Here is a 48,850-nt window from a genome sequence, read left to right as displayed (position 1 = left end):
CCTGTCGATCGCGTCCTGGTCGTTCTCGACCGCGCGGTCGAGAACGACCCGGCCCTCGGCGTCAACGGCCACCGCCCAATGTGTGCCTTTCGCGGCGTCGATACCGACGCATACCCTCGTCCTCCGATCTCCCTACCAATCCCGGAACACATGCCTCGTCTCGCCGGCATCGCCTTGCAAAGCCATCGAGAGCATCGCGTAATCAGCGGTCGAGCCGAGGCGGCGATGCGGGCGGCCAAGCTTCCCAAGCCATCAACGACAGCCAGCATGACAGCCATGCCCGCATCGCCTGCACCATGGCAGCTTCTCACCACCAATAGCGCTGCGAAAAGGGGTAAGGCGGCATGACGCCCCCAGAAACGGAAATCCCCCCGCCCGGCAGAGACCGGCGGGGGGAAATGGAGAAAGCATAGAGCCATGACAAAATATCGCGCCTGTGATCACAGGACAAGCGGAAATGTGATCACAGGGGGCATGCCATGTGTGTCCGCCTGATGGGAAAGATTTTCGACAACTCGGACCCGCCGCCGGGAGAGCGTTTCACACTGCTGGCCTTGGCCGATCACGCGGACGATTCTGGCCGCTGCTTTCCATCTATAGCGAGACTGGCGAAGGGCACGGGTTACAGCGAACGGGCGATCCAAGGGCATCTCAAGACACTTGAGCGTCGAGGCGTTGTGAAGGTGGCAAAGGGCGCCGGGCCAAATGGCGTCAACGTGTTCGCTATCAGCCTAGCCCCCGCAGATTTTGCACCCCCGCAGATTTTGCGCGATACCCCCGCAGATTCTGCACCCAAACCATCAGGAACCACCAAAGAACCATCAGATATATCTTCTAAGAACTTGCTCAAAGTCTGATCGTGTCCCTTGGAGTGGTGTAGCTGGCCATCGGCCAGCTACCCCACTCCAAGGGACACGATCTGCTTCGGCAACAGCGCCGCATCGCGCGAACTGTTCCAGGACATTGCCGACGGCATCCGCTGGCATGTTTCCGTCGGCTACCAGGTCCACGCAATCGAGGTCGAGCAACGCAAGGGCGCCGCCGATCTGGTGCGCGTGACCGACTGGGAGCCGTTTGAAATTTCCATCGTATCCGTTCCCGCAGACCCGACGGTTGGCGTCGGTCGGGACGCCAGACAAGCAGGAGAACCCATGCCGCCCAAGACCAACACCGCGCCCACCGGCGCCAGCACCCAAGGCGAAGAAGATCGCGTTACCGCCGTCCTCGAGCTGGGCCGAGTTTACAAGCACGACGCGCTTGCGGCCGAGGTCCTGCGCGCTGGTGGCGGGCCGGAGGAAATGCAGGCCCGTATCCTCGAACACATGAACGCGAACGGCAATCAGCCGCTTCGTGACGGGGGCAGCATCGGCCTTACCGAGCGTGAGGCGGGCCGCTTCTCATTCATGGCCCTGATCCGGCACCTTGCCGCCCCGACCGCCGAGAGCGCCGAGGCCGCCGCCTTGGAGCTGGAATGCAGCCGGGCCTTCGCCCGCCGCACCGGCCGAGAGCCGCAAGGCGCGTTCATTCCCCCTGATGTGCTGCTGTCGCGCAACTTCGGCGGCGCGCTGAACACCAGACCACCACCCAAGGCGCCGGGCTGGTGGCAACCGATCTGCTGGCCGGGAACTTCATCGACCTTCTGCGGAACCGCCTGTCGATCATGCAGGCGGGCGCGACCATGCTTCCGGGTCTGGTCGGGAACATGGCAATCCCGCGCCTTGCGGGCGGCGCAACTGCCGAATGGCTGCCCGAGGGCGGTTCGGTCACGGACTCGCGCCCCACGACCGACGTTGTGATCGTGTCGCCAAAGACCGTGGCCGCATCCGTCCCGATCACCCGCCGCCTTTTGCTGCAATCCACGCCCGCCGTGGAATCGATGGTGCGGAATGATCTGGTCGCGGGCATCGCCCTGGCAATCAACGCTGCCGCGCTGAACGGGCATCCCAGCCCGCACGCCCCGACCGGCCTGCGCGAGATCATCGCCGCGAACGCGCTGAACTGGGCCACCGCCGCCCGCCCGACCTTTGCCGAGATCGTCGAGCTTGAAACCCGGATCGCGGCCGCCAATGCCGACCAGGGCGCCTTGCGCTACATCTACGGCGCCGCCATGTCGGGTCACCTGAAAACGACCGTTCTCGAGCCGGGCGCCCCGGTCTTTATCGAGGCGGGTGAGACGGTGAACGGCTATCGTAGGATCAAGTCGAGCCAGGCCCGGCCCGGCGATGCCTTCTTCGGCAACTGGACCGATCTTCTGGTTGGCATGTGGTCGGGCCTCGACCTGCGCGCCGATACCTGGACGCTGGCGGCCTCTGACGGGCTGGTGCTGCGCGCGTTTCAGGACGTGGACATTGCCGTTCGCCACCGGGAGAGCTTCGCCCTGGGCCAGAACGCCCCTGCCGCGCCGGAATAATGCCCCGGCAACGCATCGACGCGCCCGGCACGGCCTATGCCGATTCGGGCGCAATCGTGATCACCGCGCCGCGCTTGGCCGAATACCTTGGCGTCAGCCCGCGCCGGGTTTGGCAAATGCGCCAGCGCGGCGAGCTGGTCAAGCATGGGCGCGGCCTCATCGACGCGTCCCACGCCTTCAACGCGCGAATCGGTCGCTTCTTTCTGACGCCCGAGAAGGCCGCCCAGCTGGACAAGTTCCGGATCGCTGCCATGGGCTGGCTGATGGTGCGATGGTCCGCAGGCGTGAGCCCGCGCGACCTGGCCGACTGGCGCGTCATGGCCGGGCATTGGCGGCTTACCCCCGCCGAGGGGCGTAATGTCCTCGAGGACGCCGCCGATCTGATGGGGCGCCCGCGTCCCAGCTTCAAGCAAGCCCGCTCCCGCCGCTGAAACCCGTTCAAGCGCCGTCGCGCTGGTGGGTCCAATGGTGGGTCTGGGCATTAGCGAAAGCAGGTTTTTTGTTTCAGATCAAAATCTTGATGCCAAGGCGGTGGTAGGGGTAGAGGGACTCGAACCCCCATGCCTTGCGGCGGAGCATTTTGAATGCCCTGCGTCTACCATTCCGCCATACCCCCGGACCTGCCGGCACCTTGGCCTGAACGTGGCCTAAATCGCCGCGCGGGAATTTGCAAGCCCGCATCTCGGCGCCGGGCAGCGCCGCCTCAGGCGCGGCCCAGCTTTTCCAGCCGTGCCGCCCGCAGCCGCGCGAAATCGTCGCCCGCGTGATAGGAGGACCGCGTCAGCGGCGTGGCCGAAACCATCAGGAAACCCTTGCCATAGGCGGCCTTTTCGTAGCCTGCGAATTCCTCGGGGGTGACGAAACGGTCAACGCGGTGATGCTTGGGCGTCGGTTGCAGATACTGGCCGATGGTGATGAAGTCGATATCGGCGGCGCGCATGTCGTCCATGACCTGCAAGACGGCCTGCCGATCCTCGCCCAGACCGACCATGATGCCGGACTTCGTGAACATCGCGGGGTCCAGTTCCTTGACCCTCTGCAGCAAGCGCAGCGAATGGAAATAGCGCGCGCCGGGGCGCACGGTCGGATAAAGACCTGGCACCGTTTCCAGATTGTGATTGAAGACGTCGGGCCGCGCCTCGACCACGGTTTCCAGCGCGCCGGGGGCGGATTTCAGAAAATCGGGGGTCAGCACCTCGATCGTGGCGTCGGGCGAGCGGTGACGGATCGCGCGGATCGTCTGGGCAAAATGCTCGGCCCCGCCATCGGGCAGGTCGTCGCGGTCAACGCTGGTGATGACGACATGTTTCAGACCCAACTTCTGCACCGCATGAGCGACGCGGCCCGGCTCGAACACGTCCAACGCGTTGGGCTTGCCGGTGGCGACGTTGCAGAAGGTGCAGCCCCGGGTGCAGATCTCGCCCATGATCATCATGGTGGCGTGACCCTGGCTCCAGCATTCGCCGACATTCGGGCAGCCCGCCTCTTCGCAGACGGTGGAGAGGCGGTTCTCGCGCAGCAGGTCGCGTGTCTGCTTGTAGCCCTCGGAGGTGGGCGCCTTGACGCGGATCCAGGCGGGCTTTTTCGGCTGCGCCTGATCAGGGCGATGCGCCTTTTCCGGGTGGCGCTGATCCGGGATCCTGAGGTCGCGCAAGGCGGTCATCCTTTCCGTCGCGGTTGTCCCACATCTAGGCTCTCTGTGCTGGTTTGGCAATTGCGCAACCCCGTCCGTGCACCCAGTGATGGCGGCCATCAACGGGCGGGCGGATCGGTCAGCAAACCCTGGGCTGCGGTGGACAGCAGCCTCGCCAATTCGTCGAACCAGCCGCCGGCGGGGGTCGAGGCGCGACGCATCAGCAAGACCTGCCGCGCCGGTTGCGGATCGGGAAAGCGGATCGCCGTCAGTCCGGGGGCGGCGGCCATTTCCTGCGCGCGCGCGATTTCGGGCAGGAAGGTCAGGCCCATGCCCTGGGCCGCCAGACGGCACAAGGTCGCAAGCGAGGCTGCGCCAAGGTCCAGCCGGCTGGACCGGCGCCCCAGGCCACAGACCTCCAGAGCCTGATCGCCAAGGCAATGCCCCTCGTCCAGCAGCAGCAACTGGCCGGGGTCCAGATCGCGCGGCTCGATGTTGCGGTCGTTCAGATCCGCGATGCGGGCAGGGCTGCCCGCCAGCAGGAAGCGGTCGGTGAACAGGTCCACCGCCTCGACCCCTGCCCCTTGCGGAGGCGTTGCCACGACGATCGCATCCAAATGCCCCGCCGCCAGTTCATCCAGCAGGCGTTCGGTCTGCGCCTCGCGCAGATGCAGGTCGCGCCCGATATTCTGAGCGCGCAGCAGAGGCAGAGCCACGGGCAGCAGGTAAGGTGCGACGGTGGGGATCATGCCCAGCATCAGCCGGCCGCCCTGCCCCGGCTGGCGCATGGCCTGTTCCAGCCCTGCCATGTCGGCCATGACCCGCCTGGCATGTGTCTCCAACGCACGGCCATGCGGTGTCAGCACCACGCCACCGGGCATACGTTCGACCAGCGCCATGCCGACGCATTCCTCAAGCTGGCGGATCTGCATCGACAGGGCGGGCTGGGTGACGTTGATCGCCTCGGCCGCGCGGGTGAAGCTGGCATGTTCGGCCAGCGCAAGAAAGTAGCGAAGCTGGCGCAGGGTGATATTCATAAGCGGACCTTATGGAGCAGAGATTTTAGCGCTGCGCCAGCTTATCGCACGCGGCGGTCATGCTCAACCGATCAGGGGGGCCCCCTTGCCATAGGTCTCGGCGTAATGGCGTTCCAGCCGCATCAGCGCAAGGCGAAGCACGATCTTGCCCGACCGCGCCGACCAACCCAGACGACGCTCGGTCATCTCGATTCCTTCGAGAAAGCAGCAGACCCGCAGCACGATGTCGCCCATGCCCGGGCCCAGTTCGCGCAAGGCCAGCGCGACCCGGTCGCGCGCGCTCTCCGAACCGCCGCGCTGGCCGCCGCCCTGCCGTGAGATGTCGATGCCCGCCGTCATGAAGCCGTCCCAGTTCTGGGTAACGCGCGGCCCCATCTGTGCCAATTCGAAATCCTCGCGCAGGCGCTCGCCCGCTGCGACCATGCCCTGTGTCAGAAAGGCCTGTCCGTTGGCGTCGCGCCGCCGCGCCAGAAGCAGCAAGGGGGATTCGGCGATATTCACGCGCACGCGCCTGCGCCGGTCATCCTCGGGGTCGCGGATGGTGCGGTCCTCCCAGATGCGGTGGCGATCGGCATGATCGAAGGGCGCGGCTGCTTCAGCCATCGCGCGATCGTCCGGCGCCCGCGCGACGGGGCTTGCATCGCAGAAAGCGCCCGGTCCCGGCACTGCGTCGCGCTGGCGCGGCGAGCGCAGCATCCGGCGCAGCGCGTCGCGCCCGGCAGGGGCCAGCACATAGCGCGAGAGCCGCCCGCCGCCCTGCCTCGATTGCACGACCCAGCCGCGCAGGGCCATTTCTTCGGCCAAGGCGCGTTCCAGGACGGCGGTGCGGATGTCGTCGCGGGTGACGATGGCCTTGTCCATCCCCGCCGCCGAGACCATGATTGCCCCCGGCTCGGACAGGCGGCGCAGGATGCGAAGGGCCTGTTTGTCGTCGAACGACAACGCATCGGCCGACCTGGCCAGCGCGCCATCGACCAACGGATCGTCGCGCCGCGCCTCGAACCGGCGGATGCGGCGCAGGATGGTCGAGGCGTGGCAGCCCGCCTCGCGGGCCAGGGCGCGGATCGTTTCGCCATTCTCGACATGGCGCAGGTATAGCTGTGCGTCCAGCGCCATCTCGTCACCCGGCACGGACGAACAGCCCGGGGCCGCTTGCTTTGCCTCACGGTGCTCCGCCGCGCTGGCGCCAGGTGCGAAATCACCGGTCACTATCGTCATGTCACTTCCCTTGTCATCCTCGAGCGGTCCGGCAGTAACCACCCTGGGTTGCATTTTTCCGTTCTGGTTAACGGAGCGTTTCTGCACGTAGAAGCAACATTCCCTAACAAATCCTAAAGAAACCTTGCGGGGGCGCGCGCTGCGATCAAGGATTTGGCAACACTCGTTTTGGTTGTGTGAAGCTGATCCCGTTACATCAGCGAGGATCACGCCATGACCGCATCCCTGAACCGCCCGGACAATGTCATTTCCTTTCCGGCCCGCAGCCCCGAGACCTCGCTGCGTCGCCCGCGCCTGCTGATCCGCGCCGCCCGCGAAGGGCAGCGCCACTGGCGGCGCGAACGTGATCTGGCGCGACTTCTGCGTCTGGAGAATTGCCCCCGGCCCGGCGCCTGTCTGCCGCGTCTGCGCGCCGAAGAGGCCGTGCTGAACGACATGCGCCTCAAGGCTGCGGCGGATTATCCGCTGCAGCGCCACGTGCTGCTGATGATCGCAATTCTGGCCGAGATGAAAGCCGCGATCGAGGCTGCGCCCGCGCCCCTGCTGGCCGCGCGCCCCTGACCCCTCAGCGACCCGCCTCAACGAGCGCAAGATGGCGCGCACCAGCGCCCGCCCTTGATGCCAAGCGGCGGGCAAGGCCCTTGCCGAAGGTCTCGGCGATACTGTCGCTGCACCATTACACCCTCGCGCCTGCGCCCGCTGGAACGCGCCTGTGCTGAACCCGCTGATATTCTCGTGCCACAACGGCAGGTCGAGAGCGTTCCGCCCCAGCCAGGTCAGCATGGCGTGCAGATCCTTCAGACCCGTCAGCGGCAGCCCGCCTTTGTCGGCCAGGCGAAAGGCGATGTTCAGCACTCCCGCCCGTACCGCCGTCCATCCCGGCAGGCGCGGCAGAAGCGGCGGCTCCAGCTTGACCGGGATGCTGCGGACCGGATGGCTGCTTTCGCCCCTCAGGTCTGATCGGAAGACGGCCGGCACGGATTGATAACGCAGTGCCATGCCGATCTTCCGGGCCGGATTGCCCTTCATGTCGGCCAGAAAGACCGGCGCGCCGGTCAGGGACAGGCTTTCTGCCGGTCTCCGCAACGTCATCGCCTCGCCGGTGCCGGCCGCGCCCGCACAAGACCCCGGCGGTTGGCTTTGCTCAGCAGCATCCCGGGCAGCGATCCTGGCCGCAGTCTCCGCCAGGAATCAGCCCCGCCTCAGGATCAGCACGGATCGCATCACGACCCCATTCAGCGGCAATTTTCTGCAAGCCCTTACGCAACGCGCGCCATGATAAGACAGCCTTAACCTGTTCATGTCATGGTTGAGCCGTTCGGGGTTGCGTGCTTGCCTCGAACCTTCCTCCCTGTTGGACTGCCGCGCCTTCGGGCGCGGCCTTTTTCCAATCAGCGGGCCAGACGCTCCTTGCCTTGCGTCGCAACCGCGAAACGGCGTCATCGGATGTTGACGCGAGAGCGCGGCGCGATTAGCGTTGAGATCAATGATGACCGGCCAGTCCGGCAGGGAGACCGTGCAGGATAACTGCAAAAGAGGCCGCAGCGATGTTGGCTGCGGCCTTTTCCATTCTCGTCGCATAACCCCGGATGACGGAATCGTGGAAGGTTAATGACAGCGCCGCAAGACCGGTCTTTGGGCAAGGACCGGGCGGGACAGGCAGCGGCGTCCTCCACCGATTCACGGCTGGCGGGTCGTGCAATCAGGCGTTGAAGAGGAAGTGCAGGATGTCGCCGTCCTTCACCTCGTAATTCTTGCCCTCGACGCGCAGCTTGCCGGCCTCGCGGGCGCCGGCCTCGCCATGGCCGGCGATGTAATCGTCATAGGCAATGGTCTCGGCCCGAATGAAGCCGCGTTCGAAATCGCCGTGGATCACGCCGGCGGCCTGAGGGGCCAGCGTGCCGCGTCTGATCGTCCAGGCGCGTGCCTCCTTGGGGCCAACGGTGAAATAGGTCTGAAGGCCCAGAAGGCTGTAGCCTGCTCGGATCAGCCGGTCCAGCCCTGGCTCCTTTAGCCCCATCTCGGACAGGAACATCTGCGCTTCATCGGCGTCAAGCTGGCTGATCTCTTCCTCGATCCGGGCCGAGATGACGACATGGCCCGCACCCTGTGCCTCGGCCATCTCGCGGACCCTCTCGGACATGGCGTTGCCCTGCGCCGCATCGGATTCGGCGACATTGCAGACATAGAGCACCGGCTTGGCCGTCAGCAATTGCAGCATGTTCCAGGCCTTGCGGTCATCCTCGGCCACCTCGACGGTGCGGGCCGGGCGGCCATCCTCCAGCGCGGCCAGCGCGCGTTTCAACAGCGCCTCCTGCTGGGCGGCATCCTTGTCGCCGCCCTTCAGCTTGCGCGCCAGATTGGCCAGGCGCCGCTCGATCGATTCCATGTCGGCGATCATCAGCTCGGTCTCGATCACTTCGGCATCGGCCAGCGCATCGACGCGGCCCTCGACATGGGTGATGTCGCCATCCTCGAAGCAGCGCAGCACATGGGCGATGGCGTCAACCTCGCGGATATTGGCCAGAAACTGGTTGCCCAGGCCCTCGCCCTTGCTGGCGCCCTTCACCAGGCCCGCGATATCGACAAAGGTGATGCGGGTCGGGATGATCTGCTTGCTGCCCGCGATGGCGGCCAGACGGTCCAGACGCGGATCGGGCACGGCGACCTCGCCCACATTCGGCTCGATCGTGCAAAAGGGGAAATTCGCGGCCTGGGCTGCGGCGGTGCGCGTCAGCGCGTTGAACAGCGTGGACTTGCCGACATTCGGCAGCCCGACGATCCCCATGCGAAAGCCCATCTGCGCGCCCCTTTTCCAAAGCCTGAAATCAGCGCGTCTGTTACGCGCCTCGCGCGGCCAAGTCCAGCCTGCGCGCATTGCGCTGCGCGGCCAAGGCGGCTAGTGCTGGCGCAAAAGGCCAGACGAGGGCGGTGATGACCAGAATCGACACGCGTTTCGAGACTCTGAAAGCGCAGGGAAAAAAAGCGTTCGTCGCCTACATGATGGCGACCGACCCCGATCAGGACACGGCGCTTCGGATCATGCGCGGCCTGCCCGGCGCCGGTGTCGATGTCATTGAACTGGGTATGCCCTTCACCGATCCGATGGCCGATGGTCCCACGATCCAGGCGGCGGGTCAGCGGGCGCTGGCGGCGGGCGGCAGCGTCTCGCGCACGCTGGATATGGTGCGCGCCTTCCGCAAGGATGACGACACGACGCCCATCGTGCTGATGGGCTATTACAACCCGATCTATGCCCGCCCCGGCGGGGTCGAGGGCTTTCTGGCCGAGGCGGTCGAGGCCGGGATCGACGGCCTCATCGTCGTGGACCTGCCCCCCGAAGAGGATGACGAACTGTGCCTGCCCGCCGCCCGCGCGGGGCTGAACTTCATCCGGCTGGCGACACCCACGACCGATGACCGCCGGCTGCCCGCCGTGGTGCGCAACACGTCGGGCTTTGTCTATTATGTCAGCGTCACGGGCATCACCGGCGGGCCGGCTGCGAACGCCGCCGAGGTCGCCCCCGAAGTCGCCCGCATTCGCGCCGCGGCCGGGCTGCCCGTGGTCGTGGGCTTCGGCATCTCGACGCCGGACGCGGCGCAGGCCATCGCCTCGGTCGCGGATGGCTGCGTCGTGGGCAGCGCCATCGTCAAGCTGATCGGCGAGGGACGGCCCGTGCCTGAGATCCTGGACTTCGTCGCGGCGCTGGCCGAAGGCGCGCATCGCGGATGATGCTGCGCGCCGCCCGTCCCGATGATGCAGGCGCGGTCGGCGCGATCTGGAACCCGATCATCCGCGACACCGCAATCACCTTCTGGCCGACCGAACGCAGCGAGGCCGAGATTGCCGCGATCATCGCCGATCGCGCCAGCACCGGCCTCGCCTTTCTTCTGGCCGAGGATGCGGGGCGGGTCATCGGTTTCGCCACCTATGGCCAGTTCCGGGGCGGCGCGGGCTATGCCCACAGCATGGAGCACACGATCCATCTGGCCCCCGAGGCGCGCGGCAAGGGGCTTGGCCGCATTCTGCTGGCCGCCATCGAGGATCACGCCCGCGCCGCCGGTCATCGGCTGATGATCGGGGGCATTACCGGCTCGAATACCGGCTCGCTGGCCTTTCACGCGGCTGCGGGCTACCGCGAATGGGGCCGCATCCCGGCGGCGGGCTGGAAATTCGGGCAGTTCCATGACCTTGTGCTGATGGGCAAGGATCTGGTCGCGGCGGCCTGACGCAGGGGCAGGCACGGTGACATCGCGCCTCTATCGCAGCGCGGCAAGGGGCGCTAACATGGCGATATGGAATGTTGCGACAACCCCCTGACCTGTGACGGTCCCTGCCCCGCCCTTCCCGCGCCCCGCAGCTTCTGGCAGCGGATTGCGGATCGCGTGGTCGCGTTTCTGTGGACAAGCCGCCCCGCGACGCCGCGCGAACGCTCGGTCGCGTTCACCATCGCGGTGATCGCGCTTGGCGCGAAGCTGGCCAAGGCCGACGGCACCGTCGCGCGGTCCGAGGTGGCGGCCTTCCGGCGCGTCTTCATCATCCCGCGCGCCGAGGAAAAGAACGCCGCGCGCGTTTTCGATCTGGCGCGGCAGGATGTGGCGGGCTTTGATGCCTGGGCCCGCAAGATCGCGCGGATGTTCTCGCCCGGCGATCCGGTGCTGGAGGACGTGATCGAGGGCCTCTTCATCATTGCCGTTGCAGATGGCGCGCTGCATCAGGCCGAGATCGCCTTCCTCGACGAGGTCGCGCGCATCTTCGGCATCCCCGCACAGCGCCTGGCCGAGATCCGCGCCCGTCACGACCCTCAGGCCGGTTGCCCCCCCTGCGAGATCCTGGGCATCGCCATCGACACGCCCCTGCCCGAGGCGCGCAAGCGTTGGCGCCAGCTCATCCGCGAGGCTCATCCCGACCGCGCCATCGCGCGCGGCCTGCCGCCCGAGGCGATCCGGCTGGCCGAGGCCCGCACCCGCCGCCTGAACGAGGCTTGGGACAAGTTTCGCGCCATGCGTCAGGAGGTCGAACGGCAGTCGGCCTGATCCCGGCCCGCCGCCTCCAGCGTGGCCGGGCTGTTGGCATCGCCAATCAGACGGCGATAGCGTCGGCCTTCGGCCACAGCCTGCTCGAAGCGTTCGATCCCCTTGGCCTCCAGCGCCGGGATCAGGCGCAGGAAAGCCTCGGCCGTGGCGATCGCGTCGCCCATCGCGGTGTGGCGATCCTCGGGCGGGATGGTGATGCCCAGCCTTTCGGTCAGCGCATCCAGCGAATGGGTCGCCGATTGCCCCCAGACCATCGCCGACAGCAGCACCGTATCCAGCACGCGGTTGTCGAAATGCGCCCCCGTCTCGGGCGCGGCCCGGCGCAGGAAGCCCATGTCGAAGGGCGCGTTATGCGCGATCAGCACCGCGCCCTCGGCGAAGTGGTGGAATGCGGTCAGCGCGGTGCTCATGTCGGGCGCATCGGCCACCATCGCATCGGTGATGCCGTGGATCGCGGTCGAGGCCGGGGGAATCGGGCGGCCCGGATGAACCAGCGTCTCGAAGCGTTCCCCGGTCAGGCGCCCGCGCGCGATCCTGAGGCCCGCGATCTGCACGATACGGTCATTGTCGGTCAGCCCGGTGGTCTCGGTGTCGAAGACCACGCAGGTCAGGTCGGACAGCCGGCTCGAGGCCACGCCCCGCGTTGCCAGCGCGAAATCGTAGGTCACGCCCGAATCTTCGTCGCGCAAGTCCGCCAGCCGCAACGGCAGGACCAGACGCGCCAGCCCCTGCCCGCCTTCGGGCCAGATGCCGGTGCCGTGGCTGGCCAGGATCTCGGCCCCCGACAGGTCGGGCTGACCCGGATCGGGCGCTTCGGCCAGCCAGCCTTCCAGCATGTCCATGCCAAGAGGCGCGCCCTGCCATTCGAGGATCAGCCCCGCCTCTCCCGCCTCGGCGGGTTGCACCCCCAGACTGGGCGTCAGGCCCATCGCCCGCAGCCGCGCGTCGAGGTCGCGCAGAAGCGCGTTGACCGGCCCCGCCTCGGCCTGAAAGCGCAGGCGCGGCAGATCGGGCATCAAGGCAATACCCGCGCCCAGTTCATCCAGCCCCGCAACGCCGCCCGGCGCATCGCCCGCAAGGATCTCGGACAGCTGGCGGGTCGCCAGCGCCAGCCCCTGCCCCTCGTCGCGGATCGCGCGCGCCAGGTCAGGCGGGATCGGCCCGTCCAGCGCGTCCAGCATCGGGACCAGCGTTGCGGCATGACGGCGCAGCATTTCCAGCGTGCCGCGCGGGGCGGGGCGTTCTGCGGGCCGGTCGCGCAGGATCAGCAGCGTGCCGTCATCGACCCGCCGCATCCGGCCCGAGAGGCGTGCGCCCTCGGCCGTCAGGCAGATCAGATCGGTCGCGGCCGCCCCCGCGTCCAGCCGTGCCTCGGCGGCATCCAGCGCGCCGCGGCGCAAATGGCGGTCCAGCGGCCTGTCCAGCGCCAGCCCCGGCAGCAACCGCGCGGCCGAGGCGTTGTAGAACAGCACCCGCCCCTGACGGTCGGTGATGACCGCGCCCGCGCCGAAATCGGCAAGGATGGATTCCAGCGCGGCCTTTTCGCGCGCCAGATCGGCGGCATGGTCCTGGATCGCCTCGGCCAGAGCCTTGGCCGAGGCCGCCCGCGCCTGCGCCGCCTCGCGCGCGGCGGGGCCCAGATCGGCGAGATGGCGCGTCTCGGTCAGATCGGGCGCCTGCCCGGTTCGCAGGCTTCCCGCCAGCGTCTCGATCGGGCGGGCCATGTGGCGGTCGAACAGATACCACAGCCCGGTGATGCCCCCCAGCATCCCGAAGCCCGCGACCAGCCCCGCCAGGATCAGCCCGTCCAGCATCTGCGCCGGCTCCACGCCCTGTGCCGCCAGCCGGGCATGGGCCAGCCCCAGCGCCGCCATCAGCAGCGCCATGGCCCCCGCTGCAAGCCCCGCAAACATCAGCAGAACCCGCAGCCGCAGCGACAGCGCGCCTAGCATGGCTTGTCGAGCAGCCGCGCCATTTCCGAGCGCAGCTCGGCCAGTTCGAAAGGTTTGGCGATGAACCCATCCGCGCCAAGGGCCAGGCCCTTGCGCCGTTCCACCACCGAGCCGCGCGCTGTCATCATCAGCACCCGGACATCGGCCAGAGCCGGATCGGCGCGCACGTCCTGCACGATCTGATAGCCTGACACATCGGGCAGCATCACGTCCAGAAGGACCAGATCGGGATGCATCTCGCGAATACGCGCCACCGCCCCCGCCCCGGTCGCCATCCGCGCATGGCTGTGACCGTCCCGCGTCAGCAGGAAGTCCAGCGCCACGGCGATGTTGTCCTCGTCCTCGATCACCAGAATCTCGGCCATCACCCCCCCTGACCGCCGCAGACCGCGGCAAATGCCGGATCGTCGCCGGGCGCGGGCGCCCAGTCACCGCGCGCGGGCCGGATCAGACCGGCCGCGCAATCGAATTCCTGTGGCACGACCACGGTCTGGCCGCGCCGCTCGAACAACATGATCTGGGCGCGGCGCCGACCGTCCTCGCCCTCGGTCACGGCCGAGGGGTCCAGCGCCGCGAAGCGCACGCCGACGGGCACCAGATAGGTCCAGGGCGCCCAGATCTGGGTGACCTTGCCCACCACCAGCACCTGCGTGCCCGGGGGCAGGCGGTCCAGCGCGCGCGGCAGCCAGGCGTAATCGGTCCAGACCGAATAGAACACCATCGCCGCGCCGATGCCCGCGGGCATCAGCCAGGGCGCGGGCCTCAGCCCGGCCTTGCGGGCGGCGTGCAGCCCCGCATAAAGCACCGCCGCCATCCCGATACCCACGGCGATCACGCCCAGAATATCAGCCCCGATCCCGGTCATCCCAGCATTCCCTTTCCGTGGCCCACCGCCGATTGCATCGACCGGACCACCACGAAGGCATCGCGCAGATGGCTGCGCTGAAAGTCCGGAAGATCCGCAGGCGACAGATAATTGTCGGGCTTGCGCCCGGCCTTGATCAATTGCGCCTGATTTTCAAGCCTGAGGGTCTGGATCATGTCATAGGCCGCGACAAGATCCCGCCCCCCCGAGGCCGACACGATGCCGCGCGTCTCGGCATCCTCCAGCCGGGCGCGGGTGTTCACGGCGCCGATCCGGCCTTGCAGCGCATAGACCCGCGCCAGATCGGCGACCGGCACGACGCCGTTATGCTTCATGTCGATATGGTGGCGATGCTCGCCCGAGCGGATGGTCGCAAAGCCCCCGATCAGTCCAAGCGGCGGCCGGTGCTTGAGCGCGTTCGACACCATATGCGCGACAAAGATCGAATTGCGCGCGGCCATGTCCAGCGTTCCGGCCTGCAATTCCGACAGCAGCGTCGCTTCGCCCGCAATGGCGCGCAGGTCGAACATGACCGAGGACAGCATCTGCGCCTCGGGCGAGGGATGGGCGATCCAGTCGCGGAAATAGCCCTGCCAGACATCCAGCGGCTGACACCAGCGCGGATTGGTCGCCATCATGTCGCCGGGGCAGAACATGTAGCCGCAGGCATCCAGCCCCTCGCTGACCAGCCGGGCCATGTCGCGAAACCAGGGATGGGCCGGATCGGTGCCGGGCGCAAGGATCAGGCAATTGTCCTGATCGCTGATGCCAGTCTGTTCCTGCCGCCCCTGACTGCCGCAGGCGGCCCAGCACCAGGCCGCCGGCGCAGGCCCCAGCCGCGCCTCGGCCAGCGCGATCAGGCGGCGCGTCACGGCGTCGGCGATGTCGGTGATCATCCGCGTGATGATCTCGTGGCGCTGGCGGGCGTTGACCAGTTGCAGCAGCAATTCGGGGATGCGGGCTGTCACGCGGGCCATCTGACTGACGCCTTCGGCGCCTGCGACCTCGCGGATCAGGCCCGAGGCCGAAATGGCCTGAACCCGCGTCAGGTCGGTCTGGCTGATCATGCCCAGGAAGCGGCCATCCTCGACCACCGGCAGGTGGCTGATGCGGCGTTCGAGCATGATGTTCAGAACGTCATAGCCAAGTGCGGTCGGCGCCAGCGTCACCGGGCGCTCGGTCATCACCTCGCGCACCGGACGGCGCATGTCGCGCCCCTCCGCCACGACGCGGTTCGACATGTCTCGGATCGTGACCAGCCCGATCAGGCGACCCTCCTCGCAGATCCCCAGGCTTGAGGCATGAGCCTCACGCATCAGCCGCGCGGCCTCGATGATGGGCGTCTCGGGGGGGCAGGACAGGGCGCGCGCAGACATCAGCTCGCCCACCTTCAGCATCGCCACCTCGGGACCGCGATCGACCGCGCCACGTCCCCGGTCGAAGAACCGCGCCACCGCCCGATGCTCTGCGATCAGGCGCCGCAATTCCTCGCGCGGCAACAACAGCACGGTGCAGTCGGTCTCGGCCGTGGCGCTGGTCACAGCCACACCATCGCGCAAGAGCCCGCGTTCGCCGAACGAATTGCGCGGCCCCAGTTGCGAAACGCTGTCGCCATTGCGATCCGTCACCGCGACCTTGCCATGGCGGATCAGGTAGAGACCCGAAAGCGGTTCTCCGTGCCGGTAGATGACGGTGCCGGCGGCAAAATCCCTGCGGCTGAAGGAACCGGCGACCCGCGCCAGTTCGTCCCGCGGCAGGGCGTCATAGGGGTGAACCGTGGCGATGAAATCTTCGGTATCGGACATCGGCCGGGCCACCTGCTGACGGAAATGCGGGATGCCGCGCCCCGGGAAGGGGCGCGGCGTTTTCTGGATCAGTGCAGCACCGCCGCGCCTGCGCCGCGCGGGACACGGATCGATTCGACCAGTTCCTGCACCTCGGCCGGGGTTTCCTCGGTCATGTTCGAGACGAGGAAGGCGACGATGAAATTGATCAATGCGCCGATCACGCCGAACGAGGCCGGCGAGATACCGAACAGCCAGGCATCGGGCGTGTCGGGCAGCATGTTGGTGCCGGCGATGAAGAACCAGCCCTTGTAAACGAAGATATAGATGATCGTCGTTGCCATGCCCGCGATCATGCCCCAGATCGCGCCGTGCTTGTTGATGCGCTTCACGAAGATGCCCATCATCAGGACCGGGAAGATCGAGCTGGCCGCCAGACCGAAGGCCAGTGCCACCGTCTGCGCCGCAAAGCCCGGCGGGTTCAGACCCAGAAGCGTCGCGACCAGGATCGAGAAGGCCATCGAGATCCGCGCCACCAGCAATTCGGTCCTTTCGCTGATGTTCGGCGCAAGCGTGCCCTTGATCAGGTCATGCGACACCGCGCCCGAGATCGCCAGCAGCAGGCCCGCCGCGGTGGACAGTGCCGCCGCCAGACCGCCCGCCGCCACGATGGCGATGACCCAGCCCGGCAGGTTGGCGATTTCCGGGTTGGCCAGAACCATGATGTCGTTGTTCACGGTGGTCAGCTCGTTGCCGACCAGGCCCTGATCCTGGATCACCTGCGCCAGCTCACCCGTGGGCTCGACCCGGTCGTTGTAATACTGGATCAGGCCGTCGCCGTTCTTGTCCTCCCAGGCCAGCAGACCCGTGACCTGCCAGTTCCGCATCCATTGCAGTTCCGGCGCGGTCTCGATCGCCTCCAGCGACACGGCGGGCTGGCTGAACGTGTCGCCGGTCTGGGCGCCCGGCCACATCGTGGCAGTCAGGTTGAAGCGGGCCATCGAGCCTACCGCGGGAGCAACGGTATAGAGCAGCGCGATGAAAACCAGCGCCCAGCCTGCCGATTTGCGCGCATCCGACACCTTGGGCACGGTGAAGAAGCGGATGATCACATGCGGCAGGCCCGCGGTGCCGATCATCAGCGCCAGCGTGAACAGCACCATGTCCAGGGTCGAGTTGTGATGCCCGGTATAGCTGCGGAAGCCCAGATCGGTCACCAGGTCGTCGAGCTTGGCCAGGAAGGCCATCCCCGAGGCGTCATGGGTCGAGAACAGACCCAGCTGCGGCAGGAAGTTGCCGGTGAGCTGCAGCGAAATGAAGACCGCCGGGATGGTATAGGCGGTGATCAGCACGATATACTGCGCGACCTGCGTGTAGGTGATACCCTTCATGCCGCCAAGCACGGCATACATGAACACCAGCGCCGCGCCGATCCACAGCCCGGTCGAGTTCGACACTTCGAGATAGCGCGAGAAGGTGACGCCCACGCCGGTCATTTGGCCGATCACGTAGGTGATCGAGATGATCAGCAGGCAGACCACGCCGATGATACGGGCACTGCGCGAGTAGAAGCGATCGCCGATGAATTCCGGCACGGTGAACTTGCCGAACTTGCGCAGGTAAGGCGCCAGCAGCAGCGCCAGAAGCACGTAGCCGCCCGTCCAGCCCATCAGATAGGTCGAGTTGTCATAGCCTGTAAAGGCGATCAGACCCGCCATCGAGATGAAGGAAGCCGCCGACATCCAGTCGGCCGCGGTGGCCATGCCGTTTGTGACCGGGCCAACGCCGCGGTTGGCGGCGTAGAACTCGGCCGTCGATCCGGCGCGGGCCCAGATCGCGATCCCGATATAGAGCGCGAAACTGAGGCCGATGACGATGAGGTTAAGCGTGAATTGGGTCATTGTCCGGGCCTCATTCGTCCACGCCGTATTCGGCATCGAGGCGGTTCATCCGCCATGCGTAGAAGAAGATCAGCACGATGAAGGTCAGGATCGAGCCTTGCTGCGCGAACCAGAAGCCCAGATCGGTGCCGCCGATCGGAATGCCCGCCAGCAGCGGGCGAAGCAGGATCGCAAAGCCATAGGACACAAGCGCCCAGATGGCGATGCAGATATAGATGATCCTGAGATTCGCCTGCCAATAGGCATTTGAAGATGTTCTGTCACTCATGTCCTTCGGTCCCTCCCCTGTTCAGACATGTTGCTTTTCCGCTCTGGCAGTTCCGCACGACGGGCTGGCGGAGACCCGTCGCGCGAGGGGCCAGGCACTGGTCGCGCCCGGCCCCTTGCGTCAGCCGCGATTCATGCGGTTGGCGATGAGATCATCGACGACATCGGGCTCGGCCAGTGTCGAGGTATCGCCAAGCGAGCCATAATCATTCTCGGCGATCTTGCGCAGGATGCGGCGCATGATCTTGCCCGAGCGTGTCTTGGGCAGACCGGGCGCCCATTGGATCAGGTCGGGCTTGGCGATGGGGCCGATCTCGGTGCGGACCCATTTCTCAAGCTCGGCGCGCAGCTCCTCGGTCGGCTCGACCCCGTTCATCAGCGTGACATAGGCGTAGATGCCCTGCCCCTTGAGCGGGTGCGGATAGCCCACGACCGCAGCTTCGGCGACCTTTTCATGGGCCACCAGAGCCGACTCGATTTCGGCCGTGCCCATGCGATGGCCCGAGACATTGATCACGTCATCCACCCGGCCGGTGATCCAGTAATAACCGTCCTCGTCGCGCCGGCAGCCGTCGCCGGTGAAGTAATAGCCGGGATATTGCTGGAAATACGCCTCCTCGAAGCGGGCATGATCGCCCCAGAGCGTGCGCATCTGGCCCGGCCAACTGTCGCCGATGCACAGCACGCCCTCGGCGGGGTTGCCCTTCTGGATTTCGGCCGATGCCGCATCCAGGATCACCGGCTTGACACCGAAGAAGGGCAGCGTGGCCGATCCGGGCTTGGTCTCGATCGCGCCGGGCAGCGGGGTGATCAGATGGCCGCCGGTCTCGGTCTGCCACCAGGTATCGACGATGGGGCAGCGCCCCTTGCCGACATTCTCGTTATACCAGTTCCAGGCCTCGGGGTTGATCGGCTCGCCCACCGTGCCCAGGACGCGCAGGCTGGACAGGTCATGCCCCTGGACGAATTCGGTCCCCTTGCCCATCAGCGACCGGATCGCCGTGGGTGCGGTGTAGAATTGCTTGACCTTGTGCTTGGCGCAAACCTCCCAGAAGCGGCCGGCATCGGGCCAGGTGGGCACGCCCTCGAACATCAGCGTGGTCGCGCCATTGGCCAGCGGGCCATAGATGATGTAGCTGTGGCCCGTGACCCAGCCCACATCGGCCGTGCACCAGAAGACATCGCCATCCCTGTAGTCAAAGACCAGCTGGTGGGTCATCGCGGCATAGCACAGATAGCCGCCTGTCGTATGAACGACGCCCTTCGGCTTGCCGGTCGAACCCGAGGTATAGAGGATGAACAGCGGGTCTTCGGCCCCCATCGGCCGCGGCGGACAATCGGGGCTGACATGTTTCATCTGTTCCTTGACATCGATGTCGCGGCCCTCGACCCAGGTGATCTGGTCGCCGGTGTGCCTGACGACGAGGCAGCGCACCTTGTCGGAACAATGCAGCAGCGCCGCATCGGTATTCGACTTCAGCGCCGTGCGACGCCCGCCGCGCGGAGCCGTGTCGGCGGTAATGACGACCTTGGCGCCGCAATCGTTGATCCGGTTGGCCAACGCGTCGGGCGAGAAGCCGGCAAAGACAACGGAATGGATCGCGCCGATCCGCGCGCAGGCCAGCATGGCATAGGCGGCCTCGGGGATCATCGGCATGTAGATCACCACACGGTCGCCGCGCATTACGCCCTGGCTCAGCAGGACATTGGCGAAGCGGTTCACCTTTTCGGACAATTGGGCATAGGTGATGTGCTGCGCAGGCGTCTTGGGATCATCGGGCTCGAAGATGATCGCGGTCTGGTCGGCCCGTGTGGCCAGGTGGCGGTCGATGCAGTTCACGCTGGCGTTCAGCACGCCGTCCTCGAACCACTTGATGCTGACCTGACCCAGGGTGAAATCGGTGTTCTTCACCTTGGTATAGGGTTTGATCCAGTCCAGCCGCTGACCCTCGCGACCCCAGAAAGCCTCGGGATCGTCGATCGATTCGGCATAGAGGCGCTGGTAATCCGCCGGTCCGACATGGGCATCGCCGAACCCTTGCGGAATTGCGTGTTTCGACACGATTTCAGAGCTCATGGCATCCCCCTCCTCATGACGCTGCATGGATCCGGCGCGGTGCGATCCAGGTCGGCACATGGCGCCAGCCGTTACCGGGGAATGTTAATCACATGCGGATATAAAAGTTAAGCAACTTTTTTTAAAAGATAATTTTGTAAATGAATTGACGAATAAAGATGTATTTTGGTAAATTTTTCACAACCCCGCGAGCGACCTCGCGTCTGACAGATCCTCGGCTTGGGCAAGCTCGAGCGGCAGAAGCCCGCGCAGCGCGGGCAGCACGCCGATCGCGGCGACCCGGCCCCCGCGTCGCGCAACCCGCCGCGACAATTCGGCCAGCATCTGCGCGCCGCTCTGGTCGAACAGCGTGACGCCGGACAGGTCCAGCACCAGCAGGCGCGGCTGGTCGGGAATGCGGTCCAGCACCCGCTCGATCCGGGCGACCGACGCAAAGAAAAGCGGCCCGGTCAGGCGCAGGATCATTTCGCCCTCGCGCGCCTGGTCGATAGGCTGCGGCACAGGGCTTGCATCGCCGTCCTGCGCCATGCGCGCGATGAACAACAGTCCCGACAAGGCCGTGCCGGTGATGATCCCCGTCACCAGATCGCCCAGGATCACCGTCAGAAAGGTCAGCCCTGCCACCCCCGCCTCGGCCCGGTCGATGCGAAGAAGGGCGCGGATCGCGTGCCATTCGATCATTTTCCAGCTGACAATCATCAGCAGTCCCGCCAACCCTGCCAGCGGGATGGCCCCCATCAACGGCCCCGCGAAGCTCAGAAAGGCCAGCAGCAGCGCCGCATGGATCATGCCTGACAGCGGGCCACGACTACCCGCCTTCACGTTTGTGGCCGTGCGCGCGATGGTTCCCGTGGTGCAGAATCCGCCGAATAGTCCCGCCCCGATATTGGCCAGCCCCTGCCCCAGCAATTCGTCATTGGGCCGCATCCGGCTGCCTGACATCTGGTCGGCCACCATCGCCGACAACAGCGACTCGATGGCCCCCAGCAGCGCGAAGCCGATGGCAAAGGGCAAGGCGGCGACGACAGCATCGGGGGTGATCTGCGGCAGTTGCGGCCGGGGCAGCCCCGAGGGCAGCGCGCCGAAACGGTCCAGGATCGTCTCGGCCGGGACGAATTGCGCCGCCAAGGTGGCGGCAACCACGCCAATCAGCAGCGAGGGAAGCCGGGGCGCGAGGCGCTGCACGACCAAGATCGTCGCGACCGTCAGCACAGCCACCGCCACCGCGCCCACCTGGACCTGCGTCCGCGCGGCCCAAAGCCCCGCCAGCATCTGCGGCAGGCCGCCATGCCCCGCGCCACGGATGCCCAGCAGGTCGCCCAACTGGCTGGCCGCGATGATGACTGCAATGCCCGCCGTGAAACCCAGGATCACCGGATAAGGCACGAAACGGATCGCGCCCCCCAGCCTCAGCGCGCCCAAGGCGGCCAGCATGATCCCCGAAAGGCAGGTCGCCAGGATCAGACCATCGATTCCGATGGCGGCGACACAGGCGGAAACAAGCACGATGAAGGCGCCGGCCGGGCCTCCGATCTGGTGGCGCGTGCCACCGAGCGCGCTGACCAGAAAGCCGCCGACGATCGCCGTGACCAGCCCCCGGTCGGGCGGCACGCCGCTGGAGATGGCGATGGCCAGCGACAGGGGCAGCGCCACGACGGCAACGGTCAGCCCAGCCTGAATGTCCTTCAGGCTGGGGGAAAGGTCAAGAAATGCAGGCCGGTAACGCATCCCACCTCCATGCGCGACGCCGGCAGGATCGAAAGACGGGTGGGGCTTGTCAACGCATCAGGCGGATCGGGCTATTGCGGGCGGTCCATCCTGGCGTAGATGCAGACCCGTCCGCGCAGCGGCTGCGCCCAGGTCAAGCGGATCTGGCGCCGGGTCGTGCCGATCTCGACCTGAACATGGGGGGCGGCATCGACCCTCTGGCCTGCGCTGTTCAGAAGCGCGGTCTCGTTGACGACCGACTGGACCGAACGCGCCCAGCCCTGAAAGGGCAGGCCGGCGATGACCGGCAGCGTCCAGTTGTTGCTGGCCGTGTTCTGGGTGAACTGGACCATCAGCGGATTGGCGACATAGGTGTTCACGCCGTTGAAGGTATTGGCCTCGAATTGCAGGTTCCGCATGGCGCCGTAATTCAGGTCGGCGATCGAGCTATCCACGCGGTCGATCCGCTCGACATTGCCGAAAAGCGCCTTGAACACGTTGCCCACGACGTTCAGCCCCTGGATGAAATGCCCGGTCCCGTAGGGCTTGACGACCAGCCAGGCGAACCAGGGGACCGTGTTGGAGCAGAGAAACGTGTTGCCGGTCAGCGTCAGGCCGCCGAAGCTGAACTCCTGCCCGGTGAAATTCGGCCTCGCGCTGTGTTCGTTCGTCCATTCGATCGAGGCGTTGTCGATATAGTTGCCGCTGACCGTCGTCTGGACATTGGGCTGGGTCAGGACGAGACCGGCAAAGCGCAACCCCTCGCCCGAGCCGTCGCCCTGGAACCAGTGATTGCCGCTGATGATATGGCCGCCGCCATTGGCCACCAGAAAATGCGCAAAGCGCACGAAACGGTTGTTGCGGATCTTGATGTCGTTGGCATTGACGTTGATTGCGACCGTCGTGCGTTGCTGCGCGGGCAGGTCCATGTCGTTGGACAGGAACTGGCAATTGTCCACCAGTAGATCCTGGCAGCCGCGCCCGATCGAGGTGATGCCCCGGTCCTGCGGGCGGGTGAAGTAGCAGCCGCTGAACTGGATCATCTCGCCGCCCGGAGATAGCAGCACGCCGCTGGCGATCCGGTCGCAGCCGAAGTCGATATTGACGAAATTCAGGCGGCTGATTTCGCGAATGCCCGAAAAATCGAACAGATAGCGGTATCTCTCAAAGCTGTAGGTGCGCGTTCCTGCGCCTCCGAACAGGGGCTGCGACAGCGTGATCGTGCCTGCCGAGACATTCTTGGCACGCACATAGACCTCGCGGCCGACGCCATTGCCGATGACGCGGCTGCCGACCTCGATGGCGGCGACGTTTGCCACATTGGTCAGGGTCAAGGGATTGGTCGGGGAATAGGTCGCCACGCTCGTCCAGCGCCCGGTGGCCCAGGCCGGTCCGGGCTTGGCCTGGATCGAGCCGTTCTGGATCACCCGCCGGTTCGAGAAGGCGTCAAGCGAAGGGGCGATATCGGCCATGATCAGCGGTTCGTTCAGATCGACCCGGCGGCCGCGCAGATCAAGCACGGTGTGATCGGTGTAGCCCAGAAGCGCCTGCAACGCCTTTTTCATGCCAAGCGTCTCGTCCTTGAAGGCATCGGCATAGGTCGGGAAATCGAAGCTCTGCAGCAGCGCGATCCGGGTCGAGGCCGGCGTGACGAGGCGGCCCTTGAAACGGATCCGGCTGTTGATCGACAGATCACCCGAGATGAAGAAGTTGCCGTCGGGCACCAGGATCGAGCCGCCGCCCGCCGCATTATCCGCCGCAACGAAGGCTGCGCGGTCATTGGTCACGCCGTCGCCCACCGCGCCGAAATCACGCACATCCACCCAATCCAGCAGCGAAGGAACGAAAGCCGAGGTGATATCCTCGATCCGGATGCTCTCGATTCGGAAGGCGCCGCCATTCGCGCCGACAAGGTCCAGACCGAAATGGCCATAGACGGGGCGGGTGCCCCAGCTCATGTCCACGCCGCTGCGCGAGCCAACCCCGACGATGGCCGAGACCTCGACCACTTCGCCATGGCGTTGCAATGCCACGGTGGGGCCGGTCAGGGTAAGGCCCGGCACGGGATTCCTTTGCCCGTCGCCCGCGAAGGCGCCGATCCGCGCGCTGGCCAGCGCCCCCGCCACCGCCTTGACCCGCGCCGAGATGCGCAGATAGACGCCGGGGATCATCGGCGTCTCGCCCATGAAGCGGATGCTGGTCGTGCTACTCTGCTTGAGGATCTCGAGACAGGCCCCGAAATCCTGGTCGGCCGGCACGATCGCGGCATTGTCCGCCGTGGCCCAGGTCGGGCTGCCGGGCGTGCCATTGCTGCGCGACCATGCGGCAAGGCCCGCGCGGAAGGCGGGCGGCATCAGCAAGAGCCCGTTCGTGATGGCGATATTCATCGGCTGTCTCCCTTGTCCGGTGGCGGCGGACCTGCACCTTGGCGGGCCTGCGTTCGGGCAAGGAAATAGTTGATGAAAGGTTAACAGGGGCTGAAGAGGGCGTGCGTTGCAGGGCGAGCCCAGGCAACGACAACGCCCTCGCGCAACCGCACAGGGGGGCTTTTCACCCCCCCATCGCGCTGGGGCGCGCTTTCTCCCGAGGATATGTTCACCAAGGCAAAGCGGCCGTCAGGCGGCCAGTTCGCCCGCCAGCGCGCGCGCGATCAGGGCGCGGGTTTCCGCGATCCCGTAAAGCGCGATGAAGCCTCCGAAGCGGGGCCCCTGATCCGCGCCCAGCAGCACCTGGTAGAGGGCAGAGAACCAGTCGCGCAGAGGTTCAAATCCGTGATCCTTGCCCACCGCGAAGACCATGGATTGCAGAGCTTCGGGGTCGGTGGGCTGGTCCCAGGCGGCCAGCCGGGCATCGAGATCCTCGATCGCCTTGCGCTCTGTCTCGGTGGGCAGGCGGTATTGGCGGGTCGGGGCGACGAAGTCCTGAAAGTAGCGCAGCGCGAAGCCCGCCGCCTGGTCGAGGCCGGGATGGGTTTCGGGGCTGGCCTCGGGCGCATAGCGGCGGATGAAGCCCCAAAGCCCCTCCTTGCCCGTGTCGCCCGCGACCGAGGCCAGGTTCAGAAGCATCTGGAACGACACGACCATGTCCGAGGCCGGAACATTGCCGCCATGGATGTGCCAGACCGGGTTCGCAACCTGCTGGTCGGGTGTCTGGTCGGGATAGGCGCGCAGCTGCTGGTGGTATTCGTCCACCGCCTTGGGAATCACGTCGAAATGCATCCGCTTGGCGGTCTTGGGCTTCTGATACATGAAGTAGCTGAGGCTTTCGGTCGCCGCATAGGTCAGCCATTCATCGATCGAAAGCCCGTTGCCCTTGGACTTGCTGATCTTCTGGCCGTGCTGGTCCAGAAACAGCTCATAGGTGAAATGCTCGGGCTTGCGGCCGCCGAGGATTTCGCAGATCCGGTCATAGATCGGGGTATTGGTCGAGTGGTCCTTGCCATACATCTCGAAATCGACATCCAGCGCGGCCCAACGGGCCCCGAAATCGGGCTTCCATTGCAGCTTGACGTTGCCGCCGGTGACGGGCAGCGTCACCTCGCGCCCGTCCTCGTCGAAGGTGATCGTGCCCGCCTTGGCGTCCACATGCCTGATCGGCACATAGAGCACGCGCCCCGTCGTCGGGCTGATCGGCAGGAAACAGGAATAGGTCTGCTGGCGTTCCTCGCGCAGGCTGGCCAGCATCACCTCCATGATGGCGTCATAGCGTTCGGCGGCGCGCAGAAGTGTCGCGTCGAACCGGCCGGACCGATAGAAATCGGTCGCGCTGATGAACTCGTAATCGAAGCCGAACGTGTCGAGGAATCGGCGCAGCATCGCGTTGTTGTGATGTCCGAAACTTTCGTATTCGCCGAAGGGATCGGGCACCGAAGTCAGCGGCTTTTGCAGATGCTCTTGCAGCATGTCCTGCCGGGGCACGTTGTCGGGCACCTTGCGCATCCCGTCCATATCGTCCGAGAAGCAGACAAGCCGCGTGGGAATATCGCTGATGATCTCGAAGGCGCGGCGGATCATCGTGGTGCGCGCCACTTCGCCGAAGGTGCCGATATGGGGCAGGCCCGAGGGACCGTAGCCGGTCTCGAACAGAACGTAACCCTTGGCGGGCGGGGCCTTTTCGTAGCGTTTGAGCACCCGGCGTGCCTCTTCGAACGGCCAGGCCTTCGATCGCATCGCGGCATCGCGCAGGGTGGTCATGGCTTTTCTCCGGTTTCAGGCCCTCGACGGCTTATTGAAAGCCCGCAGGATCGTCAATAATCTGCGCCCGAGCCACAAGGAGAACGTGATGACGACCGACCTGCCCTCTCTGTCGCCCTGTGACGCTCTGGTGGCGGTCATGGTTGCTGTTTCGGCGTCGGACAGCCGGATGCGAACATCCGAGCTGGTCGCGATCCAGCGGATGGTCGATCACGCGCCGGTCTTTGCGCAATATGACGATGACCGCATCCGAGCGATCAGCCAGACGGTGATGACGCTGTTCGAGGAAGAGGACGGGCTGGACGCGCTGTTCGGTCTGGTTCGCGAGGCGCTGCCGCCCAGGCTCCATGAGACCGCCTATGCGCTGGCCTGCGATGTGGCTGCGGCTGACGGGCGGCTTTACGAAAACGAAATCGCCATGCTGGCCGAAATCCGCGATCAGCTGGACATCTCGCGCCTGCACGCCGCCGCCATCGAATTATCGTCGCGGGTGCGTCACCTGACGCTGTAGGCGCTAGCCCAGGCCCGCTGCAAAGGCCGACAGCAGGCCTGCCTGCAGGGCGCGGGCCTGGCGTGTCCAGGCCTGCACGCCTGCGGGCTGTTCCTGCCCGATCGCCGCCGCCCTTCTTGCCGGATCGACGCAGAGGATGGCAAAGGCGCCGCGCGCGCCCGACGGCCCCTGGACGTAGCCTGCAAGGTTCGAGACGAAATTCAGCGTGCCGGTCTTCGCCGCGACTTCCGGAGCGGGGGCCTCCTGTTGCAGAGGATTTCGGCGCAAAAGCCCCGGCAGGCCGGTCTCGGCTCCCGGCCCCGCGAGGATACGCGCCAGAGACAAGGCGCTGACCCGACTGGCCTCGGACAGGCCCGAATGATCGGCAAGCCGCATCCCTTGCCGCAATCCCGGCTCATCGGCGGTCAGCCAGTCCAGCATCCGCGCGCCCGATTGCGCCAGATCCGGGGCGCCGCTGGCGTGAAGCCCGAGCGCCTCGGCGGTGATGTTGGTGGAATAGCGCAGCATGTCCCGGATCATTGCATCCAGTGGCGCGCTGTCGTGATGGGCCAGTGTCTCGCCCTGCGGAAGATGGGTGATCACCTCGGGTGCGGGCAGCGCCAGACCGCGTGCCCGGGCCAGCGTCTGGAACACATCACCCGCATAAAGCGCGGGTAGGCGCACGGGCAGCCAGCGGCTGCCCTGACCGCCAAGCGCGGCGCGCGAGACGGTCCAGAACTCCCGCCCGCCATCCTCTCGATAGGTGAAAAGATCGCGCTGATCCGCCGCGCGGGCGCTGATCGTATGGGCTTGCGGCGATAGCGCGGTGCCCCGCGCCTCGACCTGGATCCGGTAATCGGCGCCGACACGGCTCCAGCCCAGATGGACGCGGTTGAAGTTCAGCATCAGCCCCGAGATCGAGGGGTTATAGGGCAGATGCACGGCCTGTTCCGGCGCGATCTGTGCCAGCACCGGCAGCGCGCCGTCCCAGACTGCGAAGCGCGCGGGAAGCGGTCGGCCAAGCGCGGCCAGATCGGCCGCCAACCGCGCCAGGTCATCGGTGGACAGCGTCGGATCGCCGCCGCCCGCCAGGATCAGCATGTCCTCCGCCAGGATCAGCCGGGTGCGGAAGCGATGCGTCGCACCCAGCCGGTCCAGCGCATACATCGCCGTCAGCGCCTTGACGGTGCTGGCCGGCGCGATGGCCATGGTGGCCTGCGCCAGATGTTGCGGGGGGGTGGGCTGGCCTGCCCGGATCAGCGCAAAGCCCGTCTGCCCGGGCAAGCCCGCGCGCGCCACAATCGCACGCGGGTCAACAGGCGGACGCCGCGGCGGGCGCGAGACCGGATCGGCCAGGGCCAACCCGGGGGTCACCAGGGTGCCCATCAGCCCCGCCAACAGGATGCGGCGGTCAATTCTCATGGCGCGCATATCTCAGGGCGGTCGAGGACAGGGGCGACAGCGGCAGGTCCAGCAGGGTCCAGGCCGGGGGGCGACGCAGCGCAAGCTCGGCCGCCCGCCATTCGGGAAGGCGCGCGGCTCTCAGCGCTCTGGCGGCGGGCGCGTTTCGCGATGACAGGCGCGAGCCGGGGCGCGCCAGAACCGCGAAGGGCACGGCATCGGCAATGGCGCGCCAGCGGTCCCACAAGTGGAATTGCGCCAGATTGTCCGATCCCATCAGCCAGACGAAACGCACACCCGGATAGAGACGGCGCAACGCAGCGACTGTGTCGGCGGTCTTGCGCAGGCGCAGCCTTGCCTCGAGATCGGTGACAAGGATGCGCGGGTCGCCGACCAGACGCCGGGCGCCCTCCAGACGCTGGAGCAAAGGCGCCGGACCGTTCGGCTTGAGCGGGTTGCCCGGCGAGACCAGCCACCACACCCGATCCAGAGACAGGCGTGACAGGGCAACGCGACTGATGCCCAGATGGCCCCTATGGGCGGGATCGAAGGATCCGCCCAGCAGACCGATACGCTGGCCCGGCATTGCGATGGGATAACCCGTTCTCATTTCACGGGGTTAGCGCATCGAGCGGGCCAAGCCAACCGGCATCTGGCCCGCCGTGCAAAGGCTGACGCTTCAGCGCAACGTGATGCGCCCGTCCAGAACCGGTTGATAGCCATCCTCGGCGGCGGCCAGATACCCGGCCACGACCTCGGCCAGGTCGGGACCGAAATCATAGGCGTTGCGGCCATTCTCGGCAAAGACATCGAAACCGTCGCCACCGCTGCGCATGTAGTTGTTTGTGGCCACCCCATAGCTGGCTGCCGGGTCGATGGGCACCCAGTCATCGCCGTCGCGCACCATCACCTCGCTGATGCGCTGTCCCGGTTCGGCGGCGGGGTCTATCGTGTATTTCAGCCCGGCGACCTGCGCGAAGCGGCCAGCGCCTTCCTCGATCCGGCTGGCGCCGTTCTCCAGCGCCGCGATGATGTCGGCGCCGTCCAGTTCAAAGGTCGCCAGCGTATTCTGGAAGGGAAGGACGGTGTAGATCTCGCCCATCGTGACCTCGCCCTCGTCGATCGAGGCGCGCAGGCCGCCGCCGTTCTGGATGGCGATGGTCACGCCCTGCCCGCTGGCGCGGTCCAGCATCGCATCGGCGACCAGATTGCCCATCTCGCATTCCTGCGCGCGGCAGGTTTCGCGGCTGCCGTCGATCGGGGCCAGACTGCGGGCCACCACGGTCGCGCGCAATTCGTCGATGGGCGCGCTCATCTCGGCCACGCGGGCGGCGATAGCCTCGTCCTCGGGGACCGAATTGTCCAGAAGGATCGGCTGCCCCTCGGCCGAGGTGACATTGCCCTCATCGTCGAAGGTCAGGCGAAGATGGCCCAGATACTTGCCATAGGCATAGGCCTGCACGACCGGCACATCCGCGCCGTCCGGTCCGGCGATCAACGTGGGATAGGGCGCGACTGCTCCCTCCATGTCGCCCAGCAGCGTGTGCGAATGGCCACCCACGATCGCATCCAGACCGGGCACTTCGGCGGCATAGTCCAGATCGCGCAGATAGCCGGAATGGGTCAGCGCGATGATCTTCGTGATACCCTCGGCAGAGAGAGCCTCGACCCCGGCCTTGAGGCTGTCGATGTCGTCGCGGAAGATCACGTTCGGACCCGGCGACGAGGTTTCGGGCGTGTCCATCACCAGGGCCGAAACCAGACCGATTCGCGTTCCGTCCAGATCCAGCACGACATGGGGCGGCACGCGCCCAGCCAGCAAGTTGGATTGCGACACGTCGATATTGCCCGAGATCACCGGAAAGTTTGCGCCAGACAGCAGCACGTCGAGACCTTCGGGACCGTCGTCGAATTCGTGATTGCCGACGGCCATCGCGTCGTAACCGATGGCATTCATGAACTCGACCACATCGGCGCCCTTGTAGGTCGTGTAGAACAGCGACCCCTGATACTGGTCGCCCGCATCCAGCAGGATGACCTTCTCGCCCGCCGCCTCGATCTCGGCGCGCAGGGCTGCGACCTTGGCGGCAATTCGGGCCACGCCGCCGAAACATTCGCCCGCCTCGCGCGCCTCGGCGCCGCAGGTGCTGTCCGTGGCGCCGATCGGCTCAATCCGGCTGTGAAGGTCGTTGGTGTGCAGGATGTGCAGGACGGTCTCGGCCTGTGCGGTGCCGGCGATCAAGGCCAGGGCAGAGGCAGCGGCAAGCAGTCGGGTCATGGGCTGTTCCCTTCAGACGCATTGACGACGCCTTGAAGGTTGGCCCAGTCACCTGGCCGGGTCAATTCCACTCACGAATATCCGCCGAACTTGCCGGGGCTTGACCGCGGGCGTCGGCCCGAGGCAAATGCCGCCATGATGATCCACAAGATCCTTCGCGCCGCCGAATGGCGTCAGTTTCAGGTCGAGAACCGGACCGAGGGCGCACCCGTCGATCTGGCCGACGGCTATATTCATTTCTCGACCTCAGCCCAATTGGAAAGCACACTCTTGCGTCATTTTGTGGACGAGGACGATCTGGTCCTGGTCAGCTGCGACGCCGCGACGCTGGGCGATGCCCTTAAATGGGAGCCAGCGCGCGGGGGCGATCTCTTTCCCCATCTCTACCGGCCGCTGACGATGGACGACGTTGCCGCGTGGCGTCCGCTGAGGCGGGGTCCGGACGGGCGGCACCAGACCGGAGTTGCCTGAATGACGCTGATCGAGCGCGCGGGCCTTGCCCTCTTGCACCGCCTGGACCCTGAAAGGGCACATGACCTGTCGATCAGGGCGCTGGCTTCAGGGCTGGTGCCGCTGACGGGTGCCCCGGTCACATCCCAGCGGCTGCGGCTACGGCTGGCCGGACTGGACCTGCCGAACCCGGTTGGGCTGGCGGCTGGCTATGACAAGAACGCGCGCGTGATTGGCCCGCTGATGCGGGCCGGCTTCGGCTTTGTCGAAGTGGGCGCCGCGACGCCGCGCCCGCAGCCCGGCAATCCGAAACCGCGCCTGTTCCGGCTGACCGGCGATCAGGCGATCATCAACCGTTTCGGCTTCAACAATGATGGCGCCGAGACAATCGCCGCGCGTCTGGCCGCACGCCCGCCCGGCATTCCCGTTGGCCTGAACATCGGTGCCAACAAGGACAGCGCCGACCGCGCTGCCGATTTCGCGCGGGTCGTTCGCATGGCTGGCGATCACGCCGATTTCCTGACTGTGAACGTCTCGTCTCCGAATACCGAGAAACTGCGCGAGCTTCAGGGCGCCCAGGCTCTAACGGCCCTGCTGCAAGGCGTGATCGAGGCGCGCGACAGCCTGGCACGCCGCCCGCCGGTTCTGGTCAAGATCGCCCCCGACCTGTCCCGGGCCGAGATCACCCAGATTGCCGCCGTTGCCTGCGATCTGGGTCTGGACGGGATCATCGCCACGAACACGACGTTATCGCGCGACGGGGTCAGCGGACCGCATGTCTCGCAGGCAGGTGGTCTGTCGGGTCGTCCGATCTTTCAGCGATCGACCCGCGTTGTGGCGCAGCTTTACCGCGACACGCAGGGGTGCCTGCCGATCATCGGCGTCGGCGGCATCTCCAGCGCCGAGGATGCCTGGCAGAAGCTGCGTGCCGGTGCCAGCGCGGTGCAGATCTATTCGGCGATGATCTATCAGGGCCTGTCGCTGATCCCTCGCATCGCCCACGATCTCGACCGTCGCCTCGCGGTCGAGGGCATCACCCTCGGCGAACTGACCGGCAGCGGCATGGCCGACTGGCTCTAGCTGCAATCCTCGGCGCGCAGCAACTGGTTCATGCTGTGCGAGGGCTCAGGGCAGCCCGCATCCCCGATGACACGCGCGGGAACGCCCGCCACGGTCTTGCAGGGCGGAACCTCGTGCAACACGACCGAACCGGCGGCGATCCGCGAATGGCGACCCACGCGGATATTGCCGAGAACCTTGGCGCCCGCCCCGATCAGCACGCCGTCGCCGATCTTGGGATGACGGTCGCCGTCCTCCTTGCCGGTCCCGCCAAGCGTGACCGAATGAAGCATCGACACGTCGTTTCCGACACAGGCGGTCTCGCCGATGACGATGGAATGGGCGTGGTCGATCATCACCCCGGTCCCGATCCGTGCCGCAGGGTGGATATCGACGCCGAAACATTCCGAACAGCGCATCTGCACGAAATAGGCCATGTCGCGCCGCCCTTGCTGCCACAGCCAATGCGCCATCCGATAGGCCTGCAGCGCCTGGAATCCCTTGAAGAACAGGACCGGCTGCAACAACCGATGCGTCGCCGGATCGCGGTCATAGACCGCCATCAGATCGGCCCGTGCTGCATCTCCCAGTTCGGGCGCGCTTGCATAGGCCGCGTCGGCAATTTCGCGCAGGATCTGCTCGGACATCTCGCCCGAAGCCAGTTTCAGCGAAAAGCGGTATGCCAGCGCGGCCTCGAGGCTCTGGTGGTGCAGAAGCCCCGCATGGATCAGCGAGCCCAGAAGCGGTTCGTCCGAGACGGCCATCCGCGCCTCGTGCCGCAATTGCGACCAGATCGCGTCGCGATCGGCCGACAGAGGCTCTTTCGTGGCAGAGTGCATGGTCATTCCTGGCCCACCCGATCATGTTCCTGTCCTGACTAACGCATCTTGCAGGTCAGGAAAAGCGGGCGGGCCAAAGCCGCAACCTAACGCGGCAAGCGCAGCTCCCACCAATGAACCGACACACGCACGCGCCCGGTCGCGAAATCGCCGCCCTCGGCCGTCAGCAACAGGGGCTCGGGCGCGTAATAGGTCATCGGTGACCCAAGCATTCCGCGTGCAAAAGACCCCTCGGCCTTGCCCAGGCCCTGACCGAAGCGGTTCGTCGCTCCCGCCGTGCCCATGCGCCAGCTCGTCAGCGTGCCCGACAGCGCCGATGTGACCCGCGCCACCGCCCCGATGACCATTGCGCCCGAGGGGATGAAAAGCTGCGTGGTAATCTGTTTGCCTGTGGTGATCGCGACATCCTCCTCGGCCATGCCGGCCATCATCCCTGCGCCGCTGACGGAAAGGCTCAACCCGCCGACGACCCAGTCAGTCCCGTCATGGATGGCGGGCAGGCCGCGATCTGCCACGAAGGCCCGCATCCCTGCACGCGGCGGCAGAAAGACCCAGCCGCCATTCGACCCGATGGCCAGCCTTCCGCCCTGCCCGGCCCAGGCGCCCTCGGCCTGCGCGGGCACGCTCCAGCATTGCCCATCCAGAACGGCCAGCGGCGGGATGACCTGCGAGACGCTCTGGATCACCAGATTGACGCTGGCATCCAGCCGCATCAACGCTTCGTTCACTGTGACATGTTTCTGCGCCTGAGCGGGTTGCAGCAGGGGCATCTGAAGACGGGCGGTTTCACTGGACATTGAAATCTCTCCTGACAAAGAGGCCGCGCCCGAAGGTCTGCGACAATTGCGCGACGCGCACCGTGAAGGCTCCGGCTTGCATCAATTCGGTCAAAAGCGCCTGCGGCAGGTCATGCTGCGGAGCGCCGACCGTCACATCAAGGCGCGTCTGGCCGTTCTGGATGACCTGACAGAGGTAGCGTTCCTGCTCCTCGCCAAGCGGGATGTCGGGACCGTCCCAGCCGTCGCCCTCGATGCGACTGCGCCGGACCCAGGACAGGCTTCGGCCTTCAAGCCGCAGATGGCAGGGGGCATAGGGTCTGAGACCGATCCCCCGAACCACGGTGCCGAGGCTGCGATAGCTGGGATCGTCGGGCGATCTCAGCGCGGGCCCGATTCTCCAGAACCGCTCCTGCCCGCGGGCCGAGGGCGGCAGATCGACCTGACGAGGACCACCATCCAGCATCACGACCGTGCTGCCGACGGGCCAGACATCGGGCATCATCGCGTCGGTCCCGGCCTGCCCGCGCAGGCGCAGGCTGATCTCCCATATATTGGGGGCGACCAGTTCCGCGCGAGCGAATTGCATCACTTCCCACCGTTCGAGGCTGCCATCCCCGATCGCCAGCGCATTTGCCCCTGCCAGCAGCGCCCGCATTGTGACGGACGCGATCGGGTCGTTGGCAAGACGCAGCCGCAGCCCCGGCCCGCGATCCAGCACACCCGGCCTGGCACGCGCAAGCGGCGTCAGCGTGCGCCCGATCAGCGAGCGACGGTCCAGCAGCAGGTTTCTGTCGAAACCGCCATCCGGATCATCCGAAACCCAGGCTGCGACCGTCCCTGGCCAAGGATGCGCCGAGACGGCCAGCCAGGGCGCATGAGGCACCTCGTTTCCGCGCAGCAACGGCAGGTCCAGAAAGACCGGACGGACAGGCATGGGCGGCTGGTAGCGCCGGATACTGCCCTGTTCCTGGTGGCTGATCGCCGGGCGGTATAGCCCCGGATCGACGCGCACAGCCTCCAGTGTGATGACGCCCGCCCGCTCGGCCCGGTCGATCCGCCAGCGACTGTCGGGCAGCCCGGGACGTTCGACGATCACCACATCACCCGGTGCCAGATCGACCCGAGAAGGCGGCAGCGCAAATCGCGCGGTGTCGCGCGCGACCTCGGCCTCGGCCAGCCAGCGATCGGCGATGGCGCGGCCCTCCGGGCGCGTCAGGACCATCTGGAACTCGGTCTCGGCAACCGAGCGGCGGGCCGAACCCACGCCCACGGCTTCGGCGGCAGCGACGGCATAATCGGCGCCCGCCTCGACATGGCTCAGCCTGACGCGACCTGCAACCGTGGCCTCGGGCGCGCGGGTCGCCTCGAAGCCTGACAGATCGCCCGCGACCGCCAGATCGTCAGGCCCCAGCCGCACCCTGGCCAACCCGTCGCGCATCACGAAGGTCAGGACGCCATCGCGCTCGACTGCATCGAAACCATAGGCCAGCATCAGAGGCTGCAAGGCCGCACGCCCGCTTTCCTGCCCGGTCAGCGCATAGCCGCGCACCACGCCCGACAGGCGCGACGCATCCCAGGCCGCCACTCCGGCGGCCCGGCACAGATCGCCCACGACCGCGCGCAGCGTCACCGCCCCTGCCCGACCGTTCAGCCAATGGCCACGATCCCAGGCCGGACCATCCGACCACAGGTCGCGCCGCCCAGGGAAGGCGGGATAGGGGCGGGCATCCCAGGCCCAGACATGCGCGCGGCCCGGATCGACCATGAAGCGGCCATCCGCCATGCGGGGGTTGTTCGCCGGATCGTTCCAGAAGGCCATCATCGCCTCGATATAGGCGGCCTGGATCGCGTCGTTCCGGGTGCCGTTGGAATACCAGGGCAGCTGGCTTTCCGAACTCATTGCATCCAGGAACTTGTTGGGCTGGTTCGTCGCCTTGTCCAGCGCCGCACAACCGAATTCGGTGAACCAGAAGGGTTTCGAGCCCGGCACCCAGCCCGTCGGTTGTCGGCTACGCACCCCACCGGGGCGGTCGTAATGCAGGTTCTGCCACCAGCTTTTCAGATCCTTGTAGCGCCAGACCCAGGCCTCGTCATAGAGGCCGTCGGTGATCGGCGTGCGGATCTGTGCATCGCGATCGGCCTCGCTGGCATAGTACCAGTCGTAACCCTCGCCGCCGGCGATGTTGGACTTGAGGTAGTCGATATTGTCGATGCGGCCCCAATGCGCGTCCAGATGATCGTCGCCATCGCGCCAGTCGGACAGAGGCATGTAGTTGTCGATGCCGATGAAGTCGATATTGGGGTCCGACCACAGCGGATCGAGGTGGAAGAACAATTCTCCGTTGCCGGGATGGTGGCCGAAATATTCCGACCAGTCGCTGGCGTAACCGATCTTGACATTCGGCCCCAGGATGCCGCGCACATCGGCGGCAAGCTGGCGCAAGGCTGCGACTGCCGGATAGCTGTTGTCCGGCCCCCGGATCTGGGTCATCGCGACCATTTCGCTGCCGATCAGGAAGGCATCGACATTGCCCGCCGCAGCGCAGACATGCGCGTAATGCAAGATGAAGCGGCGATAGGACCATTCGTCCGGCCCGTCATACCGGACCAGATCGCCTTCGCGAGTAAAGTCTCCGGGCTGCGCAATGCCGAAAAACGCCGCCACTTCGGCGGTGGCAGCGGCCGTCAGGTCGGTGGTGCCGGGGCGGCCGGGCGCGATACGTGTCGTAATACGCCCGCGCCAGGGCATGACCGGCTGCTCGCTGGCGCCGTAGGGATCCGGCAGGCCGTTGCCCGCGATTTGCTCCATCAGGATGAACGGATAGAAGATCGCCTTGCGTCCCGAGGCAGTCAGCGCGCGCATCGCCTCGATCACCGATTGGTCCGAGGGGGTGCCGCCATAGATGGGCCGACCCATGACGCGCGCAACCTCGCGCGCCTGCGAACGGTCGATGCCGCCGGCGCGCCAAGGCATCTGCGTGCCGTCATTGCTGGCGAATTCGACCTTGGGCTCGACCCGGCATTCGCCGATACGCAGATCGCTGCCGAACCACGACACGATCACCGAGACCGAGCCGACGTTGGGCAATTCCCTCCCCAGCACATCCAGCGAGGCGCGGAAATCCGTCCCGCCCATCGGGGTGTTGACGTTGAAGCTGCGCGCCTCGCCCGGTTCAAGTTCGGTCGTGACGGGGGTGGTGGCCAGCGAATATTCGCCCGTTCCCGGGATCAGCGCGACCGCCTGCACATCGCGCGACACACCGGTGCCGTCGCGGGCGGGGCACGTCACCTCGAAGCTCAGTTGCGGCATCCGGTTGCCCCACCGCTCAAGGTTCAGATCCTCCAGCACGACATAGGCCGTGCCCCGATAGGCGGGGGCTGCGTCGCCCTCGATCGCGGCGATGGCGGGGTCCGGCATCTGCGCCTCGCCTCCGCGATAGACGCGCATGTTCAGGTCGGATTGCGCAATCTCCTCGCCATCCGCCCAGATCCGCCCCACGCTGAGAATGCGCCCCTCGCAAAGCGCCAGCGCAACCGACAAGCGATAGCTGACCTCGGTCACCTGCGTCCGGGGCGCGCCCTTGCCGCCGCGCACCGACTGGCTGCGCGTGACCTCCGTCAGGGGCGAGGCCCAGATGACATGACCCGGCATCCGCATCTGTCCCCAGACGCGCGGGATGGGCATACCCTCACCGGCCGCCTGGATGCGCAGCCGGTCGATGCGCCCGGTCTCGACCGCGCGGGCCCCGCCGCCCAGCAATTGCTGGTCGATCACCCGGCCCGCCAGCGCGCCCGCCGCGCGTCCCAGGACCGCGCCCGACAGGCCCAGGACCGTGCCGCCAAACCCCGCCCCAAGCGATGCGCCAACGGCAGACAGGACAATCGTGGCCATGTTTTCTTCCTTCGCAAACAGGATGTGTCAGGGAAAACGGAACCGCGCCGCAATCCGGCCCGCCCAAGGCCGCGTCAGCGGGCTCTCGATGACCCCATGAGACGTATAGGCATGGATGAAGCGCGTTCCCTCGGCATCCGAGACCAGCCCCAGATGCTTGGCGATCGCGCCTTCTCGCATCCGGAACAGCAGCACCTGCCCCGCGGCAAGGGGCGCATCGGCAGGAACTGGGCGCAGATGCCGCAGCGCGGCCTGCCACAAGACCTCGACGCCACCGCATTCCGCCCAGTCACCGCTATAGGGGGGCGGGGACTCGGGCTCGGCGCCGTGAATCTCGCGCCAGATGCCGCGGATCAGACCCAGACAATCGGCCCCCGCACCGCGCGTGCTGGCCTGATGGACATAGGGCGTGCCCAGCCAGCCGCGCGCGATGGCAACTTCGCGCGGCTCATCCATGGCGCCCTCCCAGCTTGGGCGCGAGCAGCCAATCCTCTGGAGGCAGGTGCGGAAAGCCGCGGAAATTCAGCAAGTTCGAGAACTTCAACCGGCAGGTATCGGCGGCCTTGTCGCAGCCAGCGACCAGCCTGATGCGGTCCCCCGGGGCGGGGGGGATGGCAAGCCCGGCCCAAAGCTCGATCTCGCGGCGCTGGCCCGGGCGGGCGGTGTCGTTCTTGATCCGCCCGCGCAGACCCATGGCTGCGCCGTCCAGAACCTCCAATGTGCCGCCCTCGAACCAGTTCGCATCATAGGCTGGAAAGGCGGACATGGAAAAGACCCGCCCATCCTGTAACCCCTGCACTGCCACCTCGACCGTCCAGGTCGGCCTGTCCAACCGCAGCTTGCACGAAGCGTCGCCCAGTTCGGCGGTGCAGCGCGGATGATAGATCCGGCCCTGCGCGTGGCTCAGCGGCTCAGCCAGACCGCGCAACTCGGCGCGGAAGGCACCATTCGCGCGCGAGACTTCGCCAAGCGTGCCGCGAAAGACCAGCCGACGCTGGCTGACATCGCGCCAGTTCACCTCCCACATGCGCAGGCTGGCCCCGTCCCACCGGCCCGACAACAGGTCGATTTCGGTGATGGCATCGTCGCTCAGGGCACCGACGGCCTCGCTGTTGTCCACGGCAAGCCCGGTTGCCTGGCTGATGGCCCGCGCCGTCAGCCCGTGATCGGGCCGAAAGGTCACGCCACCGAATTGCAGGCGGCGATCGTGATCGGTGAAGCCCAGAACCATTCCGTCGGACCGACGGATCGACCAGGCGCGGGCAAGGGTCTGCGCGCTCATACCCGCACCTCGATCACCGGGATGTCGGGAACCTGCCCCGCCTGAAAGGACGAGACCGACACCGCGATCCGGTCGGTGTCGAAGCGCACCGGCACGTCGAATTCGTAGCCCGCGGTGATATCGGCGCCGACCTCGGGCGGCTGGTGAAAGGTGATGATGCCGCGCAGGTGATCGACGACATAATTCGTGCCCGGAAACATCTCGTCGCCGCCAATGCCCGCGCGTACGCTGCCCGCAACGGGCTTGGTGATCGGCCGCATGTAGCGGTGCGCACCCGAAACATAGGCCTTGACCAGCGCAAAGCTTCGCGTCTGGCCGTCACCTGTAGCGATCACCTGATCGCCGAAGGCGGGCGATGCCGAAGGCAGGCAACTCTTGAAATCCGACCAATCCTTCCAGCGAAAACCGTGCAACTGCCCCGAGCGCGCCTCGAAGAAGGCCACCACCGCCGCCAGATCGTCCAGCGACCGCACTCCCATGCCCGCATCATAGCGCCGCCGGGCATGGGCCCAGGGCGTGTTACGTTCTTCATGGCCACTGGCCAGCGACACGATCTCGGTCCGCCGCTCGGGGCCGCCCACCGCGCCAAAGGACAGGTTGGCGGGAAATCTCACTTCGTGGAACGCCATCGTTCCCTCCTCAGCTGTTGCGCTGGCCCTGGGCCATCAGCCGCGACATCTGCGCCGCGATCTGCGACTGGCTGCGCTGAAAGCCCGCGACATCTGGCGTCTGGATATTGAAAGTTACATGGACGGGCCGCGCGCCCCCGCCCGCGGCCGCGACGCCAAGCCGCCCATCCGCTCCGCGCCGCAGGGGCATGATCGCCTCGGGACCGGCCTCGCCCATCAGGCCAAGCCCGTCCCGCATCGGGAATGTGGCCGGCGCGCCGATCACCTCGCCCCCGCTCCAGACGCGCCCCTGCTGGAACACGCCGCCATTGGCAAAGGGCGTGATCGCCCCCGGCAAGGCCGCGCCCAGCATGGTGGCCATGCCCCCGGCCAAAGCCTGCTGCACGGGCTTCATGGCGATCGCATAGACGCTGTCGGCCAAGGCCCGGCCCACGCCCTTCAGCGCATCCGACAGGCGCGCACCGTCAAAGACCAGCCCGTCAAAGGCGCGCCTGAGCCCGCCCTCAAGCCCCGAGGTCAGGCTGCCCATCTCGCGCGAGGTGAACAGCATCGACTGCCGCAGACGCGACAATTCCCCCTCGAAGGCCGCGACCATCCGGGCGCTCTGGGCCAGATCGTCGTTCAGGCCACCGATCCCGGCGCCATGTGCCTCATCCATCGGCATCGCTGTCCTCCTGGATATTCGTGTCAGGGACGCCCGGCGTCGGGGCCGGATCGTCGGGATAAAGCCGCGCAAGTTCAGCCAGCCGGTCGCGCGTCATGGGCGGGGCGGCGGCCTTCAGCCCCAGCATCAGCGCAAGCTCTGCCGGGGTCAGCGCCCAGAAGGCATCGGGATGCAGGCGCAGGTCGCGCAGACCCGCCCGCATCATCCCCGCCCAATCCAACCGCGCCGCGCCGTCGCTCATTCCGGCCCCCGAAAGGCCAGCGCCAGCAATTGCGCTGCGGCCCGTGCCGCGGCCAGGGGGCCGCCCTGAATATCGGCGGCCATCAGATCCTCGGCCCGGCCCGTCCAGCCCGCACCGCGCAGGCCCGCGACCAGAACCGCCATCACGTCGCGCCCCGAGACGCGCCCGGTCTCGAACCGCTCGGCCAGTTCCATCAGGCTGCCCGCGGCCAGGGCGCCCTCCAGCTCGGCCAGCGCGCCCAGGGTCAGGCGCGCCAGCCGGGGCTGGCCGTCGATCACCAGATCGACCTCACCGCGCATGGGATTTGCCATCACAGATCCACGAAGGTCAGCGCGCCCGCCGAGGCCAGAGCAAGCTCATAGGTCGCCTCGCCGTTATGGCGGCCCGCATATTCCAGCGAGGTGATCTGGAACCGCCCCTCGATCCGCCCGAAATCGGGGATCACCACCTGACAGCGCGGCGCCTCGCCGTCGAAAAAGGCCTGCCGTGCGCGGCCGTCGGTAGCCGCGTCGCGAAACACCCCCGACCCCGAGATCGAGGCGCTCCGCACGCCCGCCCCCGCCAGCAACTCGCGCCAGCCGCCTTCGCTTTCCAGGCTGGTGACATCCACCGTCTCGGCGTTGAAGGACAGCCGCGTGGCGCGCAGACCCGCCACCGTCTCGAAGGCACCGTCGCCCGTCATGTCCATCTTGATCAGCAGGTCGCGCCCGTTCTTCACTGACATGGTCTTGCTCCTCAGCCCAAATCGACGCGCGCACGAAAGGTCAGATCGACCTGCCGCGCCGCGCCATTATCCACCCGGCGCGCGACGGCGCGCAGGAACCACATTCCCGCCAACTGGCCCCGGTCCAGCACCAGCTGCGCCTGATCCAAGAGGTCCGACACCCGCGCCGCCGCCGCCTTGAGCGTGGCGAAACCCGCCCCGCCATCCTGCCCCGACAGAACCGAGACGACGAAATCGTGCCGCGCGCCCGGTGCTGTGGCGTCGCCTGCCTCACGCACCTCTTCGGGGCCAAGCGTCACATAGACCCCGGCGGGCGAGGCGACCGGCATCGCGTCGAAGATCGCATCCCCCACCAGATCGGCCAGCGCATCGTCGGCGCGCAGATGCTGATAGATTGCCGCCTGAAGGGCCGCGCTTGCGCCATAGCTCATTGGCTGTCCTCCTCTCGGGCAAAGCAGTCCAGGTAGCGACCCCCGGCATCGGCTTCGGCCACCGCCTCGATGCGAAAAAGCCGCGCGCCCAGCCGGAACCGCTGGCCGGGCCGCGGCCTGCGTGGATCGCCGGCCGGCGCTGCGCGGACCGTGATGCGCCACTGCACCACGCTGACCAGGCCCGCGCCGCTGCCCTTTTCGCGCCCTGACCGCGCCCGCAGCGAGGCCCAGAGCCGCCCGATCTCTTGCCAGTTCAGGCGGTGGCCGCCCATTCCGTCGGCGATGCGCGCGCCGTTCTCCAAGGTCAGTTCCACATCCAGCCGAGGCACAGGCATCAGCGCCACTCCCGGCTGCCGCGCCCGGCCAGCGTGCGGACCGCGCGCCATTTCTCGATCAGCGCGCTGACCCCGAAGGGCAGCGCCTGCCGGGCGGCCTCGTCATGGCGCACCTCGTAATAGCGCGCAGCCAGCATGATGACCGCATGGGCCAGATCCGAGGGCACCTCGTCCCAGCTTTCGCCGAACCCGGCCTCGAACCTCACCGACAGGCTGCCCCGGCGCGGCACATGCGGCAAGACCACGCCCGCAGGCAGGATCATCGGCCGCTGGCTGTCCGGCACCAGCCGCCAGCTTTCGGGGGGCAGTTCCGTTTCGGTCCCTGCGCCATCCTCGATCGCAATCCGCTCGACCGCCAGAACCGGCGCCAGGGGCAGCGACTGCCCCAGCCTGTCGCGCCAATCATCCAGCCGCATCACAAAGCGCCGGCGCAGCAGCACCTTGCCCGTCCGCGCCTCGATCGTGGCGATGGCCGCGCGCAGGAAACCCTGCAACGCGGCGGTCTCGGCGGCGTCCTCGGGCATGTCGAAACCCGTGCCAAGCCGCAAATGGGACCGAAGTGCGGCGACGGGCAAGGCCCCGGCCGGCACCCCGGTTTCCTCTATCAGCATCATCTCGCGAACCTCCCGTCCTGCCGTCCGCATCGTTGCTCGAAGGACAAGGCCCCACCAGGGGCCCCGCCTCGGTTCTCTCGGGCAGAGGGCGCGCCCGCACGCCAGCCATCAGCGCGCGCGGACAGTTGCAAAGCCGGAACGGCCAGCCCCAAGCGCGCCCTCGCCCGTCACCCGATCCCCGGAAGGATCAGGCGAACCGCAGCAGACGCAGGGCGCGGAAATCGGTCACGCCACCACCGACACGCTTGGTGGCATAGAACAGCACATGCGGCTTGGCGCTGAACGGATCGCGCAGCACCCGCAGGTCGGGTCGCTCGACGATCGTATAGGCCGCGCGGAAATCGCCGAAGGCGATGGCGAAGGCGTTCGGCGCCATGTCGGGCATGTCCTCGCTGATCATCACCGGATAGCCCAGCAGTTGCGGCACCTGCCCGACCGACAGCGCATCCGTCCACAGGAAGCGGCCATCGGCATCCTTCATCTTGCGCACCGCGGCGGCGGTCTTGGAGTTCATCAGGAAGGCCGCATTGGCGCGATAGGGCGCGCCCAGCGCATAGATCAGGTCGATCAGGCAATCGGCGGGGTTCGTTGCGGCAAAGCCGCCCAGCGCGCCCGAATTGACAAAGCCCACCTGCATGTCGGTCGCGGTGGCGACGGGCGCCGTGGTATAGCGCAGGATGCCCTTGGGCTTGTCCACGCCGTCGCCGTTCACGAAGGCCGCGGCCTCGGCGCGGGCGAAGCGGTCGGCGATGCGCTCGGCCAGCCAGGCCTCGACATCGAAGGCCGCATCATCCAGCAGCCGCTGGCTGGCACGCGGCACCGCCGAGAGTTCGTGCAGCGGGATCGAGATGCGCTCGATGCTGGCCGAGGCCGTGGCCGGCGCCGCCGTCTCGGTGGCCCAGCCGGCACCCATCTCGCCCTTTTCGACCAACGCCTCATAGACAGAGCTCTCGATGGTCACGACATTGGCCATCTGCCGCAGCGAACTGCTGGAGCGCAGCACCGCCTGCACCGTCTCGGCCACCCGAGGCGCCGCCAGGAAACCGCCATCGCTGGCAACGGTCAGGTTCTTTTCCTCGATGACCAGGCCGCGCAGGCCGTCATCGTCGCCACTGCGCAGATAGGCGTTGAACGCCTTCTGATGCGGCGCCTCGGTCGCGGCCGAAGTCGAAAGCGGGGTGCGGCCGCGAAGGGCGGTCTTGCGGTCGATCATGGTCATGCGCTCGTCCTGTGCTTTGAGCTGGGATTGAATATCGTCACGGAAAGCCCTGAGTTCGCTGACGAACCCGGTCATGGCCCCCTTCAGGTCGGCGGGCATGTCACTGCCGCCCGCGGCCTTTGCCTCGGTCATGGTCTTCTCCTCATCGCGGATGATGGGGACCGGCCCCGCACGGGGCGCCCCTGTTGACGGGCCGCACCTGGGAACGGCCCGAACCTGCAAGGGCCGCACGGCACGCACGGCCCGAAATGGTCAGCCGCCGCGCAACACGCGGGCGGCCTCGGTCAGCATGGCGGCGAATTCGGACAGATCGCAAGCCTCCTTGCGGCCCAGCTTCGCCTCGGCCAGCATCGGGAAAGTCACCAGCGATACCTCCCACAGTTCGACCTCGGCCAGCATCCGGCGGCCCTTCTCGTCGCGGGTGGCGCGCAGCGTGCGATAGCCGATAGACAGACCCTCGATCGCGCCCGCCTCGATCAGCGCAACCGCCTCGCGGGCCTGAGCGACCTGGGGCAGCAGACGGCCGCGGACCCACAGGCCCTTGGCATCCTCGCGGATCTCGTCCCAGACTCCGATGGGCCTGGACGGATCGTGCTGCCACAGCATCCGCACCTTGTCGCCCCGATCGGCCAGCCGCTTCAGCGAGGCCCCAAAGGCGCCCGGCATCACCGCGTCACCGCCCTGATCGGTCAGCCCGAACAGGCTGGCATAGCCCTCGATCACGTGACCTTCGGTCAGGACAGGCGATCCGCCCGCGAATTTTACCTCTAGTCCCGGAACCATTTCCTCAGCCTCCTTTCGGCACATAATCCAGTATCCCCTGGACGGCCTGTGTCAGGATCACCGCAACGACGCCGTAAACCGTCATCCACAGCCGCCGCTCCAGCCCCTCGATCAGCGCCTCGATCCGCTCCAGGCGCTTCTCGACGGCCCCGAATTGTAGCGCCATGATCCGCTCCTGCGCCTCGAAGCGCTGGTCATGCCACTGCCCGTCCCTGACGAAACGCGACCCTTCCATCCCTCACGCCCCTTCCAGGGGCGGCAGTCCCAGCAGCGCCCGCTTCTCGGCATCGGTCAGGAAGGTCGCAGCGGCCACGCGCGCCCATTGCTGATTGCGCTCCTCGGCCAGAGCCGGCACCTGATCGGGGTCGGGACGCAATTCGATTTCGGCGCCCAGATGCTCGGACAGCCACCACGCGACCGAGGCCGCGACCCGCGTCGCCAGCGGCAGCACCGTCAGCCGGTAAAAGGCGCGGTTCGCCTCGGCGTAATTGGCATAGGTCGCGTCGCCCGGGATGCCCAACAGCATGGGCGGCACGCCGAAGGCCAGCGCGATCTCGCGCGCGGCCGACAGCTTGGTTTCGTGGAACTCCATGTCCGAAGGGCTGAAACCCATGGGCTTCCAGTCCAGCCCTCCCTCAAGCAGCATCGGACGGCCCGCATTGCGCGCGCCCTGATGGTTCATCTCGATCTCGCCGACCAGCCGGTCATATTGCTCGGGGCTCAGCGTGCCCTGCCCGTCCAGCCCCTTGTAAACGATCGCACCACTGGGCCGGGCGGCATTGTCCAGCAGCGCCTTGGACCAGGCGCTGGCGCTGTTATGGACATCCAGCGCCACCGCCGCCGCCTGCAGGGGCGACAGGCCGTAATGGTCGTCCTGCGGGTGAAAGCTCTTGATGTGGCAGATCGGATCGGGACTGCCGGACATGTCGAAGCGATGCTTGCGCCCGCCCACGGCGTATTCATAGGCGACCGGCCAGCCATCCTCGCCCGGCACCACGCTCATCCGGTCCGCGCGCAGGACATGAAGCTCTTCGGGCAAGCCCGAAGCGCCCAGGCCCACCGCCTCCAGATAGCCGTTGCCCGACAGCAGCAGCTGCCCGAACAACGCCTCGAACAGTTCGGCCCGGCCCTGCCCCGGATTGGGACGCCGCAGCAGATCCAGCACAGGATGCGCGTCATAGCGCCGCTCGTGATCCTCGCAGACCAGAGGCACTGCCGCCGCAGCTTCCGCGATCAGCTTGACGCTGCGAAAGCCGATCGGGTTGCCGACGAAGCCGCCCCGCGTCAGGCTGCCGGTATCGCGCGCCGACCAGACCGCCCGGCCCGATCCGCTGGCCAGGGCGACAACCCGGCCGGTCGCGCTGGCCTTCCTTTCGGGAACGGGCGCGCCCCTGGTCTCCCGTGAAAACAATCGAAACGCCATCCTCGCCTCCTTCATGCGGCCAAAGGAAAGGGCCGGCGCCATCGCGGCCCGGCCCCTTGTCCTGCTTCATCATGTTTTGCAGCGGACTTCCCGAAACCCTGCCCGAGGCTAAAGCCGCCGCATCTGCGGCCGCCGCCAGCTTGCGGCGGGCTCGATCATCAGCTCGTGCATCGCCCAGACCAGGGCATCCAGACGGTCGGGACTGCCCCGCCCCTCATAGCCGCGCACCGTCATCTGGCACATCTGGTCCTCCAGCGCGCCCAGATTGCCCGCGCGCAGATGCCGGATGCGGCCCTGCTCGTAGAGCGCGGCCACCGGCTCGGCCCGCAGGCCCTTCCCGCGCGAGGCCCGCAGCGCCCGGAACGGGACCAGAGGGTCGATCTGCCGGATCACGCTTTCCACCAGATCGCCGCCCTGATTGACCTCGGCCACCAGACGCTCGGCGCCGTGGCGCTCCATCGCGGCGATGGCGGCACGCGCCCAGTCGGTCGGGCCGCCGCGGACGCTGGCATCCTCCAGCACCCAGGCCCGCCAGTCGCGCGGCTCGCCCCGCATCTCGACGCCCGCCACCACGATCCCGCATTCGTCGCTGCCCGCGCCCCCGGTCACGGCCGGATCGACAGCCACGACGATCCGGTCCAGGCGGGGCGCCTCGTCCTGACGGGCGGCCTCCAGCATGGCGGTGGTCCACAACGCGCCCTCGACATCGTCCAGCAGCACGCCCTCCAGCTCCTGCCTTCCCAGCCGCGTGCCGCCATAACGCGCCTCGACCTCGGCCAGGAAGCTCTCGGCCAGATAGGCGCGGTTGGCGTCGGTCGGCGCATGCGTCACCACGGTCGAGGCATTGCCCAGGATCCGCTTGAGCACGCCCACATTGCGCGGCGTGGTGGTAATGACCTGCTGAGGATGCTCGCCCAGACGCAGCGCGAATTGCAGCATGTCCCAGACATCTTCGGCCTTCTTCCACTTGGCCAGCTCGTCCACCCAGGCCGCATCGAACTGAGGCCCCCGCAGCGCCTCGGGCTCATGCGCCGAATAGCAGGTCGCGGTCGCGCCATTGGCCCAGACCAGCCGCTTGCGCCCGGCCTCCCAGACGGGGCGGCGGTCGGGCGGTGAACAGGCCAGGATGCCCGACTCGCCGAAGATCATCACCTCGCGCACCTGATCGAAGGTCTCACCGACCAGCGCGACGCGCTGACAGCGCCCCGGCGCAGCGGCGGATGGTCCCTCGACCATCCGCCGCACCCATTCCGCACCCGCCCGGGTCTTGCCTGCCCCGCGTCCGCCCATGATGACCCAGGACTTCCAGTCGCCCTCGGGGGGCAATTGATGCGGCAGGGCCCAGAACTCGAACAGCCAAGGCAGCGCCATCAGCGCATTGTCCGACAGCCCGCCCAGGAATTCCTCAACCTGCTCCGGCTCGGCGGAGGCAAGCCAGGCGGCGCCCGATCTCGTCTCGTGCGGCGTCAAGGTCAAGGCAGCCTCCTGCGACCCCGCCCGCGATCTCCTTGCGAAGTTTGTCAACCTTGTTCCTTTCCACCATCAGAAGCTGGATCGCGTCACGAACCGTGCGCGCCGCGTCCACCGCCTTTTTCAGCCGGGCCGGATCAATCTCGTCTGCCTGGATCGAGACAAGCTCGGCCTGATGCTGGCGCAGATCCTTGACGTAGTCCCAGAACAACCAGCGGGCGACGGCGATCTCGTCCTCGTCCACTGGTGCTCCGGCCGCGCGCAGCTCTTCGGCCGGCCCGGTCCCGGACTGCCTTGCGGCCGTGAAAGGTCCGGCGGGTTTGCCCGCTTTGCCCCATTCCATATCGTTCATGCAACTGTCCCGCCTCGTGTCCTGTCCGCACGAGCCTCGAAATGCAAAAGCGGCCTGAGGGGTCTCCCCCTGGCCGCTTGCCCATTTCTCCCAGCATGGGGAACTTCTACCTCAGGCCGTTCGGCGAGTCAATCGCTAAACCTGAGAGAGAACGCCTCTCATTCATTAAACGTTCAAAAACAAAGCCTTGATCCGCGCAACACCCTTGGCGCACGCATGACGAACCCGCGCAACACCCAGGCAGAATCGCGCGCTTCAGGGCCCGTTTCAGCCCTTTTTGCTACGCGCTTCGGTGGCTCTGGCGATGGCTTCGGCGGCCTCGGCCTGAACCTTCTGGGCAAAGGCCACCATCTGGGCGGCATAGGCCTCGGCCCAATCGGCCAGGCCGTGTGCGTCCTTGCCGCCCGCCATCTTCATCGCGGCGGCGCGCATCTCCTCGCCTTGGGCGCGCATTCTTTCATATTGCGCCTCCCAGCCTGATTGCATCTTCTGCCACTGTTCGCGAACCTGTTCGTTGGCGTTGGCCATATGCTCGCGGATCTGGCGGTTGACCTCCTCCTGCCGCTGCATGGCGCTGGCCTGCCACTGGCGGGCATAGTCCATGGCGCTTTCGCTGTTCTTCGCCATCTCGGCCTGCAGGGCGCTCATCCTCTCCTCAAAGGTCCGGGCGTTCTCGGCCAGCATCGCAAACATCTCCGACATCTTCATGGCAGCATCCTCCGGCAAGGCCCGCCGCAGCCCCGTGCCGCGCCGTAACGAAAAGGCCCCGCGCCAGCAAGACTGGTCCCGAGGCCTCTCAATGTCAAATCCTCCAAGTCCTACTGGTCGGTCTGAACCGGGCTGTCGGCGGGCAGGCCGCGCTGGCGCTCGATCTCGCGCCAGCGTGCGACTGCGGCGTTATGCTCGGCCAGGGTCCGGCTGAAGGCGTGTCCGCCCGTTCCATCGGCCACGAAGAACAGGTAATCCGTCGTGTCGGGGTTCAGCGCCGCCCGGATCGAGGCGCGGCCCGGATTGGCGATCGGCGTCGGCGGCAGCCCGTCGATCTGATAGGTGTTCCAGGGCGTGCGCGCTTCCAGTTCCGACCGGCGGATGCCGCGATCCAGGATGCCCCGGCCTTCGGTCACGCCATAGATCACCGTCGGATCGGTCTGCAACCGCATTCCCTGCCGCAGCCGGTTGACGAAGACGCTGGCGACCTGTGGCCGCTCGGCAGGAATCGAGGTCTCCTTTTCCACGATCGAGGCCATGATCAGCGCCTCCTGCGGATTGGCATAGGGCAGGCCCTCGGCACGGCTCTCCCATTCGGCGGCCAGGATCGCCTCTTGCCGCCGGGCCATCTCGGCCAGGATCGCGCCGCGGTCGCTGCCCTGCGACAGCAGATAGGTGTCGGGCGCCAGCGTGCCTTCGGCGGGGAT

The 48,850-nt window shown here is 66.9% G+C and carries 49 protein-coding genes, 1 tRNA gene and 1 pseudogene (1 of these 51 running past the window's edge); 10 read left to right on the top strand and 41 right to left on the bottom strand.

The window, feature by feature from the left end:
• A partial coding sequence (locus KY389_RS15800; protein WP_425517137.1) for a hypothetical protein occupies nt 1–72 on the bottom strand: 72 nt, incomplete at its 3' end.
• Nucleotides 73–494: 422 nt separating this feature from the next.
• Between KY389_RS15800 and KY389_RS03465 the strand changes: the two genes are divergently transcribed.
• The 3 genes from KY389_RS03465 to KY389_RS03455 all read left to right on the top strand — a co-directional run bounded on the left by KY389_RS03465 (nt 495) and on the right by KY389_RS03455 (nt 2,841).
• Nucleotides 495–857, top strand: coding sequence for a helix-turn-helix domain-containing protein (locus KY389_RS03465; RefSeq protein WP_219829405.1), 363 nt, complete (start codon nt 495–497; stop codon nt 855–857).
• A 743-nt stretch (nt 858–1,600) separates the two neighbouring features.
• The gene (locus KY389_RS03460) at nt 1,601–2,410 is read left to right on the top strand and encodes a phage major capsid protein (protein WP_219829403.1); all 810 of its coding nucleotides are present in this window, start codon (nt 1,601–1,603) and stop codon (nt 2,408–2,410) included.
• On the top strand, nt 2,410–2,841 hold the full coding sequence (locus KY389_RS03455) for a helix-turn-helix domain-containing protein (protein WP_219829401.1): 432 nt from the start codon (nt 2,410–2,412) through the stop codon (nt 2,839–2,841). The genes KY389_RS03460 and KY389_RS03455 overlap by 1 nt, the downstream gene beginning before the upstream one ends.
• A gap of 101 nt (nt 2,842–2,942) precedes the next feature.
• Here KY389_RS03455 and KY389_RS03450 read toward each other — a convergent pair.
• The 4 genes from KY389_RS03450 to KY389_RS03435 all read right to left on the bottom strand — a co-directional run bounded on the left by KY389_RS03450 (nt 2,943) and on the right by KY389_RS03435 (nt 6,298).
• A tRNA-Leu gene (locus KY389_RS03450) sits at nt 2,943–3,026 on the bottom strand.
• An 87-nt stretch (nt 3,027–3,113) separates the two neighbouring features.
• On the bottom strand, nt 3,114–4,073 hold the full coding sequence (lipA, locus tag KY389_RS03445; RefSeq protein ID WP_219829400.1) for a lipoyl synthase: 960 nt from the start codon (nt 4,071–4,073) through the stop codon (nt 3,114–3,116).
• Between the two features lie 89 nt (nt 4,074–4,162).
• A complete protein-coding gene (locus tag KY389_RS03440) occupies nt 4,163–5,080 on the bottom strand; it encodes a hydrogen peroxide-inducible genes activator (protein WP_219829399.1) in 918 nt (305 codons plus the stop codon).
• Nucleotides 5,081–5,143: 63 nt separating this feature from the next.
• Nucleotides 5,144–6,298, bottom strand: coding sequence for a DUF6456 domain-containing protein (locus tag KY389_RS03435; protein ID WP_219829417.1), 1,155 nt, complete (start codon nt 6,296–6,298; stop codon nt 5,144–5,146).
• A 213-nt stretch (nt 6,299–6,511) separates the two neighbouring features.
• On the opposite strand from KY389_RS03435, the gene KY389_RS03430 reads away from it, so the two are divergent.
• The gene (locus tag KY389_RS03430) at nt 6,512–6,859 is read left to right on the top strand and encodes a DUF6477 family protein (protein ID WP_219829416.1); all 348 of its coding nucleotides are present in this window, start codon (nt 6,512–6,514) and stop codon (nt 6,857–6,859) included.
• 141 nt (nt 6,860–7,000) lie between these two features.
• Here the strand turns inward: KY389_RS03430 and KY389_RS15795 are convergent.
• A pseudogene (locus KY389_RS15795) lies at nt 7,001–7,465 on the bottom strand (helicase HerA-like domain-containing protein); the annotation flags it as partial.
• A 535-nt stretch (nt 7,466–8,000) separates the two neighbouring features.
• A complete protein-coding gene (gene ychF, locus KY389_RS03420; RefSeq protein ID WP_219829398.1) occupies nt 8,001–9,098 on the bottom strand; it encodes a redox-regulated ATPase YchF in 1,098 nt (365 codons plus the stop codon).
• Nucleotides 9,099–9,232: 134 nt separating this feature from the next.
• Here ychF and trpA point away from each other — a divergent pair, with 134 nt between their 5' ends.
• The 3 genes from trpA to KY389_RS03405 all read left to right on the top strand — a co-directional run bounded on the left by trpA (nt 9,233) and on the right by KY389_RS03405 (nt 11,334).
• Nucleotides 9,233–10,030 (top strand): tryptophan synthase subunit alpha, encoded by a 798-nt coding sequence (gene trpA / locus KY389_RS03415; RefSeq protein WP_219829397.1) that lies wholly within the window; start codon nt 9,233–9,235, stop codon nt 10,028–10,030.
• The gene (locus tag KY389_RS03410; protein WP_219829396.1) at nt 10,027–10,527 is read left to right on the top strand and encodes a GNAT family N-acetyltransferase; all 501 of its coding nucleotides are present in this window, start codon (nt 10,027–10,029) and stop codon (nt 10,525–10,527) included. The genes trpA and KY389_RS03410 overlap by 4 nt, the downstream gene beginning before the upstream one ends.
• A gap of 66 nt (nt 10,528–10,593) precedes the next feature.
• Nucleotides 10,594–11,334 (top strand): TerB family tellurite resistance protein, encoded by a 741-nt coding sequence (locus KY389_RS03405; protein ID WP_219829415.1) that lies wholly within the window; start codon nt 10,594–10,596, stop codon nt 11,332–11,334.
• On the opposite strand, the gene KY389_RS03400 is transcribed toward KY389_RS03405, so the two are convergent.
• The 10 genes from KY389_RS03400 to KY389_RS03355 form a co-directional block, all read right to left on the bottom strand.
• Nucleotides 11,307–13,286, bottom strand: a complete 1,980-nt coding sequence (locus KY389_RS03400) for a 3'-5' exonuclease (RefSeq protein WP_246587913.1) — start codon at nt 13,284–13,286, stop codon at nt 11,307–11,309. The two genes, KY389_RS03405 and KY389_RS03400, sit on opposite strands and share 28 nt — an antisense overlap.
• Nucleotides 13,280–13,651, bottom strand: a complete 372-nt coding sequence (locus KY389_RS03395) for a response regulator transcription factor (protein ID WP_219829395.1) — start codon at nt 13,649–13,651, stop codon at nt 13,280–13,282. Before KY389_RS03395 ends, KY389_RS03400 begins: the two co-directional genes overlap by 7 nt.
• On the bottom strand, nt 13,651–14,151 hold the full coding sequence (locus tag KY389_RS03390; protein WP_219829394.1) for a hypothetical protein: 501 nt from the start codon (nt 14,149–14,151) through the stop codon (nt 13,651–13,653). The genes KY389_RS03395 and KY389_RS03390 overlap by 1 nt, the downstream gene beginning before the upstream one ends.
• Complete coding sequence (locus KY389_RS03385; RefSeq protein WP_219829393.1) at nt 14,148–15,956, bottom strand: DUF294 nucleotidyltransferase-like domain-containing protein; 1,809 nt, start codon at nt 15,954–15,956, stop codon at nt 14,148–14,150. Before KY389_RS03385 ends, KY389_RS03390 begins: the two co-directional genes overlap by 4 nt.
• 68 nt (nt 15,957–16,024) lie before the next feature.
• The gene (locus tag KY389_RS03380) at nt 16,025–17,836 is read right to left on the bottom strand and encodes a sodium:solute symporter family protein (protein ID WP_219829392.1); all 1,812 of its coding nucleotides are present in this window, start codon (nt 17,834–17,836) and stop codon (nt 16,025–16,027) included.
• Nucleotides 17,837–17,846: 10 nt separating this feature from the next.
• Nucleotides 17,847–18,104 (bottom strand): DUF4212 domain-containing protein, encoded by a 258-nt coding sequence (locus tag KY389_RS03375; protein WP_219829391.1) that lies wholly within the window; start codon nt 18,102–18,104, stop codon nt 17,847–17,849.
• A 120-nt stretch (nt 18,105–18,224) separates the two neighbouring features.
• Nucleotides 18,225–20,180 (bottom strand): acetate--CoA ligase, encoded by a 1,956-nt coding sequence (gene acs, locus KY389_RS03370; protein WP_219829390.1) that lies wholly within the window; start codon nt 20,178–20,180, stop codon nt 18,225–18,227.
• A gap of 177 nt (nt 20,181–20,357) precedes the next feature.
• Complete coding sequence (locus KY389_RS03365) at nt 20,358–21,908, bottom strand: SulP family inorganic anion transporter (protein WP_219829389.1); 1,551 nt, start codon at nt 21,906–21,908, stop codon at nt 20,358–20,360.
• 71 nt (nt 21,909–21,979) lie between these two features.
• A complete protein-coding gene (locus tag KY389_RS03360; RefSeq protein WP_219829388.1) occupies nt 21,980–24,274 on the bottom strand; it encodes a glycoside hydrolase family 55 protein in 2,295 nt (764 codons plus the stop codon).
• A gap of 228 nt (nt 24,275–24,502) precedes the next feature.
• Nucleotides 24,503–26,080 carry a lysine--tRNA ligase gene (locus KY389_RS03355; RefSeq protein WP_219829387.1) on the bottom strand — a complete coding sequence of 526 codons (1,578 nt, stop codon included), beginning with the start codon at nt 26,078–26,080 and terminating at the stop codon, nt 24,503–24,505.
• Between the two features lie 88 nt (nt 26,081–26,168).
• Here KY389_RS03355 and KY389_RS03350 point away from each other — a divergent pair, with 88 nt between their 5' ends.
• On the top strand, nt 26,169–26,591 hold the full coding sequence (locus KY389_RS03350; RefSeq protein WP_219829386.1) for a tellurite resistance TerB family protein: 423 nt from the start codon (nt 26,169–26,171) through the stop codon (nt 26,589–26,591).
• 3 nt (nt 26,592–26,594) lie between these two features.
• Here KY389_RS03350 and dacB read toward each other — a convergent pair whose 3' ends face one another.
• The 3 genes from dacB to KY389_RS03335 all read right to left on the bottom strand — a co-directional run bounded on the left by dacB (nt 26,595) and on the right by KY389_RS03335 (nt 30,249).
• On the bottom strand, nt 26,595–27,992 hold the full coding sequence (dacB, locus tag KY389_RS03345) for a D-alanyl-D-alanine carboxypeptidase/D-alanyl-D-alanine endopeptidase (RefSeq protein WP_246587912.1): 1,398 nt from the start codon (nt 27,990–27,992) through the stop codon (nt 26,595–26,597).
• Nucleotides 27,982–28,581, bottom strand: coding sequence for a nicotinate-nucleotide adenylyltransferase (locus KY389_RS03340; RefSeq protein WP_219829383.1), 600 nt, complete (start codon nt 28,579–28,581; stop codon nt 27,982–27,984). The genes dacB and KY389_RS03340 overlap by 11 nt, the downstream gene beginning before the upstream one ends.
• Before the next feature lie 69 nt (nt 28,582–28,650).
• A complete protein-coding gene (locus KY389_RS03335; RefSeq protein ID WP_219829382.1) occupies nt 28,651–30,249 on the bottom strand; it encodes a bifunctional metallophosphatase/5'-nucleotidase in 1,599 nt (532 codons plus the stop codon).
• Between the two features lie 138 nt (nt 30,250–30,387).
• Here KY389_RS03335 and KY389_RS03330 point away from each other — a divergent pair, with 138 nt between their 5' ends.
• Nucleotides 30,388–30,720, top strand: a complete 333-nt coding sequence (locus tag KY389_RS03330) for a DUF952 domain-containing protein (RefSeq protein ID WP_343222893.1) — start codon at nt 30,388–30,390, stop codon at nt 30,718–30,720.
• The gene (locus KY389_RS03325; RefSeq protein ID WP_219829379.1) at nt 30,721–31,779 is read left to right on the top strand and encodes a quinone-dependent dihydroorotate dehydrogenase; all 1,059 of its coding nucleotides are present in this window, start codon (nt 30,721–30,723) and stop codon (nt 31,777–31,779) included. It begins immediately after the preceding gene.
• On the opposite strand, the gene cysE is transcribed toward KY389_RS03325, so the two are convergent.
• From cysE to mltG, 21 genes are all read right to left on the bottom strand, one after another.
• On the bottom strand, nt 31,776–32,597 hold the full coding sequence (gene cysE, locus KY389_RS03320; protein ID WP_219829377.1) for a serine O-acetyltransferase: 822 nt from the start codon (nt 32,595–32,597) through the stop codon (nt 31,776–31,778). The genes KY389_RS03325 and cysE overlap by 4 nt on opposite strands.
• A gap of 86 nt (nt 32,598–32,683) precedes the next feature.
• Complete coding sequence (locus KY389_RS03315; protein ID WP_219829376.1) at nt 32,684–33,394, bottom strand: DUF2793 domain-containing protein; 711 nt, start codon at nt 33,392–33,394, stop codon at nt 32,684–32,686.
• Nucleotides 33,384–37,268 (bottom strand): baseplate multidomain protein megatron, encoded by a 3,885-nt coding sequence (locus tag KY389_RS03310; protein ID WP_219829374.1) that lies wholly within the window; start codon nt 37,266–37,268, stop codon nt 33,384–33,386. Before KY389_RS03310 ends, KY389_RS03315 begins: the two co-directional genes overlap by 11 nt.
• Before the next feature lie 27 nt (nt 37,269–37,295).
• On the bottom strand, nt 37,296–37,724 hold the full coding sequence (locus tag KY389_RS03305; protein ID WP_219829373.1) for an NlpC/P60 family protein: 429 nt from the start codon (nt 37,722–37,724) through the stop codon (nt 37,296–37,298).
• Nucleotides 37,717–38,550, bottom strand: coding sequence for a DUF2163 domain-containing protein (locus tag KY389_RS03300; RefSeq protein WP_219829371.1), 834 nt, complete (start codon nt 38,548–38,550; stop codon nt 37,717–37,719). The genes KY389_RS03305 and KY389_RS03300 overlap by 8 nt, the downstream gene beginning before the upstream one ends.
• Nucleotides 38,547–39,179: a DUF2460 domain-containing protein gene (locus KY389_RS03295; protein WP_219829370.1), complete on the bottom strand. Its 633-nt coding sequence runs from the start codon at nt 39,177–39,179 to the stop codon at nt 38,547–38,549. The genes KY389_RS03300 and KY389_RS03295 overlap by 4 nt, the downstream gene beginning before the upstream one ends.
• 10 nt (nt 39,180–39,189) lie before the next feature.
• Nucleotides 39,190–39,843: a phage tail tape measure protein gene (locus KY389_RS03290; RefSeq protein WP_219829368.1), complete on the bottom strand. Its 654-nt coding sequence runs from the start codon at nt 39,841–39,843 to the stop codon at nt 39,190–39,192.
• Complete coding sequence (locus tag KY389_RS03285; protein ID WP_219829366.1) at nt 39,830–40,084, bottom strand: rcc01693 family protein; 255 nt, start codon at nt 40,082–40,084, stop codon at nt 39,830–39,832. The genes KY389_RS03290 and KY389_RS03285 overlap by 14 nt, the downstream gene beginning before the upstream one ends.
• Complete coding sequence (locus KY389_RS03280; RefSeq protein ID WP_219829365.1) at nt 40,081–40,395, bottom strand: gene transfer agent family protein; 315 nt, start codon at nt 40,393–40,395, stop codon at nt 40,081–40,083. Before KY389_RS03280 ends, KY389_RS03285 begins: the two co-directional genes overlap by 4 nt.
• Nucleotides 40,395–40,808: a phage major tail protein, TP901-1 family gene (locus KY389_RS03275; RefSeq protein ID WP_219829364.1), complete on the bottom strand. Its 414-nt coding sequence runs from the start codon at nt 40,806–40,808 to the stop codon at nt 40,395–40,397. Before KY389_RS03275 ends, KY389_RS03280 begins: the two co-directional genes overlap by 1 nt.
• An 11-nt stretch (nt 40,809–40,819) precedes the next feature.
• Nucleotides 40,820–41,239, bottom strand: coding sequence for a DUF3168 domain-containing protein (locus KY389_RS03270; RefSeq protein WP_219829362.1), 420 nt, complete (start codon nt 41,237–41,239; stop codon nt 40,820–40,822).
• On the bottom strand, nt 41,236–41,574 hold the full coding sequence (locus tag KY389_RS03265) for a head-tail adaptor protein (protein ID WP_219829360.1): 339 nt from the start codon (nt 41,572–41,574) through the stop codon (nt 41,236–41,238). The genes KY389_RS03270 and KY389_RS03265 overlap by 4 nt, the downstream gene beginning before the upstream one ends.
• Nucleotides 41,574–42,188: a head-tail connector protein gene (locus KY389_RS03260; RefSeq protein ID WP_219829358.1), complete on the bottom strand. Its 615-nt coding sequence runs from the start codon at nt 42,186–42,188 to the stop codon at nt 41,574–41,576. Before KY389_RS03260 ends, KY389_RS03265 begins: the two co-directional genes overlap by 1 nt.
• Before the next feature lie 187 nt (nt 42,189–42,375).
• Complete coding sequence (locus KY389_RS03255) at nt 42,376–43,539, bottom strand: phage major capsid protein (protein WP_219829357.1); 1,164 nt, start codon at nt 43,537–43,539, stop codon at nt 42,376–42,378.
• A 120-nt stretch (nt 43,540–43,659) separates the two neighbouring features.
• Nucleotides 43,660–44,190 (bottom strand): HK97 family phage prohead protease, encoded by a 531-nt coding sequence (locus tag KY389_RS03250; protein ID WP_246587911.1) that lies wholly within the window; start codon nt 44,188–44,190, stop codon nt 43,660–43,662.
• A 4-nt stretch (nt 44,191–44,194) separates the two neighbouring features.
• Nucleotides 44,195–44,425 carry a GTA head formation protein, RCAP_rcc01685 family gene (locus KY389_RS03245; RefSeq protein WP_219829355.1) on the bottom strand — a complete coding sequence of 77 codons (231 nt, stop codon included), beginning with the start codon at nt 44,423–44,425 and terminating at the stop codon, nt 44,195–44,197.
• Nucleotides 44,426–44,428: 3 nt separating this feature from the next.
• Nucleotides 44,429–45,613, bottom strand: coding sequence for a phage portal protein (locus tag KY389_RS03240; RefSeq protein WP_219829354.1), 1,185 nt, complete (start codon nt 45,611–45,613; stop codon nt 44,429–44,431).
• A gap of 108 nt (nt 45,614–45,721) precedes the next feature.
• On the bottom strand, nt 45,722–47,089 hold the full coding sequence (locus tag KY389_RS03235) for a terminase large subunit domain-containing protein (protein ID WP_219829353.1): 1,368 nt from the start codon (nt 47,087–47,089) through the stop codon (nt 45,722–45,724).
• Complete coding sequence (locus KY389_RS03230; protein WP_246587910.1) at nt 47,019–47,435, bottom strand: permease; 417 nt, start codon at nt 47,433–47,435, stop codon at nt 47,019–47,021. The genes KY389_RS03235 and KY389_RS03230 overlap by 71 nt, the downstream gene beginning before the upstream one ends.
• A 267-nt stretch (nt 47,436–47,702) precedes the next feature.
• Nucleotides 47,703–48,143, bottom strand: a complete 441-nt coding sequence (locus KY389_RS03225) for a hypothetical protein (protein ID WP_219829352.1) — start codon at nt 48,141–48,143, stop codon at nt 47,703–47,705.
• 110 nt (nt 48,144–48,253) lie between these two features.
• Nucleotides 48,254–48,850, bottom strand: the 3' portion of a protein-coding gene (gene mltG / locus KY389_RS03220; protein ID WP_219829413.1) for an endolytic transglycosylase MltG. 585 nt of this gene lie beyond the right edge of the window; only the last 597 of its 1,182 coding nucleotides appear in the window; its start codon lies off the right edge, out of view — the gene reads right to left on this strand; the stop codon is at nt 48,254–48,256.

Source organism: Paracoccus bogoriensis (assembly GCF_019431455.1).
Taxonomy (GTDB): domain Bacteria; phylum Pseudomonadota; class Alphaproteobacteria; order Rhodobacterales; family Rhodobacteraceae; genus Paracoccus; species Paracoccus bogoriensis.
Note: the sequence above shows the minus strand (reverse complement) of the source record. Positions and strands in the feature narration are given on the sequence as shown.

What these genes read in the sequence shown, in the direction of transcription:
- KY389_RS03465 (WP_219829405.1), top strand. Translation starts at nt 495, where the DNA reads ATGGGAAAGATTTTCGACAACTCGGACCCGCCGCCGGGAGAGCGTTTC.
- KY389_RS03455 (WP_219829401.1), top strand. Translation starts at nt 2,410, where the DNA reads ATGCCCCGGCAACGCATCGACGCGCCCGGCACGGCCTATGCCGATTCG.
- lipA (WP_219829400.1), bottom strand. Translation starts at nt 4,073, where the DNA reads ATGACCGCCTTGCGCGACCTCAGGATCCCGGATCAGCGCCACCCGGAA.
- KY389_RS03440 (WP_219829399.1), bottom strand. Translation starts at nt 5,080, where the DNA reads ATGAATATCACCCTGCGCCAGCTTCGCTACTTTCTTGCGCTGGCCGAA.
- KY389_RS03435 (WP_219829417.1), bottom strand. Translation starts at nt 6,298, where the DNA reads ATGACGATAGTGACCGGTGATTTCGCACCTGGCGCCAGCGCGGCGGAG.
- KY389_RS03430 (WP_219829416.1), top strand. Translation starts at nt 6,512, where the DNA reads ATGACCGCATCCCTGAACCGCCCGGACAATGTCATTTCCTTTCCGGCC.
- ychF (WP_219829398.1), bottom strand. Translation starts at nt 9,098, where the DNA reads ATGGGCTTTCGCATGGGGATCGTCGGGCTGCCGAATGTCGGCAAGTCC.
- trpA (WP_219829397.1), top strand. Translation starts at nt 9,233, where the DNA reads ATGACCAGAATCGACACGCGTTTCGAGACTCTGAAAGCGCAGGGAAAA.
- KY389_RS03410 (WP_219829396.1), top strand. Translation starts at nt 10,027, where the DNA reads ATGATGCTGCGCGCCGCCCGTCCCGATGATGCAGGCGCGGTCGGCGCG.
- KY389_RS03405 (WP_219829415.1), top strand. Translation starts at nt 10,594, where the DNA reads ATGGAATGTTGCGACAACCCCCTGACCTGTGACGGTCCCTGCCCCGCC.
- KY389_RS03400 (WP_246587913.1), bottom strand. Translation starts at nt 13,286, where the DNA reads ATGCTAGGCGCGCTGTCGCTGCGGCTGCGGGTTCTGCTGATGTTTGCG.
- KY389_RS03395 (WP_219829395.1), bottom strand. Translation starts at nt 13,651, where the DNA reads ATGGCCGAGATTCTGGTGATCGAGGACGAGGACAACATCGCCGTGGCG.
- KY389_RS03390 (WP_219829394.1), bottom strand. Translation starts at nt 14,151, where the DNA reads ATGACCGGGATCGGGGCTGATATTCTGGGCGTGATCGCCGTGGGTATC.
- KY389_RS03385 (WP_219829393.1), bottom strand. Translation starts at nt 15,956, where the DNA reads ATGTCCGATACCGAAGATTTCATCGCCACGGTTCACCCCTATGACGCC.
- KY389_RS03380 (WP_219829392.1), bottom strand. Translation starts at nt 17,836, where the DNA reads ATGACCCAATTCACGCTTAACCTCATCGTCATCGGCCTCAGTTTCGCG.
- KY389_RS03375 (WP_219829391.1), bottom strand. Translation starts at nt 18,104, where the DNA reads ATGAGTGACAGAACATCTTCAAATGCCTATTGGCAGGCGAATCTCAGG.
- acs (WP_219829390.1), bottom strand. Translation starts at nt 20,180, where the DNA reads ATGAGCTCTGAAATCGTGTCGAAACACGCAATTCCGCAAGGGTTCGGC.
- KY389_RS03365 (WP_219829389.1), bottom strand. Translation starts at nt 21,908, where the DNA reads ATGCGTTACCGGCCTGCATTTCTTGACCTTTCCCCCAGCCTGAAGGAC.
- KY389_RS03360 (WP_219829388.1), bottom strand. Translation starts at nt 24,274, where the DNA reads ATGAATATCGCCATCACGAACGGGCTCTTGCTGATGCCGCCCGCCTTC.
- KY389_RS03355 (WP_219829387.1), bottom strand. Translation starts at nt 26,080, where the DNA reads ATGACCACCCTGCGCGATGCCGCGATGCGATCGAAGGCCTGGCCGTTC.
- KY389_RS03350 (WP_219829386.1), top strand. Translation starts at nt 26,169, where the DNA reads ATGACGACCGACCTGCCCTCTCTGTCGCCCTGTGACGCTCTGGTGGCG.
- dacB (WP_246587912.1), bottom strand. Translation starts at nt 27,992, where the DNA reads ATGAGAATTGACCGCCGCATCCTGTTGGCGGGGCTGATGGGCACCCTG.
- KY389_RS03340 (WP_219829383.1), bottom strand. Translation starts at nt 28,581, where the DNA reads ATGAGAACGGGTTATCCCATCGCAATGCCGGGCCAGCGTATCGGTCTG.
- KY389_RS03335 (WP_219829382.1), bottom strand. Translation starts at nt 30,249, where the DNA reads ATGACCCGACTGCTTGCCGCTGCCTCTGCCCTGGCCTTGATCGCCGGC.
- KY389_RS03330 (WP_343222893.1), top strand. Translation starts at nt 30,388, where the DNA reads ATGATCCACAAGATCCTTCGCGCCGCCGAATGGCGTCAGTTTCAGGTC.
- KY389_RS03325 (WP_219829379.1), top strand. Translation starts at nt 30,721, where the DNA reads ATGACGCTGATCGAGCGCGCGGGCCTTGCCCTCTTGCACCGCCTGGAC.
- cysE (WP_219829377.1), bottom strand. Translation starts at nt 32,597, where the DNA reads ATGCACTCTGCCACGAAAGAGCCTCTGTCGGCCGATCGCGACGCGATC.
- KY389_RS03315 (WP_219829376.1), bottom strand. Translation starts at nt 33,394, where the DNA reads ATGTCCAGTGAAACCGCCCGTCTTCAGATGCCCCTGCTGCAACCCGCT.
- KY389_RS03310 (WP_219829374.1), bottom strand. Translation starts at nt 37,268, where the DNA reads ATGGCCACGATTGTCCTGTCTGCCGTTGGCGCATCGCTTGGGGCGGGG.
- KY389_RS03305 (WP_219829373.1), bottom strand. Translation starts at nt 37,724, where the DNA reads ATGGATGAGCCGCGCGAAGTTGCCATCGCGCGCGGCTGGCTGGGCACG.
- KY389_RS03300 (WP_219829371.1), bottom strand. Translation starts at nt 38,550, where the DNA reads ATGAGCGCGCAGACCCTTGCCCGCGCCTGGTCGATCCGTCGGTCCGAC.
- KY389_RS03295 (WP_219829370.1), bottom strand. Translation starts at nt 39,179, where the DNA reads ATGGCGTTCCACGAAGTGAGATTTCCCGCCAACCTGTCCTTTGGCGCG.
- KY389_RS03290 (WP_219829368.1), bottom strand. Translation starts at nt 39,843, where the DNA reads ATGCCGATGGATGAGGCACATGGCGCCGGGATCGGTGGCCTGAACGAC.
- KY389_RS03285 (WP_219829366.1), bottom strand. Translation starts at nt 40,084, where the DNA reads ATGAGCGACGGCGCGGCGCGGTTGGATTGGGCGGGGATGATGCGGGCG.
- KY389_RS03280 (WP_219829365.1), bottom strand. Translation starts at nt 40,395, where the DNA reads ATGGCAAATCCCATGCGCGGTGAGGTCGATCTGGTGATCGACGGCCAG.
- KY389_RS03275 (WP_219829364.1), bottom strand. Translation starts at nt 40,808, where the DNA reads ATGTCAGTGAAGAACGGGCGCGACCTGCTGATCAAGATGGACATGACG.
- KY389_RS03270 (WP_219829362.1), bottom strand. Translation starts at nt 41,239, where the DNA reads ATGAGCTATGGCGCAAGCGCGGCCCTTCAGGCGGCAATCTATCAGCAT.
- KY389_RS03265 (WP_219829360.1), bottom strand. Translation starts at nt 41,574, where the DNA reads ATGCCTGTGCCTCGGCTGGATGTGGAACTGACCTTGGAGAACGGCGCG.
- KY389_RS03260 (WP_219829358.1), bottom strand. Translation starts at nt 42,188, where the DNA reads ATGATGCTGATAGAGGAAACCGGGGTGCCGGCCGGGGCCTTGCCCGTC.
- KY389_RS03255 (WP_219829357.1), bottom strand. Translation starts at nt 43,539, where the DNA reads ATGACCGAGGCAAAGGCCGCGGGCGGCAGTGACATGCCCGCCGACCTG.
- KY389_RS03250 (WP_246587911.1), bottom strand. Translation starts at nt 44,190, where the DNA reads ATGGTTCCGGGACTAGAGGTAAAATTCGCGGGCGGATCGCCTGTCCTG.
- KY389_RS03245 (WP_219829355.1), bottom strand. Translation starts at nt 44,425, where the DNA reads ATGGAAGGGTCGCGTTTCGTCAGGGACGGGCAGTGGCATGACCAGCGC.
- KY389_RS03240 (WP_219829354.1), bottom strand. Translation starts at nt 45,613, where the DNA reads ATGGCGTTTCGATTGTTTTCACGGGAGACCAGGGGCGCGCCCGTTCCC.
- KY389_RS03230 (WP_246587910.1), bottom strand. Translation starts at nt 47,435, where the DNA reads ATGAACGATATGGAATGGGGCAAAGCGGGCAAACCCGCCGGACCTTTC.
- KY389_RS03225 (WP_219829352.1), bottom strand. Translation starts at nt 48,143, where the DNA reads ATGAAGATGTCGGAGATGTTTGCGATGCTGGCCGAGAACGCCCGGACC.